This is a genomic window from Acidobacteriota bacterium, assembly GCA_026393755.1.
In the GTDB taxonomy this organism is placed as follows: domain Bacteria; phylum Acidobacteriota; class Vicinamibacteria; order Vicinamibacterales; family JAKQTR01; genus JBAXOX01.
This window is the reverse complement of sequence record JAPKZO010000029.1, coordinates 124,391-182,061: the sequence shown is the minus strand read 5'-3', so window position 1 is coordinate 182,061 and position 57,671 is coordinate 124,391. Positions and strand designations below refer to the sequence as shown.

Sequence of the window (57,671 nt, the reverse complement as noted above, 5' to 3'; positions counted from 1 at the left end):
GATGGCCGAAAAGGGCGTCGTCTACTACCCGACGCTGGCTGCGCAGGAAGCCTCATCCATCTACAACCAGGGGTACAAGCCCGGTGTGTCGAAGCCGACGGCCTCGATGGAAGAAGGACGCCGCGCGTTCCAGTCGGCTATCAAGCAAAACGTCATCATCGGCCTTGGCAGCGACGTCGGCGTGTTTGCACACGGCACGAACTGGCGCGAACTCGAGTTGATGGTGGAGTACGGCATGACGCCCGCACAGGCGCTCATCGCGGCGACATCCATCAACGCGAAGGCGATGAACTGGGCGGACCGGATCGGCCAGGTGAAGACGGGCCTGCTCGCCGATCTCGTGGCGTTTGCGGGCGACCCGACCAAGGACATCAAGGTCTGCCGAACAGCGACGTTCGTCATGAAGGGCGGAAAGGTCTACCGGCGGCCATAGATGCGGATACGGCGGGCGCGATGAATCGCGCCCCTACTTGACGACGATCCGCGCCCAGTCCCAGCCTTCAAGCCCCTTCGCGTTGACGGCCTTCACTGACACGATCGTTCCTGGCTCGATGGCGGAAAGTACCGCCTCGGGCTTCAGGACGGTCACCCGGTTCCTGAACGGCGCCTGCGCCGGACCGTACGCCACGACGTAACTTCGGACGCTCTTCTCGGGGCTGGGCGTCCACGTCAGTCTCGCCGACTTGCCCTGATAGCTCGCCACCTTCAGCCCCATCAGCCGGGACGGGCTCGAGGCCAGCAGCATGACGCTCGCAATGGTGGTTCGGCTGGTCTCGGTCACCAGATCGTGATTGACCGTCTCGAGCAAGTCGGTCGGCTGGTGGTAGTGCGGATTGCCCAGGACCGGGTACGACCCGATCCCGCCAACGATGTCCCCGTACGCCTCATAGTACGCGGCGGCGTCGGTCGACTTGAAGTACAGCGAGTCATACGTGATGAGCCGAGTGAAGAATGATGCCCCGTGCTGCACGTCCCGGATGCCGGGGTTCGAGTACCGAATCGTGTTGTCGAGACGGTGATCGTTGGACCAGCCGATCATGTCGTTGTTGAGCGCTCCGACGATCTTCCACCCCGCCGCCTTCGCCCGCCGCACGAACTCCCGGCTCCCGAGCAACCCCGCTTCTTCGCCGGTAAACGACGCGAACACGATGGTCGCCGGCATCGGCCGCTTGGCCAGCACTCTGGCCGCCTCGACCAGCGCCGCTGTCGCCGAACTGTCGTCGTCTCCGCCCGGACTCACCGCGTTCGAATCGTAGTGGCTGCTGACCACGTAGATGAGTTCGGGGCTCTCGGTCCCCTTGAGCGTGGCAATGATGTTGGCGGACTTGCCGTCGAGCGCGCCCCTGGGCTCGAACCACTGGTGCTCGGGCTCGTATCCGAATGAACGGTACAGATTGAAGAGGTACTCACCGGCAAGCCGATTGCCGGGCTTTGAGATGTGCTTGGAATCGAATTCGAACAGTTTCTTCTCGTAGGTGTCGATGCGATTGATCGACACGTCGGCCAGCGTCTGCCTGACCGCGGCGGCGATCGGCGCGAACATCCGCTGCCCAGCGGCGCGGAGCGTCTTTTCCGCGGCGAGGTTCGCATCCAGTCGGGCGACAACGTCGGCGTTGGTGACCTTGCGATCGAGCGGCACGAGGTAGATGCCCCGCTCGGGCGAGACCGTGTCGCCGTCGCGCTCGGCACTGACGAGAATCTGCCGGCCATCGGGGCTGACCACCCACGCGTACTCGGGGGCGATCGTGCGAATTGTGTTGTTGTGGAACAGCCTCACGCGCGCGCCGGTCGTGAGGTCGTAGAGCGAGGAGCGCAGGTGGCGGCCCTCACCGGTCGCGGCCAGCACAACATTGCTGGTCACGAAACGCGGCAGCGTATCGTGCTGGATTTCGCGCGTCACGCGGGTTTCGTTCGAACCATCGCGGTTCCAGACGTAGATCTCCCAGTCGTCCTTCGGCATCACCTGCAAAGCCACACGGCTGCCATCTGGCGCCAGCGCCGGATTGGCCAGCCGGTCGCGCGTCTTCTTGATGGACCTGGCTTCCCCGCCAACAAGCCCCACCATCAACGCGGTCTCCTCGCCCGCGCGCACCAGGTAAGCCCAAGTCGATCCGTCGGCCGAAATGGCGAGCCCGGTACCGTTGATCGTTGTCGTGGCCCCGGTCTTCGTGTCGACCAGCGCGAAACTCGTCGCGCCCTGTCCACCGCGACCGCCGCCTCCCGCGCCACTGCCGGCAGCCTGGGCAGCGCCGGCGGTTTCGGTTCCCCCAGCACCCGCGGCGCCTCGGCCACCGGCACCGGCGCGCCCGGTCGCTGGTGCCGTGTTGCCAGGTTGGGCGGCCGGACGAGCGAACGGGTTTGTCCGCACGGGCAGGTACACGATCGACGTGCTCTTCGGAAGAACCTGGACGCTCTGCTTGTACCCGGGTTCGCTGGTGATCGCTTTCGGCTGCCCGCACGTTGCGGGCATCGCGTACACATCGTTGCGCGACGGGTCGTCTTCGCGCGCCCCGAGAAAATAGATCGTCTGGCCGTCAGGGCTGAAGACTGGCGCCTGCTTCAACAGCCCGTCGGTTGGACACGCTTGAAGGACACCGGTCTGAGGATCCGCGACGACGATGTCCACGAACTTCGTCTGGAGGAAGTTCACCAACTGCTGCCCGCCTCCGCGGCCCCCGCCCTGTCCAGCCGCCTGGCCGGCGGCCACAACGGCCGCCGACAGCTCATCTGACGGGCGCGGCCGGAGGTAGACAATCCGTCCAGTCACTGAGGCGAACGACAAGGCGTAGCCACCGATGTCGGCAATAGTCTTTGCGTCTGCCGATGCCTCGACAATTCTCGTCTTGCGCGCTGGGCCGGCGCCCGTTTCATACGCGACCATCTGTCCGTCCGGGCTGAAGCGCGGATTGGATCCGTCCGTCGTGATCTCGATCGTCTTGTAGAGTTCGCCGGTCTGCAGGGCGATCGGCTCGAGAAAGGCAGCGCCTCCCGGACCCGTCAGCAGGCTCTTGTAGGCGGTGAGGGCCGAGACGTAATCGCCCCGGTCCCACGCGTCATTAGCGGAATCGAGCGATGGCTTGACTGGCTGCTGGGCGATGGCGACCGCCACCATTCCGGCGAACAGAACTATGGCGCAGAGGGCGCGTTTCATCGACATGGAGTCCTCGTCTTGTTTGGGCGGGCACAGGGGCCCGCTCCTGCGGAACTTCTCTGCTGGCGTAGGGGCAACCCCCCGTGGTTGCCCAACCCTGTCAACGACCCGTCCTCCGGGCAACGCGCGCCCAGGTGTCCTTGAGCGTGACCGTTCGGTTGAACACGAGATTCCCGGGTGTCGAGTCGGGATCCACGGCGAAATATCCCAGCCGCTCGAACTGATACCGATCGCCGGCGCTGGCCGAGGCGAGCGTCGGCTCCACCGGACATCGCAGCACTTCCAGTGACGTCGGATTGAGCGAAGTCCGCCAGTCGCCGCCGTCGGCCTCATCGCCCGGTGTCGGGTTGTTGAACAGCCGATCGTACAGCCGGACCTCGGCGACGATCGCGTGCGCGGCCGACACCCAGTGAATCGTGGCTTTGGGTTTACGGCCATCGGGCGCGTTGCCGTCGCGCGTGGCAGGATCGTACGTGCAGTGAAGCGCGGTCACCTCACCGGCGGCGTTCTTCTCGACGCGGTCGCACGTCACAAAGTACGTGCCCCGCAGCCGCACTTCACGGCCGGGCGCCAGCCGGAAGAACTTCTTCGGCGGCTCCTCCATGAAGTCGTCGCGCTCGATATAGAGTTCGCGCGAGAACGGCACCTGGCGGATTCCGGCGCTGGCGTCTTCCTGATTGACCGGAATGGCGATCTGATCGACCTGGTCCTCGGGGAAGTTGTCGATGACGACCTTGAGCGGCCGCAGCACCGCCATCGCGCGGGGCGCGCGCTTGTTGAGATCGTCACGCACGGCGTCTTCGAGCAGCGCCACGTCGACGAGATTCTCGCGCTTGGCGACGCCGATGCGGGCGGCGAATTCCCGCATGGCCTCTGGCGTGTAGCCCCGCCGTCGGATCCCGCTCAGTGTCGGCATCCGAGGGTCGTCCCATCCCTGCACGACACCCTCCTCCACCAGCGTCAGCAGGCGTCGCTTGCTCATCACGGTATAGGTGAGATTGAGTCTCGCGAACTCGATCTGGCGAGGCCGGCTCGGCACGCTGCAGTTCGCGATGCACCAGTCGTAGAGCGGGCGATGATCCTCGAACTCCAGCGTGCAGAGCGAGTGGGTGATCCCTTCGATGGCATCCGACAACGCGTGCGCGAAGTCGTACATCGGGTAGATGCACCAGTCGTCGCCGGTGCGGTGGTGCGTGGCGCGCCGGATCCTGTAAAGCGCGGGATCGCGCAAATTGATGTTGGGCGAGGCCATGTCGATCTTCGCACGCAGCGTGTAGACCCCGTCCGCAAATTCCCCGGCCCGCATGCGGCGAAACAGCTCCAGATTCTCGGCAATCGGTCGGTTGCGATGTGGAGACTCGCGCCCGGGCTCGGTCAGGGTGCCACGATGCTCCCGGACTTCGTCTGGTGTGAGATAGTCGACGTAGGCCAGCCCCTTGCCGATCAGTTCGACCGCCCACTGGTAGAGCTGCTCGAAGTGGTCGGACGCGTAGTACTCGCGATCCTCCCAGTCGAAGCCGAGCCACCGCACGTCCTGCTTGATTGCGTCGACGTACTCGACGTCTTCCTTGGCCGGATTTGTATCGTCAAAACGCAGATTGCAGGCGCCGCCGAATTCCTGCGCCACGCCGAAATTCAGACAGATCGACTTGGCGTGGCCGATGTGCAGATAGCCGTTGGGTTCGGGGGGGAAGCGGGTTCGGACGCGACTGTTGTTCCGCCCGGCCGCCAGATCGTCGGCGACGATGGCGCGGATAAAATCGACTGGGCCCTCGGTCGTCATCCCGTGATTGTACTGCGGGCGGGGCGGCGGGGGGTGGCTGGACGCTTCGCGAAGCACCCGGTCACCTGAGCGACGCCCCCCTCCCCGCTCACGCGTCCGTTGGACTGTCTCAGTTGCGTTCGACGGCGTCGATGATGCCGACGATGACAGAACGGATGGGGGCGTCTTTGGAGACGACCACCTGGCGGGCACCGTTGCCTTCGTCGAGCACCAGCACGCGTTCGCCTGGGCCGGCGCCAACCGTGTCGATGGCGATCAGGCAATCCGGCAACGCGGCACCGGCCGGATCGGTGCGCTCGACCAGGAGGATCTTCTTGCCGTCGTAGAACGGATGATTGATGGTCGAGGTAATGTCGCCGATGACGCGGCCGAGGATCATGTCGCGCTCCCGGGCATCACGTGCAGGGAATCCACGATGCCCACAATCGCATGGTCAACAGGGACGAACCAGGGATCGAGCGCCAGCGCCGCCTCGCGGCCGCCCTCGTAATAGACCATCTCGTCAGGCCCCGCCATGCGCGTCGCGTCGGCAGCGACCACCGGCGCGCCCTTCGGCGCGCCTCGCTTGTCGAGCGGCTGGACAATAAGCATCGGCACGCCGGCGAGCCCGTCGTATGTAACCGACGACACCACCGTGCCAATCACTCGCCCTAGGAGCATGTCGTCTCCAGCCTGACTCCGTCCGGGCACGGCATGCCGTGCCCCTACGCTTTTCGGGCGGGCACAGGCGCCCGCCCCTACGCGCTGCTTCTTCTCTACGACGCCGTCTCGCCTTCGAGATCCAGCTTCGTCTGCGATCCGAACCAGGTGCTGGTCTCGATCTGCCTGACCAGCGCCTCGTGCGGCGACGAAATGATGCGGTGGCGCAACTGGCTTCCGGCCTCGCCCAGATACCTGGCTGCCAGGTCGATGGCCGCTTCGATGTCCGGCAGCGAGCCCTGGTAGATGCTGATGCCCTTCCCGGAGAGTCCGGTATCGGCCAGCCGGATCTCGAGCAGGTCGACCGGCGTGCCCTTGAGCGCGGCTTCGGCCGCGCGGACGTTGGTGGCCACGGTGTCGGTTTCGATGATCGCCAGCGCTCCGGTGGCGCCCGGCTTCTTCCACCCCAGCATGGCTTCGTAGACCCGCGGGTGGATGTCGGCGAGCAGCAGGTGATCGATCACGCTCGGCCCGCCGTGGAACAGTCCTTCTCGAAGCGACTCCTCCACCGACGCGGTCGTGCCGCCCACCAGCGTCAAGTACCGGCCGTGGCTGACGGTTCCGCACTTGATGAAGGCAATCGGCGCGACTTTCAACATCGCATCGGTCGCGAACATCCCGGTTGGGATGTCGCTGAACTCGACAATGGCAATCGCTGGGTGTTTCTTCATCACGTGATCCTGAAGTGATCGACCAGCACGCACCGGCGCGATCGCGAGAACGATCGCGGCCCGGTGAGCCCTTCGCCGGTCGGACTCGCAATGGTGAACGAGCAGTACCCTTCGCCATCGAGGCCAAGGCCCGCCTGCGATCGGCCGTTCTTGACGAAGATGCTGCAGTCGCACGCCCTGGCCATGCGGCTCAGACGGTCGAGATGCGTCGAGTGCATCACCGCGGTATGCCGGTTTCCGCCTTCCATGTCGATCGCCATCGTGATCGCGCGATCGGCGTCCGGCACCCGGCACACCGGCAGGATTGGCATCATCTGCTCGCTCCAGAGCAGCGGGTGGTCTTCGCCCACCTCGACAATGCCGAGCCGGGTGGACTCGGGGACGTTCATCCCGAGGCGCGACAGAATCACGGAGGCGTTCCTGCCGATCAGATCGTGATTCATCGATCCGTGACCGCGCGGCCCAGGATTCTTCTCGAAAATGAGGTTCTCGAGCGCCGCAAGGCGGCTGCGCTCGATGACGACCGCGCCGGCGGCCTGCATCTGGGTGATAAGCGCATCGGCGACGCGGTCGACGACCAACACTTCCTTCTCGTCGACACAGATGATGTTGTTGTCGGTCGACGCGCCGAGCACGATGTCGCGCCCGGCCTTCTCGAGGTGCGCGGTCTCATCCACCACAACCGGCGGGTTGCCCGGACCCGCGCAGATGGCCCGCTTGCCGCTCGCCATCGCGGCTTTCACCACGGCCCCGCCGCCGGTGACGACCAGCAGCCGGATCAGGGGGTGACGCATCATCTCCTGGGCCGTTTCGATCGAGGGATTCGACAGGCAGGTAACCACATTGGGCGGCCCGCCCCCCCGCGTGATGGCCTCGTTCAGAAGCGCCACCGTCTCGATCGAGCACCGCTTGGCCAGCGGGTGCACCGAGAACACGACGCTGTTGCCGGCGGCCAGCATGCCAATCGCGTTGCAGATGATCGTGGAGGTGGGATTGGTGGAGGGCGTGATGGCGCCGATCACGCCGAATGGCGCCGGCTCCACCAGCGTCAGGCCGTGATCGCCGGTGACGGCGCCCGCCGCGAGATCTTCGATCCCTGGTGTGCGCTCGGTCACCAGGCGGTTCTTGACGATCTTGTCCTCGTACCGCCCGAGGCCGGTCTCCTCATGAGCGGATCGCGCCAGGAATCCGGCATTCGCCCTCATCGTCTCGCGGATAGCGGCGATGATGGCGGCCCGCGTCGCCAGCGGCAGCGCGGCAAACAGGAGCTGCGCCGCTCGTGCGGCGCGCGCGGCCTCGTCGACGGTCGCAAAGATGCCAAGTCTCGCCGCAGTTCGCTCAGCGAGCGAAGGCGAGACTTGTTCCGCCGTAGCTCGCGAAGCGAGCGAAGGCGAAAGACCCGCGGCGATCGTCTGCGCGATCGTCTCGATGTCCTGGTCGCTCAGTCGTGTCATGGCGTCACGCGGCATCTTTCACTACTTCTTGTACTTCGTCTCGCGGCCGATGTCCCAGGTGTCGACGATGGCCATGACGACCGCATCGACAGGCCGATTGTTGGTCGCCTGGGTCTGGCGCGCGGAACTGCCCGAAGCGACCAGGACGTACTCGCCCGGGCCAGCGCCGACCGCATCGGCCGCCACCAGGAATCCGCCCGTCTCCTGGCCTTCGGTGTCGACCTGGCGAACGAGCAGCATCTTCAGGCCTTCGAGTGTCTGCTCTTTGCGCGTCGCGACGACGGTGCCTACGACCTTGCACAGTTGCATGTCGGCCTCAACCTCTGATGGGGAGGAAGCGGGGTCGGGACACGACCCCAATTCCTCATGTTGGGTCCGCGCCGAAAACCTACTCTTTGGCCTGGTCGGCGCGTCCGAGCGGCATCACGACATCCACGTTGACGTGGGGCCGAGCGATCACATGGACCGTCACCACCTCGCCCACGCGGCCGGCAGCAACCTGCCCGGCGTCAACGGCGGCCTTGACCGCCGCCACGTCGCCGCGCACGATGACGGAGACGTACCCGCCGCCGGTCTTCTCGTAGGAGACCAGTTCCACCTTCGCAGCCTTCACCGCTGCGTCGGCCGCTTCCACCACCGCCGGGAACGACCGGCACTCGATCATGCCAAGGGCCTCTGTCATTGCTGTGCTCCACGAAATCGGGATCCGGGATCCGCGATCCCCGATCCGGGTTACCTGCCACTGCCTGTCTTTCGCCAGGGCGTAATAAATCACGCCCCTACGCTTGCCTTCTTGCTTCTTACTTCTTACTTCTTGCCACTCGCTTCCTGCCCGCCTCTCCCACTCACGCTCTCGATGGCCTTCTCCGCGGCGCGGTACGCGACGTCGATATCGCGTTCTTCGCCGCCCAGGTAAACGCGTCCGAAGCTGCCAAACGCCCGCACTTCGAGGATGTTGATCGCCGCGGCCTTTTCCGCTTCGTTGGCCGCCAGCGCGGCGTACCCGGCCGGTGCCACCTCCATCACGTACAGCGACTGACCAGGGGTGATCATGTCGCCATGTCTCGTGCGGTTGATGAGTTGCGTGTGGTACGGCGAAATGTTGCGAATCACCTGGCTGGAGAAGATCTCCGGCTTGGTTCGATCCTCTTCCTTCAACCCCAGCATCTCGAGAATGGCGCGCCCGGCGGCCCGGACGTCGGCCTGCGATGTCGAATGCAGTTCGAGCATGCCGTACAGCCGCTCGATGATCAGCATCCCGGGCTTGACGTCGGTCGCCTTCAGCGCCACGTCGGTCACCCGCATGATGTCCATGCCCGGCGCAATCTCCACGAACAGCGACGCCTCGCCGGGCGTGGGCAGGAAGCCCTGCGCGACGGTGCCCAGGAACGAGGCATACTGCGGCTGCAGGCTGTCGAGAAACACGTAGCAGCGAAGTTCGGCCATCGGGTTACCCCTTGCGCGCCGCGCGCGCCTGCGCCTCTTCGACAATCTTGACGCTGGCGCTCGCTCCGATTCGTGTCGCGCCAGCCGTAATCATCTTCACCGCGTCGTCGTACGTGCGGATGCCACCCGCGGCCTTTACGCCGAGCTTCTTCGGCGCGACCGTCTGTGCCATCAGGCGGACGTCCTCGGCCGTCGCACCACCGCTCGAGAAGCCGGTGGAGGTCTTCACGTAGTCGGCCCCGGCCTTCATGCTCAACTCACACGCGCGGATCTTCTCGTCGTCTGTCAGCAGCGCCGTCTCGAAGATCACCTTGCTGAGCGCGCGCCCGTCCTTGCAGGACTCGACGACGGCGCGGATGTCACGCAGCACCAGTCCCTCATCCCGGCTCTTGAGCGCCCCGATGTTGATCACCATGTCGATTTCGCCGGCGCCCTCTCGAATCGCGCGACGCGCCTCGAGCGCCTTGCTCTCCGGCGGCTGCGCGCCCAGCGGGAAGCCCACCACGCAGCACACCTTCACCTGGGTGCCGCGCAGCAGGGCTTTCGCCTGCCGTACGTAGGTCGGGTTGACGCAGACCGAGTAGAAACCGAATCGCCTGGCCTCGTCGCACAGTCTCTCGACATCCGCCTTCGTGGCCTCGGGCTTGAGCAACGTGTGATCGATCATCCTGGCCAGCGCGTCGGGCGCGATTGCGGGGCCGGCGTCCCTGGCGGGCTGATCCTGTGCGATCAACTGCCGCACCCGTTCCGCGATGCGCTGGATATCGTCCGACGACAAATCCACGTGGCCTCCTGTTGCCCCCGCCATGAGGGCTTTACGCTCGATGGCGCCAATCATCTCAACACGATTCCGGTGACGCTTGGCTGTGCAGAGCGTCCTGAGAAACACGTCCACGATGCCGCGGGCCTGCTCGACGTTGACCTGGCCGGCGCCGAGCGTCAGGACGTTCGCGTCATTATGCTCCCGGCTGTTCCTGGCCAGCGTTTCGTTGTAGCAGGCCGCAGCCCGCACCCCGGGCACTTTGTTCGCGGTGATGGCCGATCCGATGCCCGCGCCATCCACCATGATGCCGACGTCGGATTGACCCGACGCGACCGCCCTGGCCACGGCCTCGGCGAAGACCGGATAGTCGACCGCCTCGGCGCTCGAGGTGCCGCAATCCTGTATCTGGTGTCCCTCCGACTGCAGGTACGCCACCAGTTGTTGTTTCAGGTCGAACCCGCCGTGATCAGCGCCCACGGCGACGCGCACAGATCGATTCATGCCTCGTTCATATGTCGGCCGATCAGCGTCTCCAGAATAGCGCACGGGCGCAGTAATTCGCGCCTGTATACTGCTGGTGATCCGATCCGCGTCTCACGCTCCACGGTTGGGAGGACGTCATGTTTGAAGCGGCCGAACTCGGTCGAAAAGTCTCCAAGGACGAGTACAAGGCCCGGGAAATCACGCTGCGCGAGGACCTGCTCGCGGCCCAGAATGCCCTTCGCGCCGACGGATCGTGCTCCGCGCTCATCGTCTTTGGCGGGGTCGACGGCGCTGGAAAAGGCGAAACGGTCAACCTCCTGAACACCTGGATGGACCCCCGCTGGATCGTGACCACCGCGTTTGGCGACCCGTCGGACGAAGAGCGGGAGCGCCCGGAGTACTGGCGGTACTGGCGCGCCATGCCTCCCCGCGGACGCATCGGCATGTTTCTCAGCAGCTGGTACTCGCGCCCCATCCTCGACCGCGTTCACGGCCGTATCGATCGCAACGGGTTCGAGGAGCGCCTCAACCGCATTGTCGAGTTCGAGCAGATGCTGGCCGATGATGGCGCGCTCATCCTGAAGTTCTGGATGCACCTTGGCAAGGACGCACAGCAGAAGCGGCTGAGGGCGCTCGAGAAGGATCCGCTGACGCGGTGGCGGGTGTCGAAGCTCGACTGGAAACACTGGCGGATGTACGACAAGTTCGTCGGCGCCGCCGAACGGACGATTCGCCAGACCAGCCGCGGCGAAGCGCCGTGGCTGATTGTCGAAGGGGCCGATTCGCGGTACCGAAGCCTGACGGTGGGCACCGCCATTCGCGATGCGATTCGGCGCCACCTCCAGGAGCGGGGGGACGCGAAGGCCGCCATCGCGACCCCTGCCCGGCCGGCACCCGACGCCAGAAAGCGGGGCGCGACGAGCAGCCGGAGCGCGACGTCGATCCTGTCGAGTCTGGACATGACACGCGCGGTTGCCAGGGACAAGGCCAGCCGGGAGCTGGAGCGAAACCAGGGCAGGCTCAATGTTCTGCAGCGGAAGGCCAGCGCCAAGGGGTTGTCAACCATCCTCGTGTTCGAAGGGTGGGATGCCGCCGGGAAGGGCGGGGCGATCCGGCGCGTGACCGACGCGCTCGAGGCGCGGCAGTACCAGGTGATCCCGATTGCCGCGCCGACCGACGAGGAGCGCGCGCATCACTACCTGTGGCGGTTCTGGCGTCATCTGCCTCGGTCGGGACGCCTCACCGTCTTCGATCGCAGTTGGTACGGCAGAGTGCTGGTCGAGCGGGTCGAGGGATTCGCGACCGAGAGGGAGTGGATGCGCGCCTACGCGGAGATCAATCAATTCGAGAACCAGCTCCTGCACCACGGCATCGTGCTTCTCAAGTACTGGCTGCATATCACCGAGGACGAACAGCTCCGCCGGTTCAAGGAACGCGAGAAGACACCCTACAAGACCTGGAAGATCACCGAGGAGGACTGGCGGAACCGGACGAAATGGCAGCCGTATGAGATGGCGGTCAACGACACGATCGAACACACCAGCACGCATGAGGCCCCGTGGACGCTCGTCGAAAGCAACGACAAGAACTACGCCCGGCTGAAGGTGATCAAGACGCTGTGTGCGCGACTCGACAAGGCGATGTCGTGAAGACGCCCGCGGGAAGGCTGGCCGGCGTCGCGCTGGCCTTGGCGCTCGTGCTGTCCACAACGCCTCGGGCGGCGCAGCAGGTGCCGGCCGCGGCTCAGGCCGTTCAGAGCCAAGTCGTTGCGCCGGCACCCGAACAGCCCCGGCCGCCGTTTGGAGAGTGGCTGGCCGCGCTGAGGCAGGAGGCCCTCGCGCGAGGCATCACGGCAAAGACCGTCGAGTCAGCGCTCGCCAATGTCGAACCACTGGCGGTCATCGTTGAACGCGACAGAACACAGGCCGAGCTGACGCTCACGTTCAATCAATACCTGAAGCGCCGGTTGACCGCAGCGTTTGTCAAGACCGGCCGCAAAATGGCGCGCACGCACGCGGGGCTGTTGCGCCAGGTCGCGGCGAAGTACGGCGTCGGCGCCGGCACGCTGGTCGCCATCTGGGGTATGGAGTCGAATTACGGCCGCTTCTCGGGGACGTGGCCAACCATCGCCGCGCTGGCCACGCTCGCCTACGATCCGCATCGCCCCGGCCTCTTCCGGAACGAATTGTTCGCGGCGCTGGAGATTCTCGATCGGCAGGACATCCGGCTCGACATCCTCAAGGGCTCCTGGGCTGGCGCGATGGGCCAGCCGCAGTTCATGCCATCGAGTTACCTTCGCTATGCGGTGGATTTCGATGAAGATGGCCAGCGCAATATCTGGTCCTCCACGGGTGACGTGTTCGCCTCCATCGCCAACTTCTTGAAGGAGCACGGGTGGACGCCTGGCGTGCGTTGGGGCCGGGAGGTCAAGGTCGACGAGGCCGCGGCGACGCGAGTGGCGGAAATGGTGCTGCTCCGTGTGACGGGTTCGTGCCAGGCCATCAGGCAGATGACCGAGTCGAAGCCGATCCGAGAGTGGCGAACGCTCGGCGTCAGGCAAATCAACGGGGCACCTCTGCCTGGCACGACGCTTGAGGCGTCGCTGGTGCGCGTCGATTCGCGCACGTTCCTTGTCTACAGCAACTACGAGGCGCTGCTCGGCTACAATTGCGCCCACGCCTACGCGCTCGGCGTGGGGGTGCTCGCGGACCGCATCGGCGGCGGCAACTAACGGCGAATCAGGCACCGGCCGAATGTCTACCCGTGCGTGTGCCTGCCGGGCAGGCCGAAACGGGTGTCGGTCTCGCCCTCGAAATCGAATTCGATCATGACGGCCGGCTCGTCACCGACAACCCAGCCTTCGTGACCGGGCTCGATGACAAACACCGCAGGTGCGGCAAAATCCGCCTCGCATCCGTCCTCGTATCGGATCTGCACCCGGCCGCGCGCGATAAACCCCACGTGCGCGTGCATGCAGTGGTCCGTGCCGGTGATTGGCTTCATGTGGGTGTCCCACCGGAACCCCACCGGGTACACGGCGCGCTTGACGCGGCCGATGCCGGCTTTCGCGATGTCAAGTTGCACGCCCGCGATGACCCGGTGATTGGTGCCCGTCATCGGAGCGAGGAGAGGATCGGTGACGCTCATGCTGCCATCCTTTCTATGGAGAATCCGAACTCTATCAGGAATCACGCTCCCGACAGCCGGTCGCCGCGAATGGCGCGTACCGGGCACAGCGCTTCCACCAGGCCGTCGCGGCCCTCGGCACGCCGCCGCTCCTGCTCGACCGCGATCTCGACTGCCGCCACATCAGGTGGGGTTGGCTGAAGCCGTTCCTGTGGCATGATCCATCCGATGGACACGTCATTTGACCTGGCGCGCTACCTCAGGCGGATTGGCGTCGCCGCCGACCCGCGACCGGACGTGCCCACGCTGGGCGTGCTGCACCGCGCCCACCTCACTGGGATTCCATTCGAGAACCTGGACATCCAGATGGGAAAGACGATCTCCCTGGATGCCAATGACCTGCAGGAGAAGATGGTCCGGCAGCGGCGCGGCGGCTATTGCTTCGAGCAGAACACCCTCCTCGTGCACGCCCTTCGCGCCGTCGGGTTCGAATGCCACACGTGCGAAGCGCGGGTTCGGCAGAATGCGTCTGGGGTTCTGCGGGCGCGCACCCATATGGTCCTGAAGGTGGTGTGCGCGGGCCGGACGTGGCTGGCCGACGTCGGTTTTGGCAGCGACGGCATCATTGATCCGGTGGCCATCGACGGCAGCTCGTCCGAACAGTACGGGCGCGTGTACCGGATCGTCAACGAAGATCGGACGTGGGTGCTGCAGGTCGAGCGGTCAGGCGATTGGGACGACCTTTACGCGATTCTTCCTGTGCCGGTGTTCCCGGTCGACTTCGTGGTGGCCAACTGGTTTACGAGCACGCATCCAGAAAGCCGGTTTGTCGAGACGCTGATGGCACAGCGGACGGCGCTGGATGCCCGTTACGTCCTGCACAATCTCGTTTTTTCCGTGCATCGAGGCGATCAGGTGGAACGCCGCGAGATCTCCCGGGCGGAGCTGGTTCCACTGTTGCACGACGTGTTCGCGATCGACGTGCCCGAAGACGCAAGATTCCTGGCCCTGGACGGCGTGTAGGGGCGCAATTGATTGCGCCCCTGACGCGGCCTCGCCATTTGCTCGGGCGCGATGAATCGCGCCCCTACATCACGTCCCCCATCATCCGGCCCGCCAGTTCCTTGACGAGCTTGGCCGCGAGCGTCGCCGTTATGCCGGATGGATCGCAGCCTGGATTGAGTTCCACGACATCGGCTCCCGCGAGCGGCAGCGGCAGGCGCTGGATCAGATCGAGACACTCGCGGACGGTCAGGCCGCCAGGCTCGCGATGCGCCACGCCTGGAGCGAATGCCGGGTCGATCCCGTCAAGATCGATTGATGCATAAATGGGGCCGCGCACCGTGGGCCTGACGCCCGCGGCCCAAGCCCGCATGTCGATCACGTCAACGCCGAACTTCGCGGCCTGATCGCGCTGGTGGCCGGTCATCGCGCGGATGCCGACCTGCACAAGCCGTGCGGCCAGCCCCTCCTCCATGATCCGCGCAAACGGGCACGCGTGAGAGTGACGGTCGCCTTCGAAGTGGTCGTACAGATCCGGATGCGCATCGATGTGGAGAATCGTGAGCCCGGGATGTCGAGGTCCGAGCGCACGCAGGATCGGATAGGTTACGGAGTGGTCTCCGCCCAGCGCGATCGGCACCTCGCCATTGTCGAGGATACGGCCGATGCCTGCCTCAATCAACGGCCAGGCTCCTGCGTTCGGCGGCAGGGCGAGATCGCCAGCGTCCGCGAGGCCTCCGGGCGCGGCGAGATCCTGCAGCGCCTCGGTCCACCAGTTGCCCGCGGGAGAGCGCAGAGCCGCGCGAATCGCGGGCGGTGCCCCGGCCGACCCGCGCAGGTGCGACGAACTGGCGTCGTAGGGAAGGCCGATGAGTACTGGTCGACGCCTCGCTGGCTCTGCGGTCATCGCCTCCCTCCTGCTGCAATATGGTCATCGCCCGCGATCACGATGCGGCGGCGGGGTTAACCGTCCACAGTTCTGTCTGTCATCTCGAGCGCCTGGTCGATGATAGCCAGTCCCTCATCAAGTTGCTGTTCCGAAATCACGAGCGGCGGGTTCGTGAAGAACGTGTTGACGCGGACGAAGGTGTAGAGCCCGTGCTCGCGGAAGAAGCGGCCTATCGCGATCATCTCGTCGGACGTGCCGCCGTACGGCGCCATCGGCTCGTACGTCCGCCGATTGCGCACCAGTTCCACCACTCCGAACAGGCCAATCGATCGCGTGGCGCCAACCGAGGGATGGAGTCGCTGCAGTTCCTGCAGGCCTGTGCGGAGTCTCTCGCCCATACGGGCGGCTCGGGCGATGAGGTTCTCTTCTTCGTACACCGCCAGCGTGGCCAGCGCGGCCGCACAGGCGAGCGGATGGCTGTTGTAGGTGAGGCCGCCAGGAAACGCCCGATCGGTAAACGCCTTCGCCACCCGCGGCCGCATCCCCACGGCACCCAGAGGCACGTACGCGGACGTGATCCCCTTCGCCATCGTCATGATGTCGGGCACGATGTCCCAATGGTCGACCGCGAACCACCGGCCGGTCCGGCCGAATCCGGACATCACCTCGTCGGCAACCAGAAGGATGCCGTGCCGGTCGCAGATCTCGCGGACTCCCTGCATGTAGCCATCCGGCGGGATCAGGATGCCATTGGTGCCGACGACCGGCTCCATCACGAACGCGGCAATGTTCTGGCCGCCTTCATACCGGATGACGTCTTCGAGTTCGCGCAGGCAGACGTCAACCGGCTCCGGTTCGGGCCGGGCCCACTTGTGAAAGTCTGGCGCGCGCACGATTCCGGGCAGGCCGGGCTCCGCCGCCCAGCGTCTGGGATCGCCAGTGAGCGCGATGGCGCCGGCGGTGCCGCCGTGGTACGACCGGTAACGGGCAAGGATCTTGTGGCGCCCCGTGACCACGCGCGCAATCCGGATGGCGTTTTCGTTTGCGTCCGCGCCGCCGTTGGTGAAGAAGAAGGTATCGATGTCACCAGGAGTGATCTCGGTCAGTTTCGCGCCGAGACGCGCCCGTGGCTCGGTCGCCATAAACGGGTTGGAGTAGGCGAGCGTGGCCGCCTGTTTCTGGATGGCGCGGACCACCTTCGGGTGCGAATGCCCGATGTTGGTGCACATCAACTGGCTGTTGAAGTCGAGAAACCGCTTGCCCTCAGGCGTCCAGAAGTACACGCCCTCCGCCCGGGCCACCGGGATCGGATCGACCTTCGATTGCGCCGACCACTCGTACATCGTGTGGCGCCGGCAGAGACGGACCATCTCTTCACCCGACATGAGTGCGGACATGGGCGCATTCTTGGACATCATGCAACTCCACTCTCGTCTTGCTTCTCGCGTGTCACTCCGTGCGTGCGGGAAAACGGCTCCTCCGCGTCCCCGCTCACACAAGCCGGCAAAACGCGCCTTTCGGGACTTGTCACCGACCTGGCGGTCGCGCTATTCGCGCAGCGCGTCTCGGCCCTATCGGCGGGTTTTGCGAACTGACGCTGTCGGCTTGGTTCGAGGGGCCGCTCCGGAATCCGTCCTCCCGCCCGCACTAGCTCCAGCCTCAGCGTTCTTCTCCGAATCCCGCTCTTTTTCACGTCAGCAACGGCGGGCCAGGGGTGCGCTTGATGAACTGGCCTCGACCGCTTCGGCCCGTGGACGTGCCGTGATCGACAATCACGTCTCCGCGCGAGATCACAACAGCCGGTGCGCCTGTCACGACGCGCCCCTCGTACGGGTTGTAGTCGACGCGCATGTGAAGCGTCGCCGCCGTGAGCGTCACCTGCAGGTCAGGATCCCACACGACCAGGTCGCCATCCGATCCGACAGCGATCGTTCCCTTTCGCGGCCACATCCCAAACATGCGGGCCGGGTTGGCGGCAACCAGCTCAACAAACCGATGCGCGTCGATGCGGCCCGTGCGCACGCCGCCGTCCCACAGCAGCATCAGCCGCGTCTCGATGCCCGGCACACCATTCGGAATCTTCGAGAAGTCATCCTTTCCGAGCGGCTTCTGGGCCGGATCGTCCATGCGGAACGGGCAATGGTCAGTCGATACAACCTGGAGCGTGTTCTGCCTCAGCCCTCTCCACAGCGCGTCCTGGTGCCCTTTGTCGCGCAGCGGCGGCGACATCACGAACTTGGCTCCCTCGAATCCTTCGCGCTCGTACTCGTCGTCCGACAGGAACAGATACTGCGGACAGGTCTCGGCATACGTCGGCAACCCGTTGTGCCGCGCCCGGCTGATGCTCTCGAGGGCCTCGGCCGACGACACGTGCACGATGTAGACGGGAGCGCCCGCCATCTCGGCCAGGGCGATCGCGCGGCCCGTCGCCTCGCCCTCGGTGGCCGGCGGCCGGGTGAGCGCATGGTACTTCGGCGCGGTCTCTCCCCGGCTCAGCGCGTCCTTCACGAGCGACTCAATGACGCCGCCGTTTTCAGCATGGATGCAAATCAGCCCGCCGTTGTCCCGCGTGCGCGACAGCGCCTTGAAGATCGTCGCGTCATCGACCATCAGCCGGCCCGGATATGCCATGAACAGCTTGAATGACGTGATGCCGTCGTGACGGGCGAGCCGGTCCATGTCGCTGGCCACCTGATCGGTCAGCTCGCGGACGGTCATGTGGAACCCGTAGTCGATGGTGGCCTTGCCTTCGGCCCGGCCCATCCACTTGTCGAGGGCGGGATACAGGCCCTCGCCTGGCTCCGGAGTGGCGAAATCGACGATGGTCGTCGTGCCGCCGTGCGCGGCCGCGATCGTGCCCGACTCGAAATCATCGGCCGAGGTGATCCCGCCAAACGGCATGTCGAGATGCGTGTGCGCGTCAATGCCGCCCGGCATGATCAGTTTGCCGGCCGCGTCGATGATGGTGTCGGCCTTGAGCGATATCGCGCGCCCGATATACGTGATGATGCCCCGGTCGATGTAGATATCGGCATCGTAGCGATCTGCGGCGGTGACAATCGTGCCGTTGGTGACGAGCGTCGTACTCATGATTCCTCTCGACGATTAGATGGCATTCAGCGCCTGCCGGAGATCGGCGATCACGTCGTCCGGATGCTCGATCCCGACCGAAATGCGCAGCATCGCCGGCGTGATGCCCATTTCCAGCAGACGTGCGGGCGGCACGTCAGAATGCGTCATCGTCGCCGGGTGCTCCATCAGCGTCTCGGTGCCGCCGAGGCTGACCGCGAGCTTGATCAACAGAAGGTGATTCAGCACGAGAAATGACTCGGCCTCGCCTCCATGGACTTCGAACGCGAAGGTCGATCCGGGCGACGAACACTGGCGCTGGTACAGCTCGTGCTGCGGATCGCCTGGAGCGAGAAAGCCAAGATAACTGACCGACTTTACCTTGGGATGGTCGGCCAGGAACTCGGCCACGTATCGCGCGTTCTTCATCGCGCTGGTCACCCGGAGCTTCATCGTCTCCAGGCTGCGCATGAGCAGCCAGCAGGTATTCGGGTCTGAGATCGTGCCGAGAATCGTGCGCATCCCGCGAACTGTGTTGATCAGGTCGGTCGAGCCGAGACACGCGCCGGCGATCAGATCGCTGTGGCCGCCCGCGTACTTGGTCAGGGAGTAGAGCACGAGGTCGGCGCCCAGCTCAATCGGGCGCTGCCACAGGGGCCCGAGGAACGTGTTGTCGATCGCCACGATCGGCCGGCGATCCTGCGAGGCCGCGAGCGAATCGGCCACACGGCGGCAGTGGGCGATGTCGACGAGGCCGTTGGTCGGGTTCGCCGGCGTCTCGGCGCAAATCATGGCCACCCGGCCCAGCTTGCGGGCAGCCTCGGCCGCCTGATCCAGGGTCGGCGTCATCGTGCCCGACCCGAACCACACGCGTGTGATACCGAACTGCGGGAGGATCCGGTCGACCAGGAACTCGGTGCCGCCGTACACCGGCTCGCTGCACAACAGCACATCGCCCGGCCTCAGGAAGCTCAACATCGTCGTCGAGATCGCGGCCATGCCGGACGAGAACACCAGGCCCGCCTCGGCCGCGTCCCAGAGCGTGAGCCGATCCTCGAGAATCTCGAGATCGGGGTTGTTGACGCGCGAGTAGATGAGCCCGGGCTCTTCGGTGGGCCGCTGCTCGCGAAGGCCGTACGCGAGTTCGAAAAAGGCCTTCCCGTCTTCGGCGGTCTTGAAGGCAAATGTCGATGTCTGGAAGATCGGGCACTTGACGGACCCTTCGGAAAACTCGGGGTCGTACCCGTAGCTCATCATGAGTGTTTCGGGCCGCAGTTGATGCCCCTGGATCTCGCGGTGGCGGTACTTCTTCTCTGCGTGAGCCATGACAGAACCCTCTTGAGCACTGCTGGTGGACGCGCGACACGGGAGACGTCACTCGCGGTCTGACCGGGGAGGGGCGCCCTGGTCTGGTCGCGGTGGGGGGCGAAGTACCTTATACCACTCGGCCGGGTAGAATACGCCGACGTCCCGGCCGCGACGTGACGCGCGCCCGGAAGAAGGAGAACGACATCATGCGACGCGCACTGCTGCTTCTGCTCGCAATCCTGGTGGCCGCGCTGAGCCTGCCGGTCACGGCCCAGAAGGGACAACTCGGGTACTACCGGTTCCCGGCCCTCTCGAACGACACGATCGTGTTCACGGCTGAAGGGGACTTGTGGCGCGTCAGCGCCACCGGAGGGATCGCGCAGCGGCTGACCTCGCACCCTGAAGAGGAGAGCCGGCCCGCCGTCTCGCCGGACGGCAAGACCGTGGCCTACTCGGCGTCATACGAGGGCCCCGTCGAGGTCTATACGCTGCCGCTCGACGGAGGGGTCCCGATCCGGCAGACGCATGACGCGAGCCGGGCGTCTGTGGTCGGATGGACGCCGGGAGGCGAGATCCTGTATGCGACGCGGCGGCAGTCGACCCTTCCGAATACCCAACTGATGCGTGTGGACCCGAGAACCGGCGCGCGCGCGATCGTTCCCCTCGCGCAGGCCAGCGACGGCGCGTACGATGCGACGGGAGCCACGCTCTACTTCACGCGCCTTCCCTTCCAGGGCAGCCACACTCGCCGGTACAAGGGCGGCACGGCTCAGAACCTCTGGAAGTTCAGCGGTCCGGGTTCGGAAGCCACGCCCCTCACAGCCGATTACGCCGGAACGAGCAAGACGCCGATGCCCTGGAACGGCCGGGTCTACTTTGTGAGCGACCGCGATGGATCGATGAACATCTGGTCGATGGACGAGCGCGGCCGCGATCTCAGACAACACACGAAGCATCGCGAGTTCGACGTCCAGTCGCCCTCGCTCTCCAAAGGAAGAATCGCGTACCAATTGGGTGCCGACCTGCACCTGTTCGACATCAGTAGCGGAGTCGACAAGCCGGTGCCCATCACGCTCGTGTCGGATTTCGATCAGTTGCGCGAACGGTGGGTGAAGAACGCGATCGACTGGGTGTCGTCAGCCCACCTCTCGCCGTCTGGCGATCGCGTCGTGCTGACCGCGCGCGGCCAGGTCTTTGTCGCGCCGGCTCAGCAGGGCCGGATGGTCGAAGCCACGCGCAACAAACTGGTGCGCCATCGCAATGCCCGGTTCGCTCCGGATGGTCAGTCGGTGTTGACGCTGTCGGACGAGAGCGACGAGGTGGAGTTCTGGCGCCTCCCGGCCAATGGCGTGGGCGCCGCCACACAGTTGACCACCGACGCCAAGGTCCTGCGCTGGGATGGCCTGTCTTCGCCCGATGGCCGCTACATCGCACATCACGACAAGAACCAGCAGCTGTGGCTGCTCGACATCACCAGGAACACCCAGAAGAAGATCGCCGAGGCGGCCGACGGCAACTTCGATGACCTGGCGTGGTCGCCCGACAGCCGCTGGCTCGCATACACGGCGCCTGCCGCCAACCTGCTCACCCGCGTGTTCATCCACGAAGTCGCGACGGGCCGGGCAATCCCGGTCACCTCCGATCGATACGACAGCACGAACCCGGTGTGGAGTCAGGATGGCAAGTGGCTCTTCTTTCTCTCGGACCGGAACTTCGAATCGCTGGTCGGCAGTCCGTGGGGGTCGCGACAGCCGGAACCGTTCTACGACCGGCAGACCAGGATCTACCACGTCGCGTTGAAGCGCGGAGAACGCTCGCCCTTCCAGGCAGACGACGAACTGCACGCGGCGACGAAGAAGGCTGACGCCGAGAAGAAGACCGACACCGAGAAGAAGACCGACAGGCCGCTGGACAAGGCTTCCGCACCGGCAGCAGGGCCGGTCACGCAGAAACCGGCGACCGCTGAACCGTCGAAGCCCGCCGCAACACCCGCCGCCGCGACACAGACGACGACGGAGTCCGCTCCCACGGTGGTCGTCGATGCCGACGGTCTCGAGACACGCCTCATGGAAGTCCCTGTTCCTGCGGGCAACTACAGCAGTCTCGCGACCGATGGCAAGCGCCTCTACTTCATCTCGCGGCCGACCGGGCGCGACGGGCGCCCGTCGCTCAAGACACTGACGCTCGACAACAAGAAGCCCGAGGCAGAGACGTTCATCGAGGATCCGCGATCCTACGAGTTGTCGCTCGACACGAAGAAGGTCCTCGTCCGCAAGGGCAGCGACTACTACGTGATCGATGCCGGGGCGAAAGCGCCCGCCGATCTGTCGAAGCTGATCGTTCCGCTCCGCGACTGGGCCTTCCATCTCGATCCTCGCGCAGAGTGGCGGCAGATGTTCACTGAGGCGTGGCGGCTCGAGCGGGACTACTTCTACGACCGCGGCATGCACGGACTCGACTGGCGGGCCATTCGCACCAAGTACTTGCCGCTGGTCGATCGCGTCACCGACCGCGCGGAGTTGAGCGACATCCTTGCGCAGATGGTCAGTGAACTGTCGGCCCTGCACATCTTCGTGCGGGGAGGCGACGTGCGGCCGGCCACCGACAATGTCTGGCCCGCGTCGCTCGGCGCGGTGCTGACACGCGACGACAAGGCCGGGGGCTATCGGATCGATCACATCATCAGAACCGATCCGGATCGGCCCGAGAAGCGCCCGCCGCTGGCCCGGCCGGGTGTCGACGTTGTCGAAGGCGACATCATCGAGACGGTTAACGGTGTCGGGGCCCTGACGCTGCCGGATATTTACACGCTGCTGCGGGGTCAGGCCGACAAGCAGGTGCTGCTGCGCGTGAAGCCGAAAGCCGGCGGCGCGCCACGAGACGTCGTCGTCGTGCCGGCCAGCGCGCAGACCGAGGACGATCTCCGCTACGACGAGTGGGAGTACACGAGGCGGCTCGCGGTCGAACAGGCGGGCCAGAACAAGATCGGTTACGTGCACCTGCGGGCGATGGGGGGCGCGAATATGGCCGAGTGGACCCGCGAGTTCTACCCCGTGTTCGATCGCGAAGGCCTCATCATCGACGTGCGCCACAACAGCGGGGGCAACATCGACAGTTGGGTCCTCGAAAAACTCCTGCGCAAGGCGTGGTTCTACTTTAAGGATCGCGTCGGCAACCCGACCTGGAATATGCAGTTCGCGTTCCGTGGACACCTCGTGGTGCTGGTCAACGAACGCACGGCGTCTGACGGCGAGGCGTTTGCGGAAGGGTTCCGCCGGCTGGGGCTGGGCCAGGTGATCGGCGCCCGCACGTGGGGCGGCGAGATCTGGCTCAGTTCAAATAACTTCCTGGTCGATCGCGGAATTGCGACCGCCGCCGAAACCGGTGTCTACGGCCCCGAAGGCCAGTGGCTCATTGAGGGCCACGGCGTCGACCCCGACATTGTCGTCGACAATCTCCCGAACGCGACATTCAACGGGCAGGACGCGCAGCTCGACGCCGCGGTGAAGCACCTGCTCGGCCTCATCAAGGCGAAACCGGTTCCGGTGCCGCCGCCGCCGCCGTACCCGATCAAGCGGGTCGAGAGGAAGTAGGCCGGCGGGATCGTGCTATTCTCGAACAACCGGAGGTTGACCCGTGGCCACTACCGCCAAGCAGATGCTGGTTTCCGGGTCGGAGGTGTTTACTGTCTCCCCCGACACGACCGTCCTCGACGCTCTTCGCCTGATGGCCGACAAGGACGTGGGCGCCGTCGTTGTGTTGTCGAACAGCCGCCTGGTGGGGATTTTCACCGAGCGCGACTACGCGCGGAAGGTCGTGCTTGTTGGGAAGGCATCAAGGAACCTCCCCGTCTCCGAGATCATGTCCACCGATGTGGTGACCATCGATCCGAGCTGGACAACCGATCGCTGTATGGCGCTGATGGACGAGCGCCGCATCCGCCACCTCCCGGTGGTGGATGGCGGGAAGGTGGTCGGCGTGGTCTCAATCCGGGGGGTGGTGTCCGCGATCGTCGCCGAACAGCGGTACACGATTCAGCATCTCGAGAAGTACATCTCGTCGGGCGCGTAGAGACGCTTTCGCTAGAACACGAAGTTCCGCCTGATAATGGTCTGGTCGCCCGACTGAATGGTCACCAGGTCAGCCGGCCGCGGTGTCAATGCCTGTCCGGCTATCGCCGGCCACCCCATGCTGCGATCGAGGACCGAGACGGACACACGATCCGTGCTCTTGAGCATCAGCGCGAGCGTGATGCCAGCGGCCGGCGCGTTCCCATAATCCAGCGTCCATGTGTTCTCGCGCGACTGGGTCGGTGACGCGCCGAGACCGAGATCGTGCCCGTTGACGCGTGCCTCGAGCACACTCGCCCCGCTCAACCAGATCGAGAGCGCATGGCCCTCTGCCGCGGGAGTCACCCGCAGCACGACCGATCGCCCACGCTCCGACGTCTCGCCGCCGGGAATCAGCGTGGCCGCCGGCGCCCCGACGTCGACGAGGTCCGCGCGCTGGTGCACGTAGCCTGGCGTCCCTTCCCGTGACGACCCGGACGGGAGCAGCACGGCGGGCCGGCCCGGAGCCGGGGCATCTCCAAGGAACTGGCGCAGCCACGAATACACGACCGGCGCGCGCGCGACCCAGTACGCCTCGTGCTTGTCGGCGTCGAGAGCGTAGATCACGTTGATCGTCCTCGGCTGGGCGTCCGAGAACTTCGTCGTCTTCATCCCGTAGCCGAGGCTGACCAGCGTCATCAGCAGCGCCGCCGAGGCTGGCCACAGGCGCGTCCTGTCTGTCAGTAGATCGATCAGGGGCGCCAGCGTGAACAGCGCGAGAACGGTGAGAACCGCAACGGCCGCGCCGCTGAGCGGCGTGAGACCGAGCGACTGGAACAGCATCGCGACGAGCGGCCACACGATGAAGGTGGTTGGCAGGGCCATGGCGCAAACAACGGCCGTCGGCACAAGCCCGACGGTGGCACGCCGGTCAATCGCGGAGGACAACTGCGTGACCGCAAGCAGGCTGCCAGCAAGCGGCCACAACAGCACGTAGCTGCCGCCGGGAACGATCCACGACGCGGCGCAGGTCGCGAGCAGGCATAGAAACAGCCCGGCAAGCGCGAGTGTCTGGGCGGCAAGAATCCGCCGCAGCAGCGGGTAGAAGAACAGGCCGGCTGTGATCGTGCTCGTCACCAGCGCCAGGTCGTACGGCCAGCTCATGGTCAGATCGCCCGGGCTCAGCCAGCGGGCGTGGACCCCCTCGATCAAACGGCTGAAGTAGTACCCCCACAGCCCCGCGAGGCCGCCCAGAACGACCCACACGATCAGGCCCAGCAGCAGCCCCCCGATGCTCGTGTTCAGGCGCCGCCACGCCGACACCGTCACCCACACGAACGCGATGATGGCCAGACCCGCCAGAGGCAGCACCCACGCGGTCGAGTAGCGCACGACGCGGCGCAGCACGGGCACCGAGAAGTACACGGCATCCCGCTCTTTGAGTCCAGTCAGGTCCATCGCGCCGAATCGCTGCATCAACGCAAGCGCCGCGGCCCCTTGATGCTGCAGGCTTCCGGAATCAAGGTTGGCGGGCGCGTCGATGGGCGTGTGATACGCACGCCAGTTGCCGATGAAGGCAAAGTTCAGCCCGGGCATGCCGAGCCGTCGGAACACCGAGAAGTCTGTGTCGTTGGGCAGCCGCTTGTAGACCTCGTAGGTCAGCGACGACCCGGCAGGACTGGGCACGGCCGATGCCCACTCGCGCACGACCGCGCCGTTGCCCTCGCCTGTCTCGAACATCAGTGACGGGCCGCTGGTGCCACGCGCTTCCAGATTGATCGCCATCCTGACGTCTTTGGCCCACGGGTGCTCGCCGACGAATGCCTCTGCCCCGAGCAGGCCCAGTTCTTCCGCGTCGGTGAACAGGAAGATGACATCGTTGCGGAGCGGCGGCGAGGCCTTGAGCGCGCGCAATGTCTCGAGCATGGCCGCCACGCCGGATGCGTCGTCTGCCGCGCCTGGCGCCGCCGGCACCGAGTCGTAGTGCGAGGCCAGCAGGACGGCGCCGGTGCTCCCCGTGCCCTTCATCCGAATCAGCAGGTTCTCAACGCTCGCGGCAGAGGCGCCACCAGCCCTCGTCCGTGTGGCGGTCGTCTTCTGATGCTCGACGGTCAGCAGCATCCCTTCGAGCGTCCTCGCGACGTAGTCGCGCACTCGCGCGTGGTCGGCCGATCCGACCGGGTGCGGCCGCTGCGCGATCTGGAGAACGTGCTCCATCGCCCGCACGGAGGAGAATTCTGTGGCGGGAGCCGTCGCGGGCACGCCAGTGGATGGCGGGCCGCCCATCATCAATCCGGCCAGCGTGCAGCCGACCAGCAGGATCAGCACGATCATCGACCGGGAGCTGGGCCGTGAGATAGCCATAGACACACCCTCCCGAAACACGTGCTTCAACCCGACTTAGACGCCGAGCTTCTTCAGCTCCGCCTGGATCGCGGCCATCTCCTTCATCAGGTCGCCCAACCGATCGTAGGCGTCACGGCCGGGTCTTTGATCCGCCTGTCCGATCATTCGCGTGATGTTTCGGAGTTGATCGATCAGCTTCGGCTGTGGATAGACGATGTTCGCTGTGACCACCCGATCAAGAAGAGCCTGGAGCGCCCTGGTCTTTGTCGCATCGGCCGCCGCCCGGTCGCGCGCCTCCGCAATGCGCGCGGCCAGCGCCCGGGCCTCGGTTGTCGCGTCACGTACCTTGAGGCTCAGGTCAAGTTGTTCCTGGAGATCCGCCAGCGTCACACCGTCCGCTGCGACGCGAGGGTCGATCTTGACGTCCAGCGTCCGCGACTGCGTCCACTCACCGACCGTCAACTTGACGGTGTAGGTGCCAGGCATCACCAGCGGACCGCCCGCACGCTCGCCGTCTTCGGCTGCTGCCATCGTCTTCTTCGAATCGCCGTAGCAAAGGTCCCACAGAAACCGGTTGTGCCACTCGCGCTTCGGCAACGCGCTCGCCGCTCTTGCGTCACTCCGGCCGCTCGCCTGCGGCGCGGCCCCGCCGCCGCCCACCGGGCTAGCACTGGTCAGACTTCGCACCACCGCGCCCTTGCTGTCCAGAATCTCCAGCGCCACGTCGCTCGCCGGCTCGCCCGCGAGGTAGTAGTCGAGATAGACACCTGGCGGCGGATACTCTGGCTGGTCGGCCCGCCCGCCGGACGCCGCGTACCGCATGCGATACGCCTCCCGTGGCTGGAATAGGTACGCCTCGGTCCTCATGATCGCCACGTGGCGGCCGGCCAATTGATGCAGCGGCGTGACGTTGTCCATGCTCCAGAGCCCCCGCCCCATTGTCGAGAGCACGAGGTCCTTGTGATGAACCTTGATGTCGGTCACCGGCGTGCTCGGCAGGTTCATCTGGAACGTCTGCCAGTGGGCTCCGTTGTCGAATGACGTGAACAGCCCGAATTCCGTGCCTGCGTAGAGCAGGCCTTCCTGGCTCGGGTCCTCGCGCACGACGCGCGTGGGATGATCGATGGGAATCCCGTTGGTCCCCGTGGTCAGCTTCATCCACGTGGCGCCGTAGTCGCTGGTCATGTAGATGTACGGCTGCAGGTCGTGCTCGCGCAGATACCGATAGACCGCGATGTAGGCGGATCCCTTCCGATACGGCGAATCTTCGATCGTCTGGACGCGTCCGCCGGGAGGCAGATCCTTCGGCGTCACGTCCTTCCACGTCTTGCCGTTGTCCCGCGTCACATGGACCGGGCCGTCATTGGCGCCCACCCAGATCACGCCCGGCTCGAGCCGCGACTCCACCATCGAGTAGATGCTGCTGTAGACCTCCTCACCCGTGATGTCGCGCGTAATCGGCGTGCCCGGCGTCACCTGTTTGTCCGGCTCGTTCGCCGTCAAGTCGGGGCTGATGGTCTCCCACGTCTTTCCATCATCCACGGATCGGTGCAGCACGTGTGACGCCTGGTAGATCACTCCTGGATCGTGCGGCGACACATAGACGACGGTCTGGCGCGGGAAACGGAACTTGATGTCCTTTGGATTGTGGCCGTAGCGATTCTGCGGGTAGACCCAGTAATGCTGTTCCTGACCGCTGACGACGCTGTACCGGCCCAACTCACCCTTGCATGCACCGAACACGATCTTGCCGTCGGGACGCGGCCAGATCTGGCCGGTTTCGCAACCCGAGGCCTGCCCCCAGATCTGCAGAGGCGAGTCGAGCCCCCAGGCGACGGTTGGCAGGCTCGGCACGACGACGGTGCTGTTGTCCTGCTGCGGGGCATAGAGGCGATAGGGAAACTGCTCGTCGACCGCCACCATGTAGAACTCGCCGGTCGGCTGATTCAGGATGCTCGACCAGCTTGTGCCGCCGTCAAGGGTCACGTTGGCGCCGCCGTCATTGCATTGAATCGCGATACTGGGGTTGTCGGGGTTGAACCAGATACCGTGGTTGTCGCCGTGCGGCGTCGCCACCTCCGCGAATGACTTGCCCGCGTCAATCGACTTCCACAGGCTCAACTCGTTGACCCACACCTCGTTCTCGTTCTTCGGGTTGACGTCGACGTAGTGGAAGTAAAACGGCCGCGCGCGCAGCCGTTGGCTGTTGTTGACGAGGGCCCAGGTAGTGCCCGCATCATCGCTGCGGTAGAGACCGCCCTCGGCGCCAGGCGCCTCAACCATCGCGTAGACGACCGACGGCCGGCTTCGCGCGACGTCGATGTCGATCTTGCCGATGAGTCTCTGCGGAAGGCCGGCAGACACCTTGGCCCACGAGGCGCCGCCGTCGACAGACTTGTAGATGCCGCCGTCGGTGGCGGGCCCGCCGCTGATGATGTCCCACCCCTTGCGGAACGCGCGGTACATACCCGCGTACAGTTGATTGGGATTCGATGGATCGATGGCGATGACTCGCGCGCCGGTCTCGCGATTGACGAAGAGCACTCGTGTCCACGACTTGCCGCCGTCGCTCGTCTTGAACACGCCGCGTTCGTCATTGGGTCCGTATGGCGAACCGAGCGCCGCCACCCACACGATGTCTGGGTTGAACGGATGGATGATGACTGCGCCAATCTGGCCGGCGTTCCGGAGCGCAATGAGCTTCCACGTCCTGCCCGCGTCCGTGGACTTGTAGACCCCTCTGCCGATGATGACGTTGCTGCGAATCGCCGCGCTCCCGGTGCCGACCCACACGATGTCGGGGTTCGATTCGGAGACCGCGATCGCGCCAATCGAGCCCGTATCGATCTGCCCGTCACTGATGGGCTCCCAGAGAATGCCGCAGTCGACGGTCTTCCACACGCCGCCGCCCGTGGCGCCCATGTAGAAGGTGCATGGGTGCCGCCGAACGCCCGCAATGGCCGTCACTCGGCCTCCCCGATGGGGCCCCACGGACCTGAAGCGCAATCCCTGGAACAGCTCGGGGTTGACGATCACGTTCGGATCAACAGGGGCCGCCTGCTGTGCCGACGCCGCCTGCACGACGGTGTCAACGTCGTGCTCGACGACCGCGCCAGGGAGAATCGCCGCGACGGCACCCGTCATCAAGCCGAGCGTCGCGATCCGACAGAATCGAACGATGCGGGCGCGCATGGGCCAACCTCGGGATGAGCAACAGAAACGTGACAATCACTCCGGGAGTGCTACCCCACAACGTAGAACAATACAGCGACGAAGTGGCACACGCTCCCGCCCAGGACGAACAGGTGCCACATCGCGTGGTTGTATCGCAACCGATCCGAGGCGAAGAAAACGATGCCGCCCGTGTAGGCCAGACCGCCGGCCACGAGCCAGGCAATGCCGGCCGGCGCAACGTGCAGCATCAGCGGCTTGAAGGCCACGACCGCAGTCCAGCCCATCGCGATGTACAGAGCCGTCGAGACAATCGGCCAGCGCGGGCCGAAGACCGCCTTCGCCGTAACCCCCGCCGCGGCCAGCACCCAGACGATGATGAGGATCGTCCATCCCCACGGTCCGTGCAGGTTGACGAGCGCGAATGGCGTGTAGGTGCCGGCGATCAGCAGATAGATGGCGGAGTGGTCGATGATCTGGAACACGTGCCGTGCGCGAGTCGCGGCCAGAGAATGGTACAGCGTCGACGCCGCGTACAGCAGCACCAGGGTGGATGCGTAGATGGCGCAACTGGTGATGAGCCATGCATCACCTCGCCGAACGGCCGCCGTCACCAGCACGAACAGACCGGCCACGCTGGCCACCAGGCCCACGCCGTGCGTCACGCTGTCGGCGATCTGTTCGCCCAGCGACACCGGCCGATCTTCCTTCTTCACCCGCGCCATGTCCCGATTCTATCCGGCATCGACCGCGGCTGTCCGGTGCCGGGGATTCGGTGCGGTCAGCCGGGGATCTGCCCCTGGGCCTTCGGACAGCATCGACCAGATCCGCGGGTAGTCAGTTGTGGTCAGAGTATCTAGCCTCAAACCGTCGACATCGGACGCCCTCTCTATATCGTCATTCCGGCGAAAGCCGGAATCCAGCCGTGTACTTCTCTGGACCCCGTATGCCACCCCAACGCGGTTGCCGCGTTGGGGGCCCCGGGGCGTGCGCCGGGGTGACGAAGACTTGCTTCAGTCGGTACGATGAGACCCATAGAAAATGTCTAGGCCAATAGTTGACGTGCCGTGGTTAGTGTTACTTTTATCATTGAATATGGTAAGCGTTCGTCGTTTAATGTTAAACTCTGGCGTTCTTGACTTTAACCCTCACAACAAGAGAGGCCGCCATGGACCAGACGCCGCTGCGCGATTTCCTTGAGATCCCTTACGACAAGCTTGAGGAACTGAATCGGCAGGCGAAGCAGCAGCGACTCGACCGAGTGTCGGCCCAGCAGATCCAGGAAGAGCGCACGAAGTACCTGGCCGACGAGAAGCGGATCAAGGCCGTCACCGTGTGCTTCACCGACCTCGAAGGCCGGTTGCACATGCTCGACTACGACAAGAAGTTCCTGCTGAGGTCGGCGGACAATCTCACGTTTGACGGCTCGTCGATCCGCGGCTTTTCGCAGCAGGCCGAATCCGACCTGCGTCTCGCCGTGGACTGGCCGGCGTTCTACTGGCTGCCGTCCGACATTTTCGGGCCCGGCAAAGTGCTCGTGTTCGGCGAGGTCAGGGAGAGAGACGGTTCGCCGTACTCTGCCGACATGCGCAGCCGGCTCAAGCGATACGGGGCCTCCCTCTTCAAGAAGGACGGCACGATTGCCAACGCATCCAACGAGATTGAGGGCTTCCTCTTCAAGGGACCAGATGCCGAGCGCCAGCACTACCTCACCGGCACGTTCGAGTTCATCTCGACCGGCGGGTATTACCACTCGCTGCCCGGCGACGCGTTGAGGCGGTTTATCGACAGCTCCGCGGAGGCACAGCGGGCGCTCGGGTTCGCCAACGAAAAGGACCACCCCGAAGTGGCGCCGTCGCAGTTCGAGATGAACTACTCCTACACCGAGGCCTGCGTCGCGGCCGACCAGGTCCAACTCTATAAACTGGTCTGCCGGCAGGTCGCCCAGCAGATGAGCATGACGGCGTGCTTTCTGCCCAAGCCGCTCACCGGCGTCAACGGCAGCGGGATGCACACGAACCTCTCGCTGACGCGAGGCGGGAAGAACGTCTTCCACGACGCCAAGGGCGAGGAAGGCCTGTCGGCGCTCGGCTGGAACATGATCGATCGTCTCCTGGCCAACGCCAACGACATCTGCCTGATTCTCAATTCGAGTGTCAATGCGTACCGCCGCCTCGATCCGCATTTTGAGGCGCCGAACCAGATCAAGGCGTCGGGCATCAACCGCGGCGCGATGATCCGCATTCCGCTCGCCAACGAGAATACGGCCCGCGTCGAGGTCCGTTCCATCGCACCCGATGCCAATCCGTATCTCGCCATCTACGCGCTGCTGCGGACGGGCCTCGAAGGCCCGCTGCCGGAGGATGCCGAAAGCGAAATCCGCCGCTCGCGCACGCGCTTCCTGCCCGACAACATCTACGACGCCATCCGTCTGTTCAAGGGCAGCGAGTTCGCCCGTGAACTGCTCGGCGAGGACGTCCACGGCAAGTTCGCCGAAGTCAAACAGGCGCAGGCCGATCGCTGTCCGAAGGCGCTCGGCGCTCTGATCAAGACGGCGGAGGTGCAGTTCCATCACGAGGTGACCAACCAGCACCTCTGGAGCAAGTTCTAAGCTTGGGATTCGGGATTCGGGATTCGAAATAGCCGGGGTCTGGTCAGCGGAGGGCGCGCAGCAGACGTTCGACCTCTGGGCGCTGGGGCGCGTCGGCGGGCAGCCGCACCAGCAGCTCCTGTGCCTGCGCGAGGGCTTCGACCCGGCGGCCGGCCCTCGCCAGCGCACGCGCCAGGTTGAAGCGGGCCTGGTGAAGATCGGGGTCCCGTTCGACCGCAGCCGACAGGTGGCGGATGGCGACATCGAGGCGGTCGGCGTCCAGGGCGAGATTGCCAAGGTTTGCCTCGACAACCGGGTTGCCGGGTTCAACCCGCAGCGCATCCTCGAGTGGTTGCAGAGCGGCGGTCCGGCGGTTGGTCGCCACCAGACAGAGGGCAAGGCCCAGATACGCATCCGCAGTCGGCACGCCCGAGGTCAATGCCGCGCGAAAATGGGGTTCGGCTTCGCGCACTCGGCCTTCTTCGACCAGCACGTAGCCCAGTCGCGTGTGCGCCAGCGCGTTGCCCGGATCTTCGGTCAGCACCGCCACAAGCGCGTCGCGCAGGGCGGTGCCAGTAACTTCCCCGGACATGGCGAGTGCCAGGCGGGCCGCAAGCGTCCGCTTGTCTTTTGGATCGGGCCGCAACCCGCCGGGCCCGACGGTCGGCGTTCCCGACGTGTACCCGAGCGCGTTCAGCCGCGACCGCGCGTCGGCCTTCACGCGGCCGCCGACCTGGTCGGCCGGCAACTCAGGACCCGCATAGGCGGCGACGCGGGCGGCCAGGGCCTTAACCTCGACGCCACGGCCGTCCTTCAGATTACGGCTCTCCTCAGGATCGCGAGCGATGTCGTACAGTTCGTCATGAGGCGAGGCGATGTACTTCAGGCCGCCCGATCGTACTGACCGGAACGCGCTCCATCCAAAGTCGACAAGCGGCGCGAATGTCTCGGCATAGAGTTCCCGCGGGCCGATCGCGCCTCCGCGCGTGAGCGGCATCAGCGTCACACCGTCGGTGTCGGGGCCGTCCAGGCCAAGCCCATCCAACACAGTGGCATACACATCGACCAGCGACACGGCTTCCTGCACACCGGCCGGCACAGCCGCGAGACCGGGGCCCGCCAGCACGAGCGGCACGCGAAGCGTCGTGTCGTACAGGAACAGGCTGTGCGTCAGCTCGCCGTGCTCACCAAACGCCTCGCCATGATCGCCAGCCAGCACGATGAGTGTCGAGCGGCCGCGGTCGCCGAGCCCCGCGATCAGCCGGCCGACTTCAGCGTCCGCTCTCGCCACCTCGTCGTCGTACCGCACCTCCGGCGGGAGCGTCCGGCCGCCGGGCCCGCGCGCGGGGTCGGGCTCGTAGGGCGCGTGCGGTTCGAACAGGTGAACCCACACGAATACGTGGCGCCCTGGCCCAATGCCCCCGAGCCAGGCGAGCGCCTCATCAACCACGACCCGACCGGGTCGCTCGTTGAGCAGGTGACCATCTGCATTCCGCGGCATGCGGTCGCCGTAGACGTCGAATCCGCGATCGAGACCAAAGCGTCGATCGAGCGGAAAGGCGCCGACAAAGGCGCCCGTCGCCCAACCTTGCTGGTGGAGCGTGCTGGCCAGCGTGTTGAGGCCGGCGCGGACGCGCATGCCGTTGGCGCGAGATCTATGTCCGGGCGGATAGAGGCCCGTGAGGAGGCTGGCATGCGAGGGCAGCGTAATCGGGGACGTCGCATACGCGCGGTCGAACCGCACGCCGCGGGCCGCCAGCGCATCAATGGCCGGCGTGCGCGCGCGACCCCAGCCGTACGCGCCCACGCGGTCGGCGCGCAGCGTGTCGATCGTGATGATCAGGACGTTGGACGCACGAGCGGTGGCGGCGGTTGGAGAAGGAGCACGCGCCGAGCCGCCGCACGCAATCGCGAGCGCGCCGATCCCTGCGACAGCCAGGATCGCTCCGCGAGATCGAGCCGTTGGTCGGCGCTCGGCCATGACGACATCCTACGCGGGACGCGGGATAGAACAAAATGAAACGGGGTCCCCGGGACCGTGTCCCAGGGACCCCGCCGTGTTCGAGAAACCTAAAAAGGGGCCAGGCCCCATATTCAGGCTAGAACGTGAACCGGAACCCGACCTGACCGACTCGCTGTTCCGGCATACCCGCGTCGCCAGCGAAGGCGGTTGGCTTCAGGAATACCGAATTCGGCGTGTGGCTGGCGAGCGTCCCGGTGAAGAAGCGCGTGCTCGACGACGCGCCAGTGCCGAAGTTCGGGTTAAGCGAGTTGAACAGGTTGAACACCTCGCCGATGGCCTCCACGTTCATGCCACGCGGCAGGTTGAACACCTTGGACACCCGGAGGTTGAATTGCGACAGGGCGGCACCGCGGCCGCAGTTAATCGTCGCGCAGGATCCGATCTCCTTGTACGAGGGGACGCCCGCGGCATCGATGCCGGTGTACTGGTATGCCGTCGTGTACATGTCGTTGCTGGTGCCGTCCACATTGGCGTCGTACCCGTACCACACGTGGATCGGCAGCGCCGAACGATACCGGAAGATCGGCGACACGTAGATGCCAAAGGGCATCTGGATGACGGCGCTCACCGTGATCTTGTGCCGCGCGTCGGTGCGGGCCGACGGCCCCCACTGAACGTCAGCGAGCGGATTGTTCGAATCCTGCACGAGGTTGGTCGTCAACTCGTCGACGCCCAGACCGCCGAGGCCGGTGGCCTTTGACAGCGAGTACCACGCGTTCACCTGGATGTTCCTGTCCATCCGGCGGCGGATCCCGACGGTGATGCTGTCGAACTTGCTCGCGCCAATGCTCATGTTCAGCGACGGGTTGTCCGGGCTGAGACCGAGCGACGCAAAGCGGCGCGGGCAAGGCGGAGTCCCGCAGGCTGTTCTGGTGTTGAGCGCCCACCGCACGCCGAGGTCATGACCGCGCACGCTGACGAAGTCCGCGTCGATGACGGTCGACTTCGTGATTTCATGCGTCCAGCCCACCGATATCTGGCTGGTCCACGGCTGCTTGACCCGCGGAACCGCCACGTTGGAGCTAAAGAACGGCCCGGCCGGGTTGACCCCGTTCTGCGATGAGATGTTGCTGATTGGCTGGCCAACCGCAAAGAAACTGCCGTCCGGATTCTTGATCCCGGCCGTGTTCGACACACTGAACACGACGCCCGATCCGCCCTGGGCGCTCAGGCCCGGGAACAGGATGTTGGCGTTCGTGTAGCCGAAGTCGTAATAGATGCCCCAGCCGGCCCGGAACAGGTCCTTGCCGTCGCCGCGTACGTCCCACGCAAGACCCACGCGCGGCTGGATGTTGTTGTAGTCCTCGCGCGACGAGGGCCCCCACTGGTCGAAGCCGACCACACCGTTGAAGGTGCCCGCCTGCGCCGCGGCCTGCAGCTTGTTGAAATTCGTGACGCTCGTCTGGTCAATCGCGAAGCCCGTCACCAGGTCGTAGCGGAGCCCCGCATTGATCGTGACCCTGCTGGTCAGGCGCCAGTCGTCCTGCAGGTACACGCCCCACTGCTTGGTCGGCAGATTCGCCCCAGATCCGCTCTTGCTCCTGGAGACGCCGCTGATCGGTCCGGTCAGCGTGTTGTCGAGGTGCGAGTAGGAGTAGTCTGTGCTGCCCGAATTGAAGGTGACGTAGAGCTTCGGCTCGTTGATGAAATTGACGCCGAGCTTGAAGTCGTGGCCCAGGCCGCCCATGCCCGTGATATGCCACGAGAAGTCGTCGCGGAACTGGAATTTGTGCTGGATCGTCGTCTGTGGCGTGTTCGTGTTGTAGCCGATGGAAACGCCATTCGGGAACGTCTCCTGGGGCTTGCCCGTTCGCGCAAAAATCGTGTTGGCGAAATCGGCGTACTGGAAGATGAACTCGTTCAGCTTCGAGCCGCCGAGCACCCAGTTGTGGTTCAGATTGATCGAATTGAACGTGTTCTTGCTGTCGCCCCAGTTCTCTGGAACCGAGCGCGTGCCGATGCCGTAAACCTGCGAGTTCGAGTTGCGGCCATAGCGCACGGACAGGAACTGCGCCGCATTAATCGCAACCGAGGCCTTCCCTGTGTACAGCGTCTCGCGGTTGGGCGTCGGGTAGACCCCATCCAGGCTCGGGAACAGGCCGAGCGTCGTCACCGACTGCTTGGTGTCCTGCTGCGTCCGCTCGAAGGCCCCGAAGAAATGGGCCTTGTTCTGCACAATCGGCCCGCCGAACGACCCGCCGTACTGATAGCGACGGTAGTCCTGCTTGGGCACGTTGGTCAGGATCTCGGTCTCGGTCCGGGCGTTCATCGACTTATCGCGCAAGGACGTGAACCAGCTGCCCTTGAACTGGTTGGTGCCGCTCTTGGTGACGATGTTCATGACGCCGCCGTTGCTGCGGCCGAACTCGGCCTTGTAACGCTGCGTGATGAAGTTGAACTCCTGAATTGCCTCGAGCGGGAACAACTGCAGGAGGCCGCCGACGGTGTCGTCGTTGTTGTCGCCGCCGTCAATCTGATAGTTCACGTTGCGGCCGTTGCCGCCCGCGATCTGCGGGGAGTACTGCGTGCTCTTGGTCGGGTCGGAGTGGAATCCGATCGCCACACCCGCGATCGTCATCGCAAGGTTCGCAAACTGGCGGCCGTTGAGCGGCATCGCCTCGATCTTGGCGACGTCCACGACGCCGCCAACCGACGAAGATGTGGTCTCGATCATCGGTGTCTCGCCGGTGACGGTGATCGTCTCCGACATCTTCGCGATCTTCATCTGGACATCGAGGTTGAGCGTCTGCGCGAGGTTCAACACCACGCCCTTGCGATCGATGCTCGCAAACCCCGGCAGCTCGATCGTGATGTCGTAGGTGCCGACCGGCAGCGCCGACAGGCGGAAGATGCCTTCTCCGTCGCTCGCGCTGGTTCGCGTAAACCCGCTCTGCGACTGTTTGGCCGTCACCGTGACGCCAGGGAGTGCGGCGCCCTGCTCGTCGGTAACTCGGCCCGAGATGGTGCCCGTTGTCTGGCGCGCCAATGCTGGTGTCGCCATCAGCACGCACAACACAAGGGCCAGTGTGACTGGAACGAACTTACGCATTCGCTTTGCCTCCGTTGTTAGAAGGGATGGAACGAGGGAAACCATAAAGGCTAGCAATTTCTCTGCCGCTCATCACTGATGGCAAGGCCTGTGTTTTCAACGCTTTATGGCGCACGAGTCCAGAGCGACCGCGTTAAATCCAATATCGTGAATATGCTGGTCCAACAAATTGCATTCTGGGACCGTTTTCGGGACCGAGAGACCTTACCGCCCGGTCCTCAAGGCCGCGACTAGAGCCGCTGCAGCCCGTCGCTGCTGGTCGGTGGCGTGCGGCCCGTTGAGCACCCGCGTGTATGCGTCGCGGGCGGCCTCGATATGCCCGGCCTGTTGGTGCGCGATACCCAGATTGAGGCGCGCTTCCGGGAAATCCGGGTTGGCCTGCAGCGCGTGCTCGAAGTCCCGGATGGCGTCTTCGTAGCGTTTCGCTTGTGTCCGCAGCACGCCCATCCCATTCAAAGCATCCGGCGCTGCTGCCTGCAGAACCAGCGCGCTCGTGTACGCCGCTTCGGCCCCGCCGACATCGCCTTGTGCACGGCGCGCGTTGCCCAGGTTCGTGAGGTACTCCACGCTCGCAGCGTCGATCTGGCTGGCCTGTTCGAATGCGGCCCGCGCGGCGGCGAACTGTCCACGCTCGATGAGCAGCAGCCCGAGGCCGTTGTGAGCCGCGGCATTGCGTGCATCGACTGCGATCGCGGCGCGTTCGGCGCGGATGGCCTCGTCGGAGCGGCCCGCCTGACCGGCCGCCACGGCCAGGTCGTGAAACATCATGCTGTCGTTTGGCCAGTTCGCCACCGCCCGGCGATAGGTCGCAAGCGCTTCGAGGTGTCGGCCGGATTCCGAGAGTGCGCGAGCGTAGGTCGACACGAACACCGGGGCGCCGGGCTCACGGGCGACCAACCTGGCCAGCACGGCCACGGCCTGCGCGGAACGCGCCGTGCCGAGCAGCGCCAGCGCGTCCTCCAGGGCGACCCACGACGTAATGCGCGCAGACGGGTTGGGTGCGTTGTTCGATGGGGCCGCATCTGCCGGCCCGCTCGACACGTAACCAAGCGCGCGCAATCGCTGCAGAGCCTCGGCGCCCGGAGCGGCTGACGTCGACCGCGTCGCGGCGCTCCTGATGGCGGTCACGCGGGCACGCACCGCGGCGACGCGACCGGACTGGCTCGCCGCCACGTTCTCCCGCTCTCCCCCGTCGAGCGCGAGATCGTACAGTTCTGCGCTGGACCCACCAGCCGCAATCAGCTTCCATCGCTCATCAACGAGCGCTGCGAGCGGCGACCAGCCCGCAACCTCGGGGTACTGCGTCTCTGCGTAGATCTCGTGTGTCTGGCCAGGCCCGCCGAACAGATCCTTCCCGTCCATCCCGGCTGGCACCGGGGTGCGAGCCAGCCGCAGCACGGTCGGCGCGATGTCGACGAGGCTGACCGGTTGCTGCACGATGCCGGTCGGAACGCCTGGGCCCGCCATCACGAGCGGGATGCGGAGCGCTCCGTCGTAGAGGAGCATGCCGTGTGTGCGCTCACCGTGTTCACCAAGACTCTCGCCGTGGTCGCCAACGACGACAATCAGCGTGTTCGCCTCGTCGCCCGATTCACAGATCGCGGACAGCAGACGCCCGATGTGTGCGTCCACATTCGTCACTTCGCCGTCATACGCGTTGCCGCCTGCCCGCGCCAGCGCGTCGGCAGGGGGCTCGTACGGCGCGTGCGGATCGTAAAAGTGGACCCACAGGAAGAACGGCCGATCGAGGCGAGCGGCCGTGTGGGCGGAGATCCACTTGAGGGCCAGGTCCGCGACGACCGAGGCCGGGCGCTCGGCGTCGAGTTTCAGTGGTGCGTCGGGCGATCGCGGAATCAGATCGTCATACGTGGTGAACCCGTCCGCCAGTCCGAATTGGCGGTCGAGGACAAATGCGCCGACCACCGCCGCCGTGTCGCGGCCGGCATCCCGAAACAATCGGGCCAGCGTCGGGCGTGACTGGTCGAACCGGTGGACACTGTTCAACCGGACGCCGTGAGTCGGCGGCAGCAGGCCGGTCATCAGACTGGTGTGAGCGGGAAGCGTCAGCGGCACGGTCGTGCGCGCCATCGCGAAGCTCGCTCCCCGCGCGGCGATAGAGTTAATGGCGGGAGTGAGCGAACCGCCCACCCGATCCGCCCTGAGCGTGTCGACACTGATGAGGAGGACGCTCACGGGCTTGGTGAACGGGGCCGGCTTCCCAGGGGCCGCGCCGGCACACCCGGCCGACATGAGGCCGATGGCGATGGCGACGCCGATGAGCACGCGTCTCGTCATGATGGATGCAGATGCGTCGGCGTTCCTTGATTGGTCATCCTGGTCCATCCAGATCGTGTTCGGCTGCGGGAATCTGCTGGGCGCGCAGCGCATCTGTGCCACATTATCCTGCTTCCGACGCCAGTCGCCCAGTCCCGAAGTCGGCGTGGGTGTCGCAACTCGGGCGGGGCCGTTTGGGCGGGGCCGCTCGCCGCCTTGCTCGTGTCTCGGGTAGAATGCCGGTCGCCAGTCCGGGTGATGCGGGAGATGACTACTCGATCCGACGGCAACCTGTTCGAACGCTTCGCCGCGCGAGCGACGGCACTGGCCGAAGCGTGGATGCCAGACGCCTACGTCTTTGCGCTGGCCGCGACGGCGTTGGTCACTGTCGCGGCGTTCGCCGTAGACCCGGCCGTCCGCGACGCCCCGGGGCGCCTCATAGACAGCTGGGGTGATGGCTTCTGGTCGCTGATCCCGTTCACGCTCCAGATGGCGATGATCATCGTGGGCGGTTATACGCTCGCGTCGGCGCCGCCGATCTTCCGCATGATCACGTGGATGGCGGGCAAGCCGCGAAGCGCAAAGGGTGCCGTCCTGCTGGTGGCCCTGGTGGCCATGAGCAGTTCGCTCCTCAACTGGGGCTTCAGCCTGATTGTCAGCGCGATCCTCGCCCGCGAGGTCGCCCGGCGAGTGCCTGCCGCCGACTACCGCGCGCTGGGCGCCAGCGCGTTTCTGGGACTCGGAACGGTGTGGGCGCAGGGCCTGAGCGGATCCGCCGCTCTGCAGATGGCACGGGCATCGTCGATGCCGGCCAGGCTGGCCGAGATCGTCGGCGGGCCAATCCCGCTGACCGAGACGATCTTCAGATGGCAAAGCCTCGTGGCGGTGGCTATCGAGATGCTGGTGGTCTGCACGGTGGCGTGGCTGTATGCACCGGGAGAAGGACGCGGACGCTCAGCCGCGGATCTCGGCATCGACCTCGGATCCCCGACGTCGCCGGACCTGCCTCTACCGTCCGGCCCGGGCGAACGGCTCGAGCAGAGCCCGTGGCTGATGGTCCCGTTCGTCGCGCTCGGGGCGCTCTATCTCGTGCGATCGATTGTCGTAAAGAGCGCGACGGCCTCGGACATGCTCAACGCGCTCGACTTGAACACGGTGAATCTCCTGTTGCTGACGACGGGGGCGATCCTGCATCGGACGCCCGCCTCGATGATCCGCGCGGTAAAGGAGGCCACGCCAGCAACCTGGGGGGTGCTGCTGCAGTTTCCGTTCTATGGAGGCATCTTCGGCATCATGACGGGCACGGCGCTGTCGGCGGCGATCGCCGGCCTGTTCGTGCACTTCGCGACAACCACGCTCTATCCGGCCATGATCGTCAGCTACTCCGCGCTGCTGGGCATCTTCGTACCGTCTGGTGGATCCAAATGGGTCATCGAAGCTCCGTACGTCCTGCAGTCGGCGCGGGTGCTTGGCGTGCCGGATGGCTGGATGGTGGTGACCTATGATCTCGGCGAAGCGCTCGCCAACCTGGTTCAGCCGTTCTGGATGCTGCCCACGCTGGCGCTGCTGGGTCTGAAGGCCCGCGACATCATGGGCTACACGTACCTGGTCGCGCTGGTGGTGTTCCCGCTCGTCCTGCTGCTGGTGACGGTGCTCGCCCCGCGGTAGCAGGCGTTCCACCCGATCACATCTTCAGTGACGCTGCCAGACTGTCAGTTCGGCGATCGTCCACGGGGCCCCGCTCTCGCGACCGGTCTGCCGGATCCACAACCCGCGCGCCCGGTTCGCCGGCAATTCGATCCGCGCCCTCGACGAACGGCCGTCCCGTCCGATGCCTTCGATAAGCCGGGTCACGACCGACCCGGCAAATACGTTCCGCCGACTTCCGTCGGCGGCCACGGTCTCGATCACGACGTCACGCGGGTACTCTCCGGCGTGGTCGCGTCCCATATCGAACTCGAGACAACCGATGTCGCGATCACGATCAAAGGCGATCCGTATCCACTCGCTGCCGGTCTGCCCCGCGATGGTCGACCAATGCGTCACCAGGCTGTTGTCGAAGGCGAACCGGATGTCACTCGGCTCAGACGACGCCGACGCCTTGAACGTGTCGGCGGTCACCCGCGACAGGTTCGCGAAGGCGACGGGCGCGAGCGCGGGTGCCGCAGCAAGCTGCCACGCCCAGGTGTTGTTCTCGTGGCGCGTGTCGACCACCTGGCCGCTCGCCTGCGAAAGCGTCCTGACGAACTGGCCCGGGTCTGGACTCGACGGCTGCCCGTAGCGCGCGATAAGAGCCTCGTTGAGGACGACGTACCGGACACCGATTGATCGCAATCCGACAATCGTCGCCTCGATGTCCGCATCGGTGCCATTCAGCGGCGACCCCGGACCGCCCAGCAGGTTCTGCAGCACCGATCCATGGCCGGAGTAGCCATTGACGATGGGATGACCGTGAAGGAGCGTGTTGAACTGATACGGCAGGGTGATCGCAACCGGGTCGTCGGCGGAAATGGGCAACTCGAGCACGCCGCCCGGCTGGCCGCTCTCGAGCCACGCGTTGATCCGCTGCCGGCCGGGCTGGCTCGGATCAAATCGTTTCATGCGTAGCGGGCCACTGTAACCCTCGAGCACAATCGCGCACGACACCAGCCCCGCCACACAGAACGCCGCCCTTCTGGACAGCCGCTGCAGAATCCACGCCGCGCCGGCCGACGCGAGTACGGCAAGGGCGAGCGCAACGATGACCATGAAGCGGGCGGGCACACGAAGGACGCCGAACCCGGGCATGAGATCAATCAGTGCCCGATACGGTCCGGGCGCAAATGGCCCCAGCGTCAGCCACGCGGCGATGGCGCACACAACGACGTAGACGATCACCAGAAACCGCCTGCCGCTCTCGTCGCCGGCCGTGGCGGATGCGGCCGGCGATCGACGGAGCCACGAGAGCGCGATCACAGCGAGCCCCACGGTGAACACTCCCGGAAACAGGCTGTGTTCAGCTGTGCCGCTCGCCAGCCGACTGGTCCACAGCCAGAGCGCCGGCGGAATCTTGAGATAGTCGGCCGTCGTCGCGCTGAACTCGCGCAACTCCCCCAGGCTCCGGTGCAGGCCAAGCGTGGACTGCGCACGGAGGTAAGCGGCCGCGATCGGCGCGAAGACGACGACGACGGCGATCAGGGCGATGGCGAGGTCGGAGACGGATCGGGCAAGGGGCGTGGTCGTTCTGTCTGGGCCGGACACAGCGCGCCGCGCGAGTTCAGCGGCGGCAAGCACCGCGACCGGAAGCGCGAAGAAGTACAGGAAGTAGCCATTGGACAAGCCCAGCACGACGAAAGCGGTGGTCGCCACGGCCAGCGCGCCCCGCGATCCGGTTCTGAAGTACGTGTGAAGCCCCCACAGACTGATCGGCATCCAGCCCGACATCAACACCTGCAGATGGGAGGCCTGCACCGCGCGGTACGGAGCAAACGCAAACGCGAGCGCGCCGATGGCGGCCGCATCCCGGCGTCCCCACAGCAGGCGCGCCAGGAAGTACATGCCGGTGCCGGCCAGCACGTACGAACCGAGAAACGCGGCGTTGTAGACGAGCACCGGATTGCGCGTCAGCCACTGCAGCGGCGCCGTGAAGAGCGCGATGCCCAGCAGATGCTCGGAGAGCGCCAGCGTGTCCTGGAGCGGGAAGAAGAACGGCGCGTTCCACAGTCCGGCGAGGCCGTGGAGGATGCGATCCGCATCCCACGCCAGGATGAACGTGTTCAGCAGCGGGTCGCCCAGATCCGAGGGCAGCGCTTTCCTCGCGTCGCGAACGAGCGGCCACGTCGTCGCGATCGACAACGCCAGCATCATTCCGGAAACGATCACCCATTCGTGCGCTTCGGCGAACGCGGCCAGACGACGAGGGCGCCGGAACGCCGAGCCGCGTTGCGCGATCCTGACGATCTCTCGCGCCATGCTCAGGTGTCGCCGCGTCGGATCCTGGCGATCTTCGCGTCGCGGTCGGAGATAAAGCGCTCACGGTCGCGGTGGTAATTCTCTTCGATGAGCTTGAGGGCTTCCGGGTCCGGGGTCCGTCGCACGGTGGACTGGTGAAGCACTTCGCGCTCGGCGAGCTTGGCTTCGCAGAAATTCCGGGCCTCGGCGATGGCCGCCTTCTGCGTGTCGGTCAGCGTGACGTGTTCGATACCGGCGTCGGCGTCCTTCTTGCGAAGCCGCTCCATCGCGAGATCGTAGGCGGTTCTGGGCGATCCGTCTTCCATGGAGTCGATGATACTCCAGATGTCTGGGGTGACCGCCCTGGCGAGACGGGCCGCTCAGCGAGGCGTCGGCAGCAGCCTGTGCCAGGGATTGGGCCGCTCAGCGAGGCGTCGGCAGCAGCCGGTACCGGCGGAGCAGTTCATACAGCACGACGCCGCCTGACAGTCGCGCCAGGCAAACAGACGGCGTCAGCCGCGCCGCCGGACATGGCGGCCATCGGTGCCGTCGAGGAATGACTTTGAGTTTCTTCCGCGTCTTCGCCATCGCTTCCGGGCGGCGAGTCACCTCACCTTGACGAGTTCGCTCTTCACGTTGAACCCGCGGTACTCGAACTGCAGCGGCTCGCCGGGCGGCACGTCGAAGACCAGCGTGAAGCGCCGGGAGCTGCCAGCCGGCACCACGTTGCCTGTCATGCGACACGGCGCGTGCGCGCTGTCAGACGAAGGCGTGTACCGCTTGTCGTCGGGTCCCACCAGGCGGAATTGCTGATTGAGCTGCAGGTCAATCCCGGCGCCAGACCGGAGGTTCTCGACGACCAGGTCGAGGGCGATGCGCTCGCTGCCAGACCGCGCCGCCGGCAGCCCGGGAGGCACCGCGGTGCCGGGCAGTTTCAGTACACGCAGCACGTCGCCGTCCGTGATCGTCGCCTCGGGTGACGGCCAGGCCGGCTTGACGGCGCCCATCACGGCGAGGTCGATCGGACCGCCCTGCCGGAGTCGCACGAGCAGCGCCGCCGCCTTCGTGTCCGCCGGAACCAAGAACGCGAGCTGGCCTTCGCTCGGCACGAACGGCAGGAACCGGCCGATCGGCGCGAGTTGCCGGGTCAAGCCTGTGGCTCTCTGGTCTGGTTCGGCGAGGCAGCCCTGCTCGGTCTGCAGAAACGCATACCCGCCGAACGGCACGTCGACTATGGCATTCTGCCGGCTGATGCCCCGGAGTCCGACGATGAGCGTGCGCATCCCGGCCGCCGATGGTGGCGCGTCCGCCCAGGACACGCCCGCCAGCGCCAGGTCCACGAGTGTGTTCGCGCGACTCGACCCGCCGAGGCTGCTGGCCAGCACCGGCGGCGCGCCCTTGATCGTCAGCAGCAGGTGGCCGTTGATCGAGTCGAGAAACAGCAGCGCCAGGGATTGCGCGTTTGCCGGCACCTCGAAGGCGACGGAGCCGCTGACCACCTGTTCGAAACCCGGGATAGTGAGGGTGCCAGTCGGCAGGTGTCCGTCGATCTCTTGTGTCGCGTCGACGGAGATCCCTTCTGTGTACCGTCCATCCGCAACGAGCCACACGTGCTTGGTCATCGGGCCAACGGCAAACGGCACCTGTTCGATCGTCGTGTTCGCCTCGTCGGCGGCCTTGTCCTGCGCGGTGGCGCCGCCGCCGAAGCCGAGGCTGCCCATGCCGGCCGTGCGGTCAGAGGCTCTCTTCTGGTTCACCTTCTGAGGCGGGATCAGGCTCTTCCACGCAGTATCGACGATGACGAACTCCCGGCCCGCGGCTGCGGACTGGCGGCCGATTGAGGCGGCCGTCCGGTGGTTGGTCACGCGCACCTCGATCGCCTTGTTCGCGATTGACTGCCCGACCTGGGCGGTGGCGACCAGGCCGGGGGGAATGGGCGTTGCAGCGGCAGCCTCGGCGGCATCGCTCGCTACGGAGGCGGGCGCGGTATCGCTCACAGCGGAAGCTGGTTGGGCGCCGGTTGCCGAAGGTGAACTTTTCGCGGCGGGATCACCGGGCGTCGGTGAGCCTGGTGTCGCGACGGTTGCCGGCGATTCCCCGGACCTCGTCGTCCCGGTGAATCGATCAAGCAGGCCGAGCCGGTACGCAGCGAATCCCGCGCCAGCCAGAACGACAAGGCAGAGAACGGCGATGATGAACTTCTTCATGGGTCAAGCCCCTCCTGTCACGCGGTCACGCCGATCGACAGTCGAATGCGAACTTGTCATCCGCGTTGATGATCCTCTGCACGGGGCTTCATCTGCGGGCCTCTTTGCGCTCGCCTGCGGGTTCTGGCAGGAACGACCTGACCAGATCCTGGATGCCCTGGTCAGGGGCGAACGCAGCGCCGATATCGATCTGCGACACCGCGGCTCTCCCGTCAGCCGCCAACGTGATCTCAGCGATCTGCTTGCCGTGCTCGCTCGTGCCGACCAGCGGTGGCATGAGACGCGCGGGAAGATCATCGGGCCGGAGGCCGCCCACGAGAATCGCGGCGAACTGGCCTGGGTGTCGCTGGCGAATCGCATCGAGACCGGCCGCGGTGCCGTGATAGAGAAGGACGATCTGGTCGGACTCCGACTTCGCACGCGGCAGCCACTCGGCCAGCGCTTCAAGCAGCGGTCGCACCCGTACGCCCGCCAGTTGCGACCTGATGTGCGGCAAGTCCGCCACGCCGGTGGGGACCTCCGTGGCTCCGACGATGGCGATGCGCCGGCCGCCGCGGGAAACGACGACGAAGGGCTTGGCCAGCAACCGACCTGAGGCATCGTCGATCAAGGTCGCCGAGAGCACCGCAAAAGTCGCATTCTTGAGCGCCGCGAGTGTCTGAGCCTTCCCGAGGCGAAAGTCGCGATACGACAGGTTGAGCGCATCGTAGCCCATGGCGTTGTACGCGGCGACGATCACCCTGCCGCTGGAACCCAGACTGTCGACTCCTATCAGGGCGTTGCCGGCGTCGACCAGCAGCAGCGAGTGACTCGCGCGCCGGAGGTCGGCGATGGCAGTCGCCCTCCTCGAGATGTCGCCGAGGCCGCCACCCGCGGAGCAGCTCGCGCACGCGCGGATAGTGCCGTCGGCGTCGGCGGTGAGAAGGAGCACGACATCCCCTCGGCCGCAGGCCACGCCCGCCGCGAGCACGCCGGACAGGACCAGATGCGCGGCGGTTCGGCAGGCCCGGTGGGTACTCGGGTGCGTCCTCACTCTCACTCTTCACCGTAGGTCTCGGCGGCCTGCGATGCGAGTAGCACCACGCCTTCCAAGGCAAGGAGGACCCACGATGCCGCGTGCATACCCAGTGATAGCACTCCGGCGCTCACTCCGGTCGCCATGGCGCACCACACCAGCTTGACCTTGCTCGCTATTGTGTCGAACTCGTGGACGGCGCCGATACTTTCCACCGCGCAGATGAGGAAGGCCAGGACCTTCACGGTCACCAGTTGCTGGTGTTCCGTGAGGGCCTGTCCCTGGCCGCCGCTGACGCGCAGCACCGCCGTGCCGTCCGGCCGGACGCTCCACCAGGCCGCCGGGCCCTGCGCCGCCTTCGCGACGAGAAGGCGCGCCTGCGGCGACTCGTTGGCGCCGATCCACTCCATGTCCGTGTCGGCCAGGCCAGCCGCCCGCAGCGCGTCGGTGTCCTGTGCACGGGCCAGCACCGCCTGGCGCCCCTCGAGCCTCGCACGGTCGAAGATGGTCAAGCCGGAGGTTGTCGCCGACTCGGGGAACGCGTCCTCCAGGAGACGCTGCTCGAGTGTGCAATCGGCGACGCCCTGGCCGAGGGCCGCATCGAAGGGGGCCTGCGATTGCGGGTCCTTCGTCACGAACCGGGCCGCGTTCTCGACGATGTCGATCGTGCGCTCGGCGGCGATGATCCCTTCGTCTGGGCGCAGCTCGGCGAGCCGATGGCCCGCGATCGTGAGCATCGGACTGCCGACGAACGCCCGCAGGCCAGGCTGCCCGGCCAGGATGCCCGCCGTGGCGTTCTGCCGGAGCAGGGCGAACTGCAGCAGTTGCTGCGGGATGGGGGCCGGCAGTGTGACTGCCCCCAGGCCCTTCCGGGCCTTCATCGCGGCGGTCACGCCCTTGGTCAGGGCGGTCAGGTAGTTCAGGATCTGGAAGCCCGCCAAGTCCGGCGAGATCCATTGGGGCTGGATCAGCATCTGCCATTCGCCGATCGGCGGCGCGAAGGTCGGCGACTTGGTATCGGCCGCGCGAACGATCGTGCGTGTCTGCGTCATCGTCACGCGGCCGGGCCCGCTCAAGCGGACAACGATCTGGAGGTCGAGGAAACTGGCCGGTTCGGGCTCGGCGCCGAACCCGAGCATGCCGCCCATCAGGCCCTGCGCGGATCCGCTCGACGGCCCCGCCGATGCGTCGAACGTGTGGCCCTCGAGGTCGAATCCACGCCCTCCAGACACGCTGGCTCCCGCGCGTAGCAGGACTTGGAACCGCTTGATCTTCCGGAGCGTGTCGGCTCGCTGGCGTGCATCCATCGCCCGCAGAGCCTTGCTGTCGGCGATCGCTTCGCCCGGCTGGATTCGAAGCTCCAGGGGCACGAACAGGGCGTCGGCGGACGCCAGTTCTCGTTTTATGAGGACTTCCGGCTTGGGCTTGCTGCCCGACTGGGTCCGGTAGACGAGTTGCAGTTCGAACCTGTGGAAGCGGTCGGCCGGGATCTTCGGCAGGACGATCGGGTCGGACGCGAAGGACGCGCCGGGACGGGAGTCGGGGAAGCTCGGGTCGAATTCCGTCCAGGCACCGCTTGGGCCCTTCGCCTGGACCCAGTAGTGTTCCTTCAATCGGTCGCGGAGCATCGTGAGCGCGGCTTGGCCGTCTCCCGGTGCCCTCACGCCGCCCTTGCGCAGTTGGCTGGTGAGGAACTCGAGGCTGGCGGCCCGCTGCTCGTCGGCCTTCCACCAGAAGGCCTCGGAACGCTGCCCCGAGCGGCGCAGGGCCGCGGCGACTGCTTCGGGCGGCACCCCCGCCTTGGCGGCGACGTCGCGCGCGGCGGCGTCGAGCGACGCGGCCGATGGCTTGCCGTTGCTGCCGCTGAGGATGCTCCCGGCGGGCCCGGCCGTGAGGTAGCGGGCCAGCAGGCCGTCGGCCTGGGCGCTGGTGAGCTTGCCCGCCACGACCCGGGATTCGACGCCGCTGGCATCGAGCAGCGCCTGCGCCAGCAGGGCGCGGTCGAGCGCGTTCCCGGCCGCGGCGGCGAGTGTCCCCCGCGCGCCGCGAAGGACGCCGGTGTACGGCTCGAGGGCGACCTGGTCGCGGAGGAACTCGAAGATCTTTGCGGTGTCGCGGCCGAGCGCGACTGCACGAGCGCCAACGTCGGAAGGATCGACGCCGGGCCGGCTCAGCTCGCGTTCGGCCGCGCGGACGAACTCTTCGCCAACGGCGACGGGGTCCTTCTGGCCGAACAGCTCCTTGCCTGACCGCTCGAACTCGGCGGCGGTGGCGGGACCGATCATCGGTGGCGGCCCGCCAGCCGACTTGGTCATGGTCGCCGTGCCCGTTGCCGTCGCCGCGCCCGTTGTCGTCGCCGCGCCCGTTGTCGTCGCCCTCATTCCTGGCACGACGAGCCCAGAGGCCGCCATCACCAGGGCCATCACGAGCGCCGTCGTCTGGTGGACGAGCAGGCGCACCGGCGCCTTGCGGCGCAGTGTTTCGGCGAATCGCGCGATCTGCGCGAGGATCGCGAGCGGCAACAGGCCGAGTGCGCCGAGGAATGTCCCCTGCAGCCAGCGCGGCAGTCTCTGCCAGACCGCTCCGCCCTGGAACAGCGATGCGAAGGTCGCATGGTCCCTGATGGCCACGCCCAGAGCCGCCAGCGCGTAAATCGCCAGGAGGATTGCGACGCCGCGAGCGACAAGCGCTGCGGTATTGGGGAGGAAGTCGAGCCCGCGCGCGAGCACATACGCCGCGAGCATCACGGCCAGCGCGATCGCTGCCGTCAGCACCGTGGACGTCGGCTGTAGCGCCATCCGCACGCCGTTGACCTGCCCCTCCGGCAGCCACGCGGTCACGGCCAGCAGCACCAGCAGTCCACCAATCGACCACGGGGCCGCGCCGGACCAGCCCCATCGCCTGGCCGCCGAGCCACCCGGCCTCCAGAGCCAGGCGCTCAGCGCCACGAACACGATCACGGGCAGCGCGACCCACCAGCGAATGGGTGAACCGCCGCGGAACGTCTCAATGGCGGCGTCTACGAGCGCGACCTGTACCGCGATCGCCAGGAGCGCCAATCCGATTGCGGCAGGCCGCCGCGGGGATGATGGCTGTTCGACGCTGACTCCAGTTCTCGGCGTGTCTTCCATGGCTGGCTCCTCGATCCCTCGCGCCGGGCAGGGACGAACCCCGACTCGACGCCCGTTCCATCGGCCGCTACGCGACTTTGCTGTCGCCACCCGATGCCCGTCTCACGGCCTATCGCTTCCCTGCGACTGCCGTCGCGACCTCGACCAGTGCTGCCGCGGTGCGTCGAGGCGAAGAAGGCGAAGGCGGCTACTCCATGACCACCGTGTCGTGATCGGCAAGCATCCACGGTTGCAGGTGCTTGGCCGCCAGGACCGTGGTTTCGACCCGGCCGAAGATGCCCAATTCCTCGCGGCTCGACGTGTATTTCGCGGGCAACCGCTTCGCCGTGATCGCCGCTGGCAACCAGGCCCCGACGGTGGCGAGGTAGTTGCCGACGACCAGGATGACCTTTCGGCTCTCGCCCGTGCCTGGCTGCATCGGCATCGCTGTCGGACTGCAACCCATCGGTGGCACCGGCTGCCCGCTTGCCGCGGCCGCGCCTTCGGCGACGAAAACGGGTGCCGCGATTTCGGGATGCCTGGTCAGCGAAGGGGTATACCCGGATGCCTGTGCTTCGATGACCCGTATGCACCGCAGTTGGATGTCGCCGCGATTCCTTTCCAGCGCTTCATGGTTACGGATGAGCCGGATCTTCACATACCGCACCTCGACCGGGTTGAACCGGAACGTGTTCTCGGGCGACGAGTTGGGTCTGGGATCGAGCGGTACCGTTCCGGTTGCCGTTTTGATGAAGCCGGTCTCCGCGCTGGTGGCCGACGTCCAGATCTCGACGTCGGCAACGCTTCGAGCGCCGCCGAGACCCACCACGACGACCGAACCCACCAGCGCCGGTTCGCGCTTGAAGAAGGACACGACGATGTCCTTGGGGCCCGGTGCGCCCACCGTCCGGAACCACGCGTCGTTCTCGGTAATCAGCGAATTGGCGGGTCCGAGATCGGGCGGTGCGACGCCGGTCACCGATTCGATGCGACCGCCCCAAACGATGTCGGCGACGTTCCCGTCGAACTTCGGGGCTGGAGTTTTGGCGCCCTGCGACGTGAGTCCGACCGAGCTGCCCGCAACCGCGACGAGAAGGACGAAGAACGCGATGGTGTGAGTCACTGGCTTCATGGAAACCCCATGGTCCTTATCGATCACCTCTCCGGTCCAGCTCGATTGCTTCCGCCGGTAAATGACGAAGATCAGGATCGCGGTCAGGGCTGCGAAACCAACCACGGCCAACACGACATCCTGTGCATCCATAGACCCTCCCATCAAATCGCCTCGTCGACTCGACACACGCGCAGACAACCGACGCGTCTCGCGAGCCTCGATACTGCAGCCTGACGAAAACAGCAGCCGCCGTTCATGGCTGGCCGACCGATCCGCGGCGAATGGCGCGCCCTGGCTTGGCGCCAGTGTGGCGGTTGTTCTCGACGACGAGGGTGCCGTTGACGATCACGTGGGGAATGCCGGTCGCGTACTGCTGCGGCCGCTCGAAGGTGGCTTCGTCCTTCACCGTCGCGGGATCGAACACGACGAGGTCCGCCTGCTTCCCGCGGGCAACACGGCCGCGATCGACCAGGCCAATCTGATCGGCCGGCATGCTGGTCATCTTGCGCACGGCCTGCGCGAGCGACAGCGTGTGCCGTTCGCGAACGTAGTAGGCGAGCACACGCGCGAATGCGCCGTACGACCGCGGGTGCGGTCGGGCTTCGGCCGCGCGTCCCACCGGGGCCATCGACGATCCGTCCGATCCCACCATGACGAGCGGATGGCCCAGCACCAGTTCCACGTTGTCTTCGCTCATGCCGTGGCCGATGATCGACACCGACCCTTCCTCTTCTTCGATCAGCCGCAGCACGGCCTCGACAGGCTTGATGCCCCAGGCGGCGGCGATCTCGGCCATGTTCTTCCCGATGAGCGCGCGGTTGGCGGTCGACTTCACGCGGGCGATGACAATAAGCGCGTAGTCGCCCAACTCCTGGGCCATCAGTTCTTCGACCTCGCGCTGCATGCGCACACGCCAGACGGGATCCTTCAGGCGGGCCATCAGGTCGCTGGTCCCTCCTTCGCGCGCCTCGGCCGAGAGCACAATCGTCAGCGTGGTCGAATACGCCGTGTACGGGTAGGCATCAGCCAGCACATTGACGCCGTCCCGCCGCGCCGAGGCGATCAGATCGAGCGCGCCCTGCTGCTTGCTCCAGTTCACGCGGCCCGAGGCCTTGAGGTGCGACACCTGCACCCTGGCCCCGCTTTCGCGACCGATGACAATCGCTTCGTCAACGGCTTCGAGCAGCGCGGCCTGCTCGTTTCTGATGTGGGAGGCGTACATCCCGCCCATGCGTCCGACGACCCGCGCCATCGCCACGATCTCGTCGGTCGGCGTGTAGCGTCCGGGCGTGTATTCGAGGCCGGTCGACAGCCCGAACGCGCCCTGCTCCATCGCTTCCTCGACCGCGCGGATGACCGCGGCCAGTTCGTCGGCCGACAACTTCCTGTCGATGTTGCCAATCGCGTTGGTGCGGAGCGTGCCCTGGCCGACCAGCAGTGCGTGGTTGACGGATACCCCTGCCTTGTCGAGCGCGTCCAGGTACGACCCCACGCCCGACCATGTGGCGTTGATGCCCTGCTGGCGGTAGGACTGCCGATCCTCTTCCACGTCCTTTCCGCCAAGCGGCGCAGCCGATCCGCCACAGTTGCCGGTCAACTCGGTGGTGATGCCCTGCCGGATCCGGCTGTCGGCAGTCGGATAGACGAAGATGTCGCCGTCCGAATGTGTGTGGATGTCGATGAAGCCCGGGCACACGTGCAACCCGGTCACATCGATCACGCGCCGCCCCTGGTCGGGCGAGATGGCGCCGATGGCGGCAATCCGCTGGCCGACAATGCCGATATCGGCCTGAAACGCCGGCAATCCCGTGCCGTCGAGCACCTGGCCTCCCCGCAGGATCAGGTCGAACGGCGACAGAGCAAGCACCGAAACGGGCCGCAGCGCGCAGGCGGCGGCGGCGGTGCCGGCGAGTTCGAGCAGGCGTCTACGGCCGCGATCGGCGAGGCCCTCGGACATGCGTCTCCTCCTGGCAGCGGGCGTGGCTCCCACCCACGCGCGCGACGGCATTGTATCGCGCCTCGTCCGGCGCCGATCGGCATTGTCCTCGCTCTCTCGTGCGCGCGCTTGTGCTGGCCCTTCCAGAACGGCTCGCGCAACTCGGCCTTGAAAATCTTGCCCGTGCGGCCATTCTGCAGGAACTGACCTGGTGTCCCGACTCAGCGCTCGAGCACCTCGCGATAGAACGCCTCGTACTCCGGGACGATCGCGGCTTCGCAGAACTTCGTGTGGACGACAATCGAGCCGGCGACGCCGATACGTTCGTGCAGCGCAGGGTCGGTCAGAAGCGCGACGGCCCGTTCCGCCATCCCCTCCGTGTCGTCAGCGTCACACAGGAAGCCGGTGACGCCGTCCTCGATCACTTCGGGGACGCCGCCCACGCGTGAGGCGACGACAGGCGTCCGGCACGCCATCGCCTCCATGGCGGCCATGCCGAAGCTCTCCTGGGCCGACGGCAGCAGGAAGAGATCCGCCGCAGACAGCAGTGAGACCAGATCGTGCCGTTCGCCCAGAAACTCGACCACCTCGGAGAGTCCCTGGTTCTCGATCGACCGTTCGAGTTCGGCGCGATCGGGACCGTTGCCGACCATTATGAGGCGGGCGTTCACGCACTCACGGATTCGGACGAACACGTCCAGCACTCGGTCGACGCGTTTGACCGGGCGGAAGTTCGAGACATGCATCACCACGGCACTGGCGTTCTTCAGCAGACTCGCGCGCAATTCCGGATTCGGCGTCATGCGGTAGAGCTGGCAATCGAGGAAGTTGGGGATGACGCGAATGTCCTGTTTGATGCCGAGCGTGCGAATCGTGTCCTGCCTCAGGCTCTCGGACACCGCGGTCACGCCGTGCGACTGTTCGATTGAGAACGCGACGACGCTGGCAAACGATGGATCGCTGCCAACCAGTGTAATGTCCGTGCCGTGCAGCGTCGTGACCGTGCGCGGCGCCTTGGATCCCATCTCCGCTTGTGCCACCTGATGCGCCAGATACGCCGCCGTCGCGTGCGGCACCGCGTAGTGCGCGTGCAGGATGTCGAGATTTCGTTCGCGCGAGACGCGGACCAGTGTGTTCGTGAGCGCGAGGAGGTACTGCGGTTCGTGGAACAGCGGATAACTCGGCACCTCGACACGCTCGAACGAGAGGCCCGGCACGTCCGGCCGCCAGCGGAACGGCTTTTCGCTGCTGACCAGGTGCACTTCGTGGCCGATGGTCGCAAGGGCGTGGCCGAGTTCGGTGGCGACGACACCACTGCCGCCGACCGACGCGTAACAGATGATGCCGATTCTCATGGGTGCCTCAGCAGCCTTTATCGCACGAGATACCACGCGCGCGCTGTCAAGTCGGTCTGAAAGAACGTGAGCAGCATCTGCGCCACTTTCTGCTGGCCTGATGCGCTCGGGTGCGTACCATCGCTCGACGAGAGGTCCGAACAGGTCCACGAGAGGCCGTCGCTGCGCGGTGTGATTCCATCCGCCCAGAGGTACGGCCCCCACCCCAGCCACGGGATGGTGTTGTCGCCCGGCCCATAGGCCAGTCCGCCGCCGCCCTGCATCTGATCTTCGATCAGCCATCGAACGGAGAACGCGCTCTCGAACGCGTACGGTTCGGGGTTGAGCGCCGAGGTGGCGTACCCCGCATAAATCCGGCTGGACAGGTACACCATGCGGAGCCTCGGAAACCGCGCCGCCAGCAGGCTCAACATCTGCGCCATCTCGTTCTTGAGTGTCTGCGCGTAGATCGGCCATCCACTCATCGGATTCGCGTCGGCTTCCTTGAGCCAGACCACGCTCACCTGCTTTGCGCTGATGCCGGCGGCGGCCAGCCGCGCGTCGAGCGTGGCCCAGCACGAGCACGCCGGCGAGGACCACAGGACGGCGGTCTGTCCGCCCTGTGCGCCATCGACGATGGCGAGATGAGGGTCTTTCGAGGGGTCCGAGTCTGCGTGTTGCTTGAATGCGCTGAACTCCATCGTCGTGTTGGACATCCCGATCGAAACCAGGGCATAGCGACCGCGGCCATCCGGCGCGCCCGCGGCCGTCACGGGCACGATGGCCCGGGCCCGGGCCAGCCCTTCGGCCTCGTGGGAACCCGTTCGTGCGTTCGTGCCCCCGGGGTAGAGACCGCCTCGTTCACCCTTGTAGGTGCCGCCGGCGAGATCGTTCAGGGGCGTCTGGCCGATCGATGTCCGCGCGCAGCCTGCGGCCGGGCCGCCGGTCGGTGATGGCGAGACGGGCGACTGGGTCTTGCCGCCGCACGCTGCGGCAGCCGCGATGCACGCGACCACTGTCAGGAATCTTCGTGTCATCTGTCCTCGATCGGAACGCCGGGATGTTCGCCCATGTCGTTGCGCCATAGTACCCGGGATCCACCCCGCGCAGGCGCGACATTCAGGCGTCGCACCATGTCCGGATTCACGTCACCAGCCAGTCGCGCAGCTTCGACCAGCGCTTTACCGTCCGTGTGCCCTTCACGGCAATGGCCAGCGCCTTGCGCTGGCCGACCAGCACCACCAGCTTCTTCCCTCGCGTGAGCCCGGTGTAGATCAGGTTTCGCTGCAACAACGGATAGTGCTGTGTCGAAACCGGCATCACGACCGCCGGGTACTCGCAGCCCTGTGCCTTGTGGACGGTGGTGGCGTAGGCGAGCACGATCTGGTCGAGATCGGCGGTCGTGTAGACGACACGTCTGCCGTCGAAATCAATCGTCAGGTCGCTGGTGGCTTCGTCAATCGCGTGCACGAACCCGATGTCGCCGTTATAGACATCCTTGTCGTAGTCGTTCTCGATCTGCATCACCTTGTCGCCCACCGCAAAGGTCGATCCGAAGCGTTCCACCGTGACGCCCCGGGCGGGGTTGAGCACGCGCTGCAGTTCCAGGTTGAGCGATCGGGCGCCGCACGCGCCCCGGTTCATCGGGCAGAGGACCTGAACGTCGCGGACGGGGTGCAGGCCGAATCGTTGCGGGATGCGCTCGGATACGATGTGAATGATCCTGGCCGCGCAGTCTTCGGGCGTCTCCGCCTCCACGAAATAGAAATCGGACGCGCTCTCGGGACTGTTGTCCAGTTCGGGCATCTCGCCGTGGTTGACGCGATGGGCGTTGACGATGATGCGGCTCTGGGCCGCCTGGCGAAAGACCTCGTCAAGGCGAACGACCGGGACGGCGCCCGATCCGATGATGTCGCCGAGCACGTTGCCCGGGCCGACGGACGGCAACTGATCGATGTCGCCGACCAGCACCAGCGAGGCCCGATCCGGCAGGGCCCGCACGAGCGCGTGCATCAGCGGCACGTCCACCATCGAGGTTTCGTCCACGACCATCACGTCGCAGGCCACGGGGCTCTGAGGTCCCCGGCGGAACTGGCCATTGGCCGGATTGACCTCGAGCATGCGGTGGATGGTCCGGGCTTCGACCCCGGTCACCTCGGTCAGGCGTTTGGCGGCGCGCCCGGTTGGTGCGCAGAGTGCCACGTTCAGGCGCTTCGCTTTCAGGATCTCGACCATGGCCCGTACGATGGTTGTCTTGCCCACCCCTGGCCCGCCTGTGACAACGAGGATGTTGGTGTTGACGGCCTGAGCGACGGCCTCGCGCTGACGATCGGCAAGCGTCAGGCTGAGTCGCTTCTCCACCCAGTCGAGCGCTTTGGTCGTGTCGATGGCCGGCCAGGCTGGACGCTGCGCGGCCAGCATTCGCAATCTGCCGGCGATCTGGCGTTCGAGCGTGTGCAGCCACGCGAGAAAGACACAGTCGCGGCCTTCGGCGGTGTCGGCCACAACGGTGCCCTCGGCCAGTTCGGCCTCGAGCGCCTGCTGCACGAGTTCGGCCGGCACCTCGAGCAGTTTCCCCGCGCGCGCCAGGAGATCTTCGCGCGGCAGGCCGCACTGGCTCTCGTCGAGCGCCTGCGCCAGCGCGTGGCTGATGCCGGCGCGAACGCGGATCATGGCGGTGGGTTCGATGCCGAGCTTCCGCGCCAGCGCGTCGGCGGTCAGGAATCCGATGCCGCGGATCTCTCGCGCCAGCCTGTAGGGATTCTCCGTGATGCGCGCAATCGCGTCGGCGCCGTACGTCTTGTAGATCCGGACGGCGCGCGAGGTGCCCACGCCATTCGCGTAGAGGAACACCATGATGTCGCGGATGATCTTCTGCCCTGACCACGCGTCGATGATCTGCGCCGCGCGGGCGGGCCCGATGCCCGCCACGTCCCTCAGTCTGTGCGGCTGCCCGTCGATGACGTCGAACACGCGCGCGCCAAACGTCTCGACGAGCCGCCTGGCGAAGTGCGGGCCAACGCCCCGGATCATCCCCGACCCGAGATAGCGCTCGATGCCGTCGAGGCTGGTCGGCGGCGCGGTGTGCAGCGAGGCGGCCTTGAACTGCAGGCCGTGCATCAGGTCGTTGGTCCATTCGCCGACGGCGCGAATCTCCTCACCCGCGGATATCGACGCGACGTGGCCGACCACCGTCAGCGGCTCACGCCGGCCGGGCACCGCAATTCGAATCACGCAGAAGCCGTTGTCCGGATTGTGGAATGTGACGCGCTCGACCGTGCCGGCCACGCTGGTTGGGTCGAGCCCCTGGGTGTCGCGGGGCGTGCTACGGCGTTGAGAGCCGAACGGGAGGCGGCCGCGATGCGGTGCGTTCGTCATATGCGCGGCGGCGGCTCGATCTGGTTCTCCGCGGGCGGCGGGCCAGCCCGGCCGGCCAGGTACTGCCCCACCAGCGTCATCGCCCGTTCGCGCGCCGCGCCGGACATGTCGCCGGCGAGATCCTCCAGCGCGGTTCGCACGACGTCCCGGTGGTGGACGTCCAGGCCGTACTTGGCCACCGCATCCAGCCACAATGTGTGGATCAGTTCGACATCCTCCGGAGTGAGCGGCGGCGCGTGTGGACCCAGCTGAAACGTCTCAATCGAACGATCGCGCCTGCAGACGACCAGCCGGGCCCTGA

At 65.9% G+C, this 57,671-nt stretch carries 41 protein-coding genes and 1 pseudogene (2 of these 42 running past the window's edge); 8 read left to right on the top strand and 34 right to left on the bottom strand.

Annotated elements, in window-relative coordinates:
• Positions 1-433: the final stretch of an amidohydrolase family protein gene (locus tag NTV05_13020; protein MCX6545317.1), read on the top strand. The gene continues 869 nt to the left of window position 1, outside the view; 433 of the gene's 1,302 nt are visible here — the last part of the coding sequence; its start codon lies beyond the left edge, outside the window; its stop codon occupies positions 431-433.
• Positions 434-466: 33 nt separating this feature from the next.
• On the opposite strand, the gene NTV05_13015 is transcribed toward NTV05_13020, so the two are convergent.
• The 11 genes and pseudogenes from NTV05_13015 to rpiB form a co-directional block, all read right to left on the bottom strand.
• Positions 467-3,157 carry a M28 family peptidase gene (locus tag NTV05_13015; protein ID MCX6545316.1) on the bottom strand — a complete coding sequence of 897 codons (2,691 nt, stop codon included), beginning with the start codon at positions 3,155-3,157 and terminating at the stop codon, positions 467-469.
• 94 nt (positions 3,158-3,251) lie between these two features.
• The gene (locus tag NTV05_13010) at positions 3,252-4,934 is read right to left on the bottom strand and encodes a glutamine--tRNA ligase/YqeY domain fusion protein (GenBank protein MCX6545315.1); all 1,683 of its coding nucleotides are present in this window, start codon (positions 4,932-4,934) and stop codon (positions 3,252-3,254) included.
• 109 nt (positions 4,935-5,043) lie between these two features.
• Entirely contained in the window at positions 5,044-5,313 is a 270-nt protein-coding gene (locus tag NTV05_13005; protein ID MCX6545314.1) for a EutN/CcmL family microcompartment protein, read from the bottom strand.
• Entirely contained in the window at positions 5,310-5,594 is a 285-nt protein-coding gene (locus NTV05_13000; GenBank protein MCX6545313.1) for a EutN/CcmL family microcompartment protein, read from the bottom strand. The genes NTV05_13005 and NTV05_13000 overlap by 4 nt, the downstream gene beginning before the upstream one ends.
• 95 nt (positions 5,595-5,689) lie before the next feature.
• A complete protein-coding gene (locus tag NTV05_12995) occupies positions 5,690-6,304 on the bottom strand; it encodes a BMC domain-containing protein (GenBank protein MCX6545312.1) in 615 nt (204 codons plus the stop codon).
• A complete protein-coding gene (locus NTV05_12990) occupies positions 6,304-7,773 on the bottom strand; it encodes an aldehyde dehydrogenase EutE (protein MCX6545311.1) in 1,470 nt (489 codons plus the stop codon). Before NTV05_12990 ends, NTV05_12995 begins: the two co-directional genes overlap by 1 nt.
• A gap of 6 nt (positions 7,774-7,779) precedes the next feature.
• Positions 7,780-8,067, bottom strand: coding sequence for a EutN/CcmL family microcompartment protein (locus tag NTV05_12985; protein ID MCX6545310.1), 288 nt, complete (start codon positions 8,065-8,067; stop codon positions 7,780-7,782).
• A 79-nt stretch (positions 8,068-8,146) separates the two neighbouring features.
• The gene (locus NTV05_12980) at positions 8,147-8,440 is read right to left on the bottom strand and encodes a BMC domain-containing protein (GenBank protein ID MCX6545309.1); all 294 of its coding nucleotides are present in this window, start codon (positions 8,438-8,440) and stop codon (positions 8,147-8,149) included.
• Positions 8,441-8,565: 125 nt separating this feature from the next.
• Positions 8,566-9,204 (bottom strand): hypothetical protein, encoded by a 639-nt coding sequence (locus NTV05_12975; protein MCX6545308.1) that lies wholly within the window; start codon positions 9,202-9,204, stop codon positions 8,566-8,568.
• Between the two features lie 4 nt (positions 9,205-9,208).
• The gene (deoC, locus tag NTV05_12970; GenBank protein MCX6545307.1) at positions 9,209-9,871 is read right to left on the bottom strand and encodes a deoxyribose-phosphate aldolase; all 663 of its coding nucleotides are present in this window, start codon (positions 9,869-9,871) and stop codon (positions 9,209-9,211) included.
• 162 nt (positions 9,872-10,033) lie between these two features.
• Positions 10,034-10,468: pseudogene (gene rpiB / locus NTV05_12965) on the bottom strand (ribose 5-phosphate isomerase B).
• Positions 10,469-10,587: 119 nt separating this feature from the next.
• Here rpiB and pap point away from each other — a divergent pair.
• A complete protein-coding gene (gene pap, locus NTV05_12960; protein ID MCX6545306.1) occupies positions 10,588-12,099 on the top strand; it encodes a polyphosphate:AMP phosphotransferase in 1,512 nt (503 codons plus the stop codon).
• Complete coding sequence (locus NTV05_12955) at positions 12,096-13,181, top strand: lytic murein transglycosylase (GenBank protein MCX6545305.1); 1,086 nt, start codon at positions 12,096-12,098, stop codon at positions 13,179-13,181. The genes pap and NTV05_12955 overlap by 4 nt, the downstream gene beginning before the upstream one ends.
• 26 nt (positions 13,182-13,207) lie before the next feature.
• On the opposite strand, the gene NTV05_12950 is transcribed toward NTV05_12955, so the two are convergent.
• Entirely contained in the window at positions 13,208-13,597 is a 390-nt protein-coding gene (locus tag NTV05_12950) for a hypothetical protein (protein ID MCX6545304.1), read from the bottom strand.
• 41 nt (positions 13,598-13,638) lie between these two features.
• Positions 13,639-13,794, bottom strand: coding sequence for a hypothetical protein (locus NTV05_12945; GenBank protein MCX6545303.1), 156 nt, complete (start codon positions 13,792-13,794; stop codon positions 13,639-13,641).
• A 10-nt stretch (positions 13,795-13,804) separates the two neighbouring features.
• On the opposite strand from NTV05_12945, the gene NTV05_12940 reads away from it, so the two are divergent.
• Positions 13,805-14,599 carry an arylamine N-acetyltransferase gene (locus tag NTV05_12940; protein MCX6545302.1) on the top strand — a complete coding sequence of 265 codons (795 nt, stop codon included), beginning with the start codon at positions 13,805-13,807 and terminating at the stop codon, positions 14,597-14,599.
• A gap of 64 nt (positions 14,600-14,663) precedes the next feature.
• Here NTV05_12940 and speB read toward each other — a convergent pair whose 3' ends face one another.
• The 4 genes from speB to NTV05_12920 all read right to left on the bottom strand — a co-directional run bounded on the left by speB (position 14,664) and on the right by NTV05_12920 (position 19,862).
• Positions 14,664-15,485 (bottom strand): agmatinase, encoded by an 822-nt coding sequence (gene speB / locus NTV05_12935; protein ID MCX6545301.1) that lies wholly within the window; start codon positions 15,483-15,485, stop codon positions 14,664-14,666.
• A 56-nt stretch (positions 15,486-15,541) separates the two neighbouring features.
• Positions 15,542-16,864 carry an aminotransferase class III-fold pyridoxal phosphate-dependent enzyme gene (locus NTV05_12930; protein ID MCX6545300.1) on the bottom strand — a complete coding sequence of 441 codons (1,323 nt, stop codon included), beginning with the start codon at positions 16,862-16,864 and terminating at the stop codon, positions 15,542-15,544.
• Positions 16,865-17,156: 292 nt separating this feature from the next.
• A complete protein-coding gene (gene hydA, locus NTV05_12925; GenBank protein MCX6545299.1) occupies positions 17,157-18,557 on the bottom strand; it encodes a dihydropyrimidinase in 1,401 nt (466 codons plus the stop codon).
• 15 nt (positions 18,558-18,572) lie between these two features.
• Complete coding sequence (locus NTV05_12920) at positions 18,573-19,862, bottom strand: cystathionine gamma-synthase family protein (GenBank protein ID MCX6545298.1); 1,290 nt, start codon at positions 19,860-19,862, stop codon at positions 18,573-18,575.
• A 188-nt stretch (positions 19,863-20,050) separates the two neighbouring features.
• On the opposite strand from NTV05_12920, the gene NTV05_12915 reads away from it, so the two are divergent.
• Positions 20,051-23,437 (top strand): S41 family peptidase, encoded by a 3,387-nt coding sequence (locus NTV05_12915; GenBank protein MCX6545297.1) that lies wholly within the window; start codon positions 20,051-20,053, stop codon positions 23,435-23,437.
• Positions 23,438-23,501: 64 nt separating this feature from the next.
• The gene (locus NTV05_12910; GenBank protein ID MCX6545296.1) at positions 23,502-23,915 is read left to right on the top strand and encodes a CBS domain-containing protein; all 414 of its coding nucleotides are present in this window, start codon (positions 23,502-23,504) and stop codon (positions 23,913-23,915) included.
• An 11-nt stretch (positions 23,916-23,926) separates the two neighbouring features.
• Here NTV05_12910 and NTV05_12905 read toward each other — a convergent pair whose 3' ends face one another.
• The 3 genes from NTV05_12905 to NTV05_12895 are packed head-to-tail and all read right to left on the bottom strand — an operon-like array spanning position 23,927 to position 30,126.
• The gene (locus NTV05_12905) at positions 23,927-26,257 is read right to left on the bottom strand and encodes a M20/M25/M40 family metallo-hydrolase (protein ID MCX6545295.1); all 2,331 of its coding nucleotides are present in this window, start codon (positions 26,255-26,257) and stop codon (positions 23,927-23,929) included.
• 36 nt (positions 26,258-26,293) lie between these two features.
• Complete coding sequence (locus tag NTV05_12900) at positions 26,294-29,431, bottom strand: hypothetical protein (GenBank protein ID MCX6545294.1); 3,138 nt, start codon at positions 29,429-29,431, stop codon at positions 26,294-26,296.
• Between the two features lie 50 nt (positions 29,432-29,481).
• Positions 29,482-30,126 (bottom strand): hemolysin III family protein, encoded by a 645-nt coding sequence (locus NTV05_12895; GenBank protein ID MCX6545293.1) that lies wholly within the window; start codon positions 30,124-30,126, stop codon positions 29,482-29,484.
• A gap of 452 nt (positions 30,127-30,578) precedes the next feature.
• On the opposite strand from NTV05_12895, the gene NTV05_12890 reads away from it, so the two are divergent.
• Positions 30,579-32,021 carry a glutamine synthetase family protein gene (locus tag NTV05_12890; GenBank protein ID MCX6545292.1) on the top strand — a complete coding sequence of 481 codons (1,443 nt, stop codon included), beginning with the start codon at positions 30,579-30,581 and terminating at the stop codon, positions 32,019-32,021.
• A 43-nt stretch (positions 32,022-32,064) separates the two neighbouring features.
• On the opposite strand, the gene NTV05_12885 is transcribed toward NTV05_12890, so the two are convergent.
• The 3 genes from NTV05_12885 to NTV05_12875 form a co-directional block, all read right to left on the bottom strand.
• Positions 32,065-33,981, bottom strand: coding sequence for a sulfatase-like hydrolase/transferase (locus NTV05_12885; GenBank protein MCX6545291.1), 1,917 nt, complete (start codon positions 33,979-33,981; stop codon positions 32,065-32,067).
• A gap of 118 nt (positions 33,982-34,099) precedes the next feature.
• Positions 34,100-37,072: a TonB-dependent receptor gene (locus tag NTV05_12880; GenBank protein ID MCX6545290.1), complete on the bottom strand. Its 2,973-nt coding sequence runs from the start codon at positions 37,070-37,072 to the stop codon at positions 34,100-34,102.
• Positions 37,073-37,276: 204 nt separating this feature from the next.
• Complete coding sequence (locus NTV05_12875) at positions 37,277-39,367, bottom strand: sulfatase-like hydrolase/transferase (protein ID MCX6545289.1); 2,091 nt, start codon at positions 39,365-39,367, stop codon at positions 37,277-37,279.
• 246 nt (positions 39,368-39,613) lie between these two features.
• Here NTV05_12875 and NTV05_12870 point away from each other — a divergent pair, with 246 nt between their 5' ends.
• Complete coding sequence (locus NTV05_12870; protein ID MCX6545288.1) at positions 39,614-41,014, top strand: TIGR00366 family protein; 1,401 nt, start codon at positions 39,614-39,616, stop codon at positions 41,012-41,014.
• A 24-nt stretch (positions 41,015-41,038) separates the two neighbouring features.
• Here NTV05_12870 and NTV05_12865 read toward each other — a convergent pair whose 3' ends face one another.
• The 11 genes from NTV05_12865 to NTV05_12815 all read right to left on the bottom strand — a co-directional run.
• The gene (locus NTV05_12865) at positions 41,039-43,297 is read right to left on the bottom strand and encodes a discoidin domain-containing protein (protein ID MCX6545287.1); all 2,259 of its coding nucleotides are present in this window, start codon (positions 43,295-43,297) and stop codon (positions 41,039-41,041) included.
• A 2-nt stretch (positions 43,298-43,299) separates the two neighbouring features.
• Entirely contained in the window at positions 43,300-43,602 is a 303-nt protein-coding gene (locus NTV05_12860) for a hypothetical protein (GenBank protein ID MCX6545286.1), read from the bottom strand.
• 279 nt (positions 43,603-43,881) lie between these two features.
• Positions 43,882-45,483 carry a hypothetical protein gene (locus NTV05_12855; protein ID MCX6545285.1) on the bottom strand — a complete coding sequence of 534 codons (1,602 nt, stop codon included), beginning with the start codon at positions 45,481-45,483 and terminating at the stop codon, positions 43,882-43,884.
• Positions 45,484-45,571: 88 nt separating this feature from the next.
• Positions 45,572-46,516, bottom strand: a complete 945-nt coding sequence (locus NTV05_12850) for a hypothetical protein (GenBank protein MCX6545284.1) — start codon at positions 46,514-46,516, stop codon at positions 45,572-45,574.
• A 2-nt stretch (positions 46,517-46,518) separates the two neighbouring features.
• Positions 46,519-49,629, bottom strand: a complete 3,111-nt coding sequence (locus tag NTV05_12845) for a hypothetical protein (GenBank protein MCX6545283.1) — start codon at positions 49,627-49,629, stop codon at positions 46,519-46,521.
• A 187-nt stretch (positions 49,630-49,816) separates the two neighbouring features.
• Complete coding sequence (locus NTV05_12840; protein MCX6545282.1) at positions 49,817-50,872, bottom strand: hypothetical protein; 1,056 nt, start codon at positions 50,870-50,872, stop codon at positions 49,817-49,819.
• Positions 50,873-50,975: 103 nt separating this feature from the next.
• Complete coding sequence (locus NTV05_12835; protein MCX6545281.1) at positions 50,976-52,679, bottom strand: D-aminoacylase; 1,704 nt, start codon at positions 52,677-52,679, stop codon at positions 50,976-50,978.
• 200 nt (positions 52,680-52,879) lie between these two features.
• On the bottom strand, positions 52,880-54,013 hold the full coding sequence (gene bshA / locus NTV05_12830; protein MCX6545280.1) for an N-acetyl-alpha-D-glucosaminyl L-malate synthase BshA: 1,134 nt from the start codon (positions 54,011-54,013) through the stop codon (positions 52,880-52,882).
• A 17-nt stretch (positions 54,014-54,030) separates the two neighbouring features.
• The gene (locus NTV05_12825) at positions 54,031-55,029 is read right to left on the bottom strand and encodes a hypothetical protein (GenBank protein MCX6545279.1); all 999 of its coding nucleotides are present in this window, start codon (positions 55,027-55,029) and stop codon (positions 54,031-54,033) included.
• 106 nt (positions 55,030-55,135) lie between these two features.
• Entirely contained in the window at positions 55,136-57,370 is a 2,235-nt protein-coding gene (locus NTV05_12820; GenBank protein MCX6545278.1) for an ATP-dependent RecD-like DNA helicase, read from the bottom strand.
• Positions 57,367-57,671 carry the 3' end of an APC family permease gene (locus tag NTV05_12815; protein MCX6545277.1) on the bottom strand. 1,963 nt of this gene lie beyond the right edge of the window, so the window shows 305 of its 2,268 coding nt (coding positions 1,964-2,268); the start codon falls outside the window, past its right edge; it ends in the stop codon at positions 57,367-57,369. The genes NTV05_12820 and NTV05_12815 overlap by 4 nt, the downstream gene beginning before the upstream one ends.

What these genes read in the sequence shown, in the direction of transcription:
- NTV05_13015 (MCX6545316.1), bottom strand. Translation starts at nt 3,157, where the DNA reads ATGTCGATGAAACGCGCCCTCTGCGCCATAGTTCTGTTCGCCGGAATG.
- NTV05_13010 (MCX6545315.1), bottom strand. Translation starts at nt 4,934, where the DNA reads ATGACGACCGAGGGCCCAGTCGATTTTATCCGCGCCATCGTCGCCGAC.
- NTV05_13005 (MCX6545314.1), bottom strand. Translation starts at nt 5,313, where the DNA reads ATGATCCTCGGCCGCGTCATCGGCGACATTACCTCGACCATCAATCAT.
- NTV05_13000 (MCX6545313.1), bottom strand. Translation starts at nt 5,594, where the DNA reads ATGCTCCTAGGGCGAGTGATTGGCACGGTGGTGTCGTCGGTTACATAC.
- NTV05_12995 (MCX6545312.1), bottom strand. Translation starts at nt 6,304, where the DNA reads ATGAAGAAACACCCAGCGATTGCCATTGTCGAGTTCAGCGACATCCCA.
- NTV05_12990 (MCX6545311.1), bottom strand. Translation starts at nt 7,773, where the DNA reads ATGCCGCGTGACGCCATGACACGACTGAGCGACCAGGACATCGAGACG.
- NTV05_12985 (MCX6545310.1), bottom strand. Translation starts at nt 8,067, where the DNA reads ATGCAACTGTGCAAGGTCGTAGGCACCGTCGTCGCGACGCGCAAAGAG.
- NTV05_12980 (MCX6545309.1), bottom strand. Translation starts at nt 8,440, where the DNA reads ATGACAGAGGCCCTTGGCATGATCGAGTGCCGGTCGTTCCCGGCGGTG.
- NTV05_12975 (MCX6545308.1), bottom strand. Translation starts at nt 9,204, where the DNA reads ATGGCCGAACTTCGCTGCTACGTGTTTCTCGACAGCCTGCAGCCGCAG.
- deoC (MCX6545307.1), bottom strand. Translation starts at nt 9,871, where the DNA reads ATGATCGATCACACGTTGCTCAAGCCCGAGGCCACGAAGGCGGATGTC.
- pap (MCX6545306.1), top strand. Translation starts at nt 10,588, where the DNA reads ATGTTTGAAGCGGCCGAACTCGGTCGAAAAGTCTCCAAGGACGAGTAC.
- NTV05_12950 (MCX6545304.1), bottom strand. Translation starts at nt 13,597, where the DNA reads ATGAGCGTCACCGATCCTCTCCTCGCTCCGATGACGGGCACCAATCAC.
- NTV05_12945 (MCX6545303.1), bottom strand. Translation starts at nt 13,794, where the DNA reads ATGCCACAGGAACGGCTTCAGCCAACCCCACCTGATGTGGCGGCAGTC.
- NTV05_12940 (MCX6545302.1), top strand. Translation starts at nt 13,805, where the DNA reads ATGGACACGTCATTTGACCTGGCGCGCTACCTCAGGCGGATTGGCGTC.
- speB (MCX6545301.1), bottom strand. Translation starts at nt 15,485, where the DNA reads ATGACCGCAGAGCCAGCGAGGCGTCGACCAGTACTCATCGGCCTTCCC.
- NTV05_12930 (MCX6545300.1), bottom strand. Translation starts at nt 16,864, where the DNA reads ATGTCCGCACTCATGTCGGGTGAAGAGATGGTCCGTCTCTGCCGGCGC.
- hydA (MCX6545299.1), bottom strand. Translation starts at nt 18,557, where the DNA reads ATGAGTACGACGCTCGTCACCAACGGCACGATTGTCACCGCCGCAGAT.
- NTV05_12920 (MCX6545298.1), bottom strand. Translation starts at nt 19,862, where the DNA reads ATGGCTCACGCAGAGAAGAAGTACCGCCACCGCGAGATCCAGGGGCAT.
- NTV05_12915 (MCX6545297.1), top strand. Translation starts at nt 20,051, where the DNA reads ATGCGACGCGCACTGCTGCTTCTGCTCGCAATCCTGGTGGCCGCGCTG.
- NTV05_12910 (MCX6545296.1), top strand. Translation starts at nt 23,502, where the DNA reads ATGCTGGTTTCCGGGTCGGAGGTGTTTACTGTCTCCCCCGACACGACC.
- NTV05_12905 (MCX6545295.1), bottom strand. Translation starts at nt 26,257, where the DNA reads ATGGCTATCTCACGGCCCAGCTCCCGGTCGATGATCGTGCTGATCCTG.
- NTV05_12900 (MCX6545294.1), bottom strand. Translation starts at nt 29,431, where the DNA reads ATGCGCGCCCGCATCGTTCGATTCTGTCGGATCGCGACGCTCGGCTTG.
- NTV05_12890 (MCX6545292.1), top strand. Translation starts at nt 30,579, where the DNA reads ATGGACCAGACGCCGCTGCGCGATTTCCTTGAGATCCCTTACGACAAG.
- NTV05_12885 (MCX6545291.1), bottom strand. Translation starts at nt 33,981, where the DNA reads ATGGCCGAGCGCCGACCAACGGCTCGATCTCGCGGAGCGATCCTGGCT.
- NTV05_12880 (MCX6545290.1), bottom strand. Translation starts at nt 37,072, where the DNA reads ATGCGTAAGTTCGTTCCAGTCACACTGGCCCTTGTGTTGTGCGTGCTG.
- NTV05_12875 (MCX6545289.1), bottom strand. Translation starts at nt 39,367, where the DNA reads ATGACGAGACGCGTGCTCATCGGCGTCGCCATCGCCATCGGCCTCATG.
- NTV05_12870 (MCX6545288.1), top strand. Translation starts at nt 39,614, where the DNA reads ATGACTACTCGATCCGACGGCAACCTGTTCGAACGCTTCGCCGCGCGA.
- NTV05_12865 (MCX6545287.1), bottom strand. Translation starts at nt 43,297, where the DNA reads ATGGCGCGAGAGATCGTCAGGATCGCGCAACGCGGCTCGGCGTTCCGG.
- NTV05_12860 (MCX6545286.1), bottom strand. Translation starts at nt 43,602, where the DNA reads ATGGAAGACGGATCGCCCAGAACCGCCTACGATCTCGCGATGGAGCGG.
- NTV05_12855 (MCX6545285.1), bottom strand. Translation starts at nt 45,483, where the DNA reads ATGAAGAAGTTCATCATCGCCGTTCTCTGCCTTGTCGTTCTGGCTGGC.
- NTV05_12845 (MCX6545283.1), bottom strand. Translation starts at nt 49,629, where the DNA reads ATGGAAGACACGCCGAGAACTGGAGTCAGCGTCGAACAGCCATCATCC.
- NTV05_12840 (MCX6545282.1), bottom strand. Translation starts at nt 50,872, where the DNA reads ATGGATGCACAGGATGTCGTGTTGGCCGTGGTTGGTTTCGCAGCCCTG.
- NTV05_12835 (MCX6545281.1), bottom strand. Translation starts at nt 52,679, where the DNA reads ATGTCCGAGGGCCTCGCCGATCGCGGCCGTAGACGCCTGCTCGAACTC.
- bshA (MCX6545280.1), bottom strand. Translation starts at nt 54,013, where the DNA reads ATGAGAATCGGCATCATCTGTTACGCGTCGGTCGGCGGCAGTGGTGTC.
- NTV05_12825 (MCX6545279.1), bottom strand. Translation starts at nt 55,029, where the DNA reads ATGACACGAAGATTCCTGACAGTGGTCGCGTGCATCGCGGCTGCCGCA.
- NTV05_12820 (MCX6545278.1), bottom strand. Translation starts at nt 57,370, where the DNA reads ATGACGAACGCACCGCATCGCGGCCGCCTCCCGTTCGGCTCTCAACGC.